Raw genomic sequence first — 55,015 nt, 5'->3', positions numbered from 1 at the left:
CTGATCGCGCTGGACCGGCAGGAGCGTGGCCAGGGCGAGCTCTCCGCCGCGCAGGAAGTGGCGCGCGACCACGGCATCCCGGTGATCGCCATCACCGGCCTGGACGAGGTCCTGGCCTATGCCGGCGAGCGCCCGGAACTGGCGTCCGAACACGCGCACCTGCTCGATTACCGCAGTCGCTACGGCGTGTCCGCATAGCCCAAGTGGCGACCGGCGTCACAGGCGCGCCGGCGCCCTTCATCCACGCTTTAGGCGGTTGCCGCACGATGGCTATACTGCCCGCCAGGAGGGGGTATCCATGCGCAAGCTCGTTTACGCCGTTGCCATCGCCCTGGCGACGACGGTCGTGACCGCCCACGCCCAGAAGGCCGGCGGCATCCGTTACCACTGGCGCGACGGCAAGGGCCTGTCGCACTACAGCGACAGCCTCACCGCCGAAGCCATGAAGTACGGCTACGACCTGGTCAACGACCAGGGTTACGTGGTGCGCCACGTCGAACGCCAGCTGAGCCCGGAGGAACGCGCGGCGGCCGACAAGCTGGCCGCCGAGCAGGCCGCCCAGCGCCGCGCGGAGGAAGCGCGCCGGCGCGCCGATATGCAGATGCTCAACGCCTACGGCGACGAGGCCTCTCTCAAGCAGGCCCAGCAGGAAGAGCTGAACAGCATCGACCAGCAGATCAACACCACCCGCCTGAACCTGCACAGCCAGGAAAAGACCCTGGCCGACCTGCTCGGCCGCGCCGCCGACCTGGAGCGGGCCAAGGAGAAGGTGCCCAAGTACCTGGCCGACAGCATCGCCGACCAGCGCAATGTGGTGTCCAGCCAGCGCGGCACGCTGGAGCGGCTGCAGGAACGGCGCGACACGGCCGAGAAAGAAGCCGCGCGGCAGCTGGAACACTACCGCGCGCTGAAGCAGGCGCAGGACGCGCAGCGGCAATAGGTTTCACGCAGGAGCGCGGACGCGCTCCCGCGAGGGCGGTCGGCGGCGGACGTTACCGCCCGCGGCCCGCATCAGAACGGCAGCTTCAGCCCCGGCTCGATCAGGAACAACTGCTCGCGGAACGCCTGCTGGATGCGCTTGAGTGCCGTCGGGTTGTCCGCGTCGAAGCGCAGCACCAGCACCGGCGTGGTGTTGGAGGCGCGCACCAGGCCCCAGCCGTCCGGCCAGTCGGCGCGTACGCCGTCGATGGTGGTCAGCGTGGCGTCGCCGAAGGTCGCCTTGTCCTTGAACTTCTCGATGAAGCGATAGTGCTCGCCCTCGTTGAGCGGGATCTTCAACTCGGGCGTGGAAACACCCTTCGGGCAGGTGGCGAAGATCTGCTCCGGCGTGCGCCCGTCGATGTCGCCGGCGAGGATTTCCAGCAGCCGCGCGCCGGCGTAGATGCCGTCGTCGAAGCCGTACCAGCGTTCCTTGAAGAAGAAATGGCCGCTCATCTCGCCGGCCAGTTCGGCCTGCGTCTCGCGCATCTTGGCCTTGATCAGCGAGTGGCCAGTGCGCCACATCAACGGACTGCCGCCCGCCTCCAGCACCTGGCCCTTCAGGTGGCCCGTGCACTTGACGTCGTAGATGATCGTGGCGCCCGGCTGGCGCGAGAGCACGTCGCGCGCGAACAGCATCAGCAGGCGATCGGGGAAGATGATCTCGCCCTCCTTCGTCACCACGCCCAGGCGGTCGCCATCGCCGTCGAAAGCCACGCCCAGGTCCGCGCCGGTCTGGCGCACCGCGTGGATGAGGTCTTCCAGGTTGTGCGGGTCGGACGGATCCGGATGGTGGTTCGGGAAGGTCCCGTCCACCTCGCAATACAGCGGCACCACGTCGCAGCCGATGCCCTCGATCACCTGCGGCGCCAGCGCGCCCGGGATGCCGTTGCCGCAGTCGACCACCACCTTGAGGCGCCGCTCCGCCTGCACGTCGGAAATGATCCGCTCGATGTAATCGGGCACCACGTCGACGTGGCGCAGGCCGCCCTGGCCGCCTGCCTCCAGCGCGCCGCTGGCGATCCGCTGGTAGAGGTCCTGGATTGCGCCCTCGGACAGGGTCTCGCCGCCGACCACGATCTTGAAACCGTTGTAGTCCGGCGGATTGTGGCTGCCAGTCACCGCCACGCCGCTGCCGGTGTTGAAGCGATAGGCGGCGAAGTAGACCACCGGGGTGGGCACCGCACCGACGTCGATCACGTCGATGCCCGCCTCGCGCAGGCCATCGGACAACGCGCCGGCGAGCTCGGGTCCGGACAGGCGGCCATCACGGCCGACCACGATCTCGGACAGACCCTTCTCGCGCATGAGCGTGCCGATCGACTGGCCGAGCAGGCGCGCCACCCGCGCCGTCAGCGTCTTGCCGACCACCCCGCGCACGTCGTACGCACGGAAGATGCTCGGGTCGACGGCGTCGGCCGGACTTTCCGCGGGCGGCATCGCGGCAGAACGTACCGAGGGCGGCGCGGGCTCGTGCTTGGCGGGAACTACATCGGACACCATCATCTCCTCGGGTTGGTTTTCCTGGCGCGGGGCCGACCGGCCGCGCAGCCACAACAGGTACAGGCCGCCGCCGATGCCCAGCAGCGCCAGCAAGGCGGCCAGCGGCCAGGCACGCGGCAACAGGATGAAGGCAGCCGGCAACGCCGCGCGCACGCTGAACGCGCTGCCCGGCACCGGTTTGGCCTCGTCCTCCGCCTCGGCCGACGAAGCGCCGCGCGACAGCAGGCTGAGCTCGCCGCGATCGTCACCCTGGCGCAGGTCGATGCGACCGCCACCGGGCGCAATGGACTCGAAACGGCGTTGCAGTGGCGTGAACGGCAACTCCAGCCAGATCCAGGCCTGCGGCCGCTGCACCGGACCCAGCGGCTGCACGAGGCTGAGCCGGCGCTGGCCGTTCTCCGCCACCGTCTGCATGGGCAGGCTGTCGTCGGCCTGGGCGGCCATCAGTTGCGCCGCCTTGGCGTAGCCGAACTCGCGGTAGTTGGCGTGCAGCACCTCGTCCAGGCTACCGCTGTACACCTCCACGTCCAGCGCCTGCGGCAACCGTGCGCGCAGCGCCTGGGCCAGTTGCGCGCGGTCGCCCTGCAGGATGGCCGGGTCGAGCGTGGCGACCGCCTGCGCGACCTGTTTGCGCTCGCCCGCGATCTCCGACGCCAGCACGCGCACGGCCTCGTCGCGCGCGGCATGCACGCGCGCCACTTCGTCGCTTTCGCTGGCGATCAGCCAGGTCTGCCAGGCGCAGAAAAGGCCCATCAGCAGCAGCACGGTGCCGCCGGCCAACGGCAGCAGGCGCTGCCATGCCGCGCCGTCGCCATGCCCCCTTGCGATGTGTCTTGCCATCTCGCCCCCGCCGATCACAACGTCAGTTGATGCCAGGCTTCACTTGATGCCGGTCGAGCCGAACCCGCCCGCGCCACGCGCGGAAGGGGCGAACTCCTCCACCACCCGCAGCCGCGCCTGCGCCACCGGGACCAGCAGCAGCTGGGCGATGCGGTCGCCCACGCCGATGGTGTACGCGGCGGCCCCGCGGTTCCAGCAGGAAATCATCAGCGGCCCCTGGTAATCGGCGTCAATCACTCCGACCAGATTGCCCATCACCAGCCCGTGTTTGTGGCCCAGTCCCGAGCGCGGCACGATCAGCGCGCACCAGTTCGGGTCGCCGATGTGGATGGCGATGCCGCTGGGCACCAGCGCACTCTCGCCCGGCGCCAGGGTGAGCGGCGCCTCGATCGCCGCGCGCAGGTCCATGCCGGCGCTGCCGAGCGTGGCCGGCTCGGGCAGCGGAATCGCTTCACCCAGACGCGGGTCGAGGATCTTCAGTTCGACATCGATCATGCGCGCACCGCCCGGTAGCGCGCGGCAACAGATTCGACCAGCCGCGCGGCCAGCTCGCGCTTGGAGGCCCGCGGCAGCTCCTCGCCACCACCTGCCCAGTAGAGGCTCAATGCGTTGTCGTCGGCCTCGAAGCCCAGGCCCGCGCCAACCCGGTTGGCGGCGATCATGTCCAGGCCCTTGCGGGCGAGTTTGTCCTGGGCGTACGCCGCCACGTCGTGCGTTTCGGCGGCGAAGCCGACCAGGAACGGATGCGGGTGCACGGCGGCCAGATCCTTGAGGATGTCCGGGTTCTCGGCCAGGTCGAGCACCAGCGGGGCGCCGTCGTGCTTCTTGAGCTTGCGCTCGGACACCTGGGCGGGGCGATAGTCGCCCACCGCGGCGGCGCCGATGTAGATGTCGGCCGAACTGGCGGCGACCAGCACCGCCTCGCGCATCTGCGCGGCGCTGCGCACGTCCACGCGGTACGCCACGCCGGCAGGGGTCGGCAGGCTGACCGGGCCGGCGACCAGCGTCACCTGCGCGCCGGCGGTGGCCGCCGCCTCGGCGACGGCAAAACCCATACGGCCGGAACTGCGGTTGCCGATGAAACGCACCGGGTCGATGTCTTCATAGGTGGGCCCGGCGCTCACCACCACGCGCAGGCCGGCCAGCGTGCCGCTGCCGAAGGACGCGGCCAGCGCGTCGCGCAGTTCGGTCGCTTCGAGCATGCGTCCCGAACCGATGTCGCCACAGGCCTGCTCGCCTGCGGCCGGGCCGAGCACGTTCACCCCGCGCGAGCGGAGCACGGTCAGGTTGGACTGCACTGCCGGATGCGCCCACATTTGCTGGTTCATCGCCGGAGCCAGGTACAGCGGCGCGGCGCTGGCCAGGCACAGCGTGCTGAGCAGGTCGTCGGCGTGGCCATGCGCGAGGCGGGCCAGGAGATCGGCGCTGGCCGGGGCGATCAGCACCCGCTCGGCCCAACGCGCCAGCTCGATGTGCCCCATCGCCGCTTCCGCGTTCTCGTCCCACAGCGAGACCCGCACCGGCTGGCCGGAGAGTGCCTGGAACGTGGTCGTGCCGACGAAATGCGTCGCCGCCTCGGTCATCACCACACGCACCTCGGCACCCTGCTCGCGCAACCGGCGCACCAGTTCGCAGGACTTGTAGGCGGCGATACCCGCCGAGACGCCGAGCAGGATGCGACGTTGGGCAAGACTCATGTAGGACGGGCCTGACAATCGGGCGGAGCGCTAGCTTACCGGATTCATCAAGGGCTACTGCTGCCCCCGGTCGCACTCCGACGGGCACGATCGACCGGATGAGTATCCGTCACTGGCCCAGCGGCGAACGTCCGCGCGAAAAGCTGCTGCAGCACGGCAGCGCGACCCTTTCCGACGCTGAACTGCTGGCCGTGCTGCTGGGCAGCGGCGTGCCCGGCAAGGACGCCATCACCCTCGGTCGCGAGCTGCTCACCGAAGCCGGCGGCCTGGGCGCCCTGCTCGGGCGTGCCGACGGCCCGGTGCCCACGCCGGGACTGGGGCCGGCCAAGCGCGCGCGCATCATCGCCGCGCTGGAGCTGGCCCGCCGCAGCCTCGCCGAACAGCTGCAAGCCCTGCCCAGCCTCGGCAGCCCGCGCGACAGCGGCGAATACCTGTCCGCCCGGCTGCGCCACCTGCCCTACGAGGTCTTCGGCTGTCTCTATCTGGACAACCGTCATCGCGTGCTGGCGTTCGAGGAACTGTTCCGTGGCACCGTCGATGGCGCCAGCGTCCATCCGCGCGAGGTGGTGCGCGCCTGCCTCAAGCACAACGCCTGCGCCGTGATCTTTGCGCACAACCATCCGAGCGGGGTGGCCGAGCCCAGCGCCGCCGACCGGGCGATCACCCGCGAGCTGCGCGAGGCGCTGCAGCTGGTCGGCGTGCGCGTGCTCGACCATCTGGTGATCGGCCACGGCACGCCCGTGTCGATGGCCGAGCGCGGCCTGCTCTGAAGCTGTTCAACCGCCCACGAAAAAGGCGGCACGCCGGGGAAGGGCGCGCCGCCCAGGGGAGCGTACCTGCCGGGGGAGAAGGCGGGTACGAAGCCAGCTTGGCATCGACCCGTGACAGGGATATGACAGCCAGGGCCTTGACAGTCGCGAAATCATGCGAAACCAGTTATGCACAGCGCGCCCGGATCGGGGTTGCCAACCACAAGCTGCAAGCGCGCCTAAAAGAGCTGTCGCAAACCCTTGTTCCAAAAGGCTTGTGTTCTTTGCAAGCCATTTACACGGCACGGTCAAGCCCGGACACGTCCGCACGCCATCGCTTTCCCCACAGACTTATCCACAGACTTGTCCCGCCCTGGATCCCGCTGGCCGGCAGGGATGCCACCGCTTGCCGGCACCCTTCGCCCGTCGCCAGGCCCCTGAAAGGCCGGTCGCGGGCCGCTCTGCTAGGATTGGCGGTTCCCATCGCCTGACGATTCCACGCCGTGAAACAAGCACTGCGCGACCTGCTGCTGCAGGCCATCCGGACCCTGCAGGACCAAGCCGTCCTGCCCGCCGACCTCGAGCTCCCGCCCTTCGTGGTGGAGCGCGCGCGCAGCCGCGAGCACGGTGATTTCGCCACCAACGCGGCGATGCTGCTGGCGAAACCGGCGCGCGCGAAGCCGCGCGAGCTGGCCGAGAAGCTGGTCGCCGCCCTGCCCGCCAGTGCGCTGGTGGAGAAGACCGAGATCGCCGGTCCCGGCTTCATCAACTTCTTCCTGAGCGCGGGCGCCTACCACGCCGAAGTGCGGCGCATCTTCGCCGAGGGCGAGGGCTACGGCCGCAATGCCTCCGGCGCGGGCACCACCGCCGGCGTGGAGTTCGTCTCGGCCAACCCGACCGGCCCGCTGCACGTGGGCCACGGCCGCGCCGCGGCGATCGGCGATTGCCTGGCCCGCCTGCTCGAAGCCACCGGCTGGAACGTCAAGCGCGAGTTCTACTACAACGACGCCGGCGTGCAGATCCAGAACCTGGCGGTCTCCGTGCAGGCGCGTGCGCGTGGGCTCGCTCCGGGCGACGCGGGCTGGCCGGAGGACGGCTACCGCGGCGACTACATCGCCGACGTGGCGCGCGCCTACCTCGCCGGGGAATCGGTGGTCGCCGACGGCGACACCGTCACCGGCGCGAAGGATCCCGAGGACCTCGACGCCATCCGCCAGTTCGCCGTGGCCGCCCTGCGGCGCGAGCAGGACCTGGACCTCAAGGCCTTCGGGGTCGGCTTCGACAACTATTTCCTGGAGTCCTCGCTCTACACCGACGGCAAGGTGGACGAGACCGTGCGCGAGCTCATCGCGCACGGCCACACCTACGAAGAAGGCGGCGCGCTGTGGCTGCGCACCACCGACTACGGTGACGACAAGGACCGCGTGATGCGCAAGTCCGACGGCACCTACACCTATTTCGTGCCGGACGTGGCCTACCACCGCTCCAAGTGGCAGCGCGGCTACACCCGCGCGATCACCGAGCTGGGCTCGGACCACCACGGTTCGCTCGCCCGCGTGAAGGCCGGCCTGCAGGCGCTCGACTGCGGCATTCCCCGGGGCTGGCCCGAATACGTGCTGCACCAGATGGTCACCGTGATGCGCGGCGGCGAGGAGGTGAAGATCTCCAAGCGCGCCGGCAGCTACGTGACCCTGCGCGACCTGATCGACGAGGCCGGCCGCGACGCCACGCGCTACTTCCTGATCTCGCGCAAGGCCGACTCGCAGTTGGTGTTCGACATCGACCTGGCCCGCTCGCAGTCCAACGACAACCCGGTCTACTACATCCAGTACGCCCATGCGCGGGTGTGTTCGGTGCTGCGCCAGGCCGCCGAGAAGGGCTTTGCCGTCGACCTCGAGCAGGGCCTGGCAGAGCTGGCACGGCTGGACAACGAGCACGAGCAGATTCTGCTCACCGAGCTGTCGAAATACCCCGAGATCGTCGACGCCGCCGCCGCCAACCTCGAGCCGCACCTGCTCGCCGGATGGCTGCGCGAACTGGCCAACGCCTTCCACACCTACTACAACTCGCACCAGTTCCTGGTCGAGGACGCCAGCTTGCGCAACGCGCGCCTGGCGCTGGTGGTGGCCACGCGGCAAGTATTGAAGAACGGGCTGGGCCTGCTGGGCCTTTCCGCCCCGGAGAGCATGTAATGGCAGCACGCAAGGGCAAGGGCCGGCAGGCCGTACGCAACCGCAAGGGCGGCTTCCCCGCCTGGGGCTGGGCAGTCATCGGCATCGCGGTCGGCGTGATCGCGATGGTGGCGCTCACGCGCCACTCCATGTTGCCGATGGCACCTTCCGGCCCGCAGCCCAATCCGCAGGCCACCGCGCAGGGCGACGGCGACAAGGGCCTGGCGCCGGCCGAGAGCGCGGCGAAGAAGCCGCAGTACGACTTCTACTCGGTGCTTTCGGAGAAGGAAGTCCGCATCCCCGACGACCAGATCAGCGCACAGGCGCGCGCCGAGCAGCAGCAGAAACAGCAGGCCGCCCAGCAGGCGCAGGCCGCGGCCGCGGCACAACAGCAACAGGCTGCCAATCCGAATGCGCCGGCGGCGGTGAGCGAGAACATCCAGGCCGCGCCCGCCACGGCGGTGCCGCAACCGGCGGCCGGCAGCGGTTACCTGCTGCAGGTCGGCGCTTTCCCCAATGCAGCCGACGCCGAGGCGCTCAAGGCCAAGCTGGCGCTGCAGGGTTTCGTCGCCAACGTGCAGACCGTGCAGGTGGGCAACCAGACTTTCCACCGTGTGCGGCTGGGGCCGTATCGCTCGGCCACCGAGCTGGAGTCGGTGCAGAACCGCCTGGCCGGTGCCGGCTACAAGGCGATCGCGCTGAAGGAAGGCCGCTAAAGATGAGCGGCAAGGTTGCCTGGATCACTGGCGCCACGTCCGGTTTCGGCGCCGCGACCGTCGATCGCTTCGTTGCCGGCGGCTGGCGCGTGGTCGCCAGCGGCCGCCGTATCGAACGCCTGCAGCAGCTCGTCGATCGCCACGGCGCCGACCACGTGCATCCGCTGGCCTTCGACATCCGCGACGAGGCCGCGATGCGCGCGGCGCACGCGGGCCTGCCCGCGGATTTCGCCGGTGTCGACCTGCTGGTCAACAATGCCGGCCTGGCGCTGGGCACGGTGCCGGCGCAGCAGGCGGAGCTGGCGCAGTGGAAACAGATGATCGACACCAACGTCACCGCGCTGGTAACGCTGACCCGGCTGCTGCTGCCCACGCTGATCGAGCGACGCGGCGCGATCGTCAACATCAGCTCCACCGCCAGCACCTACCCCTACCCGGGCGGCAACGTGTACGGCGGCACCAAGGCCTTCGTCTCGCAGTTCTCGCTGGGCCTGCGCGCGGACCTGCACGGCACCGGCGTGCGCGTGACCTCGGTGGAACCGGGCATGGCCGAGACCGAGTTCACCCTGGTACGCACCGGCGGTGACCAGGCCGCCTCGGACAAGCTTTACGCGGGCGCCCAGCCGATCACCGCGGGCGATATCGCCGACACGCTGTGGTGGATCGCCAACCTGCCGGCGCACCTCAACGTCAACCGCATCGAGCTGATGCCGACCAGCCAGTCGTTCGGCGGCTTCCAGGTGCACCGCGAGTGACCGTAGGGTGGGCTTATGCCCACCCGCACCCTTGCGGAAGAGCCGGTGGGCTGAAGCCCACCCTACGAATCATCGCCAGCAGCGATCGTCGCACGCCCTGTAGGAGCCTGTGCGCGACCGGCAACGCCGTGCATCGCGGTGATGCCCGCATTTCGTCGCGCACAGGTGCGCTCCTACAGGAATCCAAGGGCGAAGCTGTTACTGCATATGCCAGCCATGACTGACCACGAGGCTCTGGCCGGTCAGCGCGGCACTGGGGAAGGTGGCCAGGAACAGTGCAGCCTGCGCCACGTCATCCAGCGTGGTGAACACGCCATCGACGGTGTGCTTGAGCATCACGTTGCGGATGACGTCCTCTTCGCTGATGTCCAGCTCCCTGGCCTGCTCCGGAATCTGCTTCTCCACCAGCGGCGTGCGCACGAAGCCCGGGCAGATCACGTGTGAGCGCACGTTGTGCGGTGCGCCCTCCTTCGCCAGCGTGCGGGCCAGGCCGAGCAGGCCGTGCTTGGCGGTGACGTAGGGCGCCTTGAGCACCGAGGCCTCGTGCGAATGCACCGAGCCCATGTAGATCACGATGCCGCCGCGGTCGTCCCTGTACATGTGCCTGAGCGCCGCACGGGTGGTGAGGAAAGCGCCGTCGAGGTGGATCGCCAGCATCTTCTTCCAGTCGGCAAAGAGGAAGCTCTCGATCGGGTTGACGATCTGCACGCCGGCGTTGGAGATGAGGATGTCCAGATGGCCAAACGACTGCACTGCCGCATCGGTCCCGGCGTCCACTGCGTGCTCGTCGGTGACGTCCATGGCCACACCCATCGCGCGGCCGCCGGAGGCATTGATCTGCGCCGCGGTGGCCTCGGCCGCCTGCAGGTTGATGTCCGCGATCGCCACGCTCGCGCCTTCACGCGCGTAGCGCTCGGCGATGGCCTTGCCGATACCGCTGGCGGCGCCGGTGATGAGGGCGACCTTGCCGTCGAGACTGGCCATGAGGTGTGCTCCGAAGGGGAGTCCTGGATTGTAGGCCGCGCGGCGACTGGCGCCATCGGACTTTCGTGCAAGGGCCGGCTCTGTGTAGGAGCGCACCTGTGCGCGACCGGGAGTCTCGCGGTCGCGCGCAGGGGGCGCTCCTACATGGGGCTCAGTCGGCGAGGTAGGTGTAGGCGGTCAGACCGGCGTCGAGATCGCGGTAGAGCGCCTCGGCGCGCTCGCCCTCGATGCCGGCCGCCGAGATGCGCTCACGGTAACTGCGCCGCAGCGCCGCCAGGTCGTAGCCGACGTAGTCGAGCATCACGTCGGTCGTGTCGCCACGGCGCACGTGGTCAAACACGTAGCCTTCGCCGCTGGCGCGCACGTTCACCGCGTCGGTGTCGCCGAACAGATTGTGGATGTCGCCCAGCGTCTCCTGGTAGGCGCCGACCATGAACAGGCCCAGGCAGTACTCCTCGCCCGCGCGGGGACGATGCAGCGGCAGGCTGACGTCCACGCCCTCGGCATCGACGTAGTGGTCGATGCGCCCGTCCGAATCGCAGGTCAGGTCCACGATCACGCCGCGGCGCGTCGGCGCCTCGTCCAGGCGCGTGACCGGCACGATCGGGAAGATCTGGTCGATCGCCCAGATATCGGGCACCGACTCGAACACCGAGAAGTTCAGGAAGTACTTGTCGACCAGCTTCTCGTCCAGCTCGTCCAGCAACGTGCGGTGCGCGCGGTCGGCGGGCGAAAGCCGTCCGCGCACGGCGTTGGCGATCACGTAGAACAGCTCGTCCAGCCGCGCGCGATCGGCCAGGCCGAGCTGGCCCAGCGCGTACAGCGACTGGCCCTCGGCCAGGTGGTGCTGCGCTTCGTGGTAGAGCTCCAGCGGCGGGCGCTCGTCCAGCGCGGCATGCACCTCGCGCAGGTGGCGCAGCACGGTCGGTTCGCCGTCGCTGGGTGGCGGCAGAGCGCCGGTGGGCACCTCCTCCACCTCGGTCACGTCCGACACCAGCACCGCGTGGTGCGCGGTCATCGCGCGGCCGGCCTCGGTGAGGATGTGTGGCGCGGGGAGGCCTTCGGCGGCCACGGCGTCGGCCAGCGACTGCACAATGGTCAGCGCGTACTGCTCCATCGAGTAGTTGATCGAATTGTGGCTGCGCGAGCGCGAGCCTTCGTAGTCCACGCCCAGGCCGCCGCCGACGTCGACGATGTCCAGCGGCACGCCCATGCGCGAGAGCTCGACGAAATAGCGCGTCGCCTCGCGCATGCCGTTGGCGATGTCGCGCACGTTGGAGATCTGCGAACCCATGTGGAAGTGCTGCAGGCGCAGCGTGTGCTTCAGGCCCGCCTTGTCGAGCGCGTCCACCAGCTCGAGCACCTGCACCGGCGACAGCCCGAACTTGCCCTTGTCGCCGCCGGTGTTCTGCCACTTGCCGGCGCCGATCGAGGCCAGCCGCACGCGTACGCCGAGCAGCGGTTCGACGTCCAGCGCCTTCGCCTCGGCGATCACGTGATCGAGCTCGGAAAGCTTCTCGATCACGATGAACACGCGCAGGCCCAGCTTGCGCCCGATCAGCGCCAGGCGGATGTACTCGCGGTCCTTGTAGCCGTTGCAGATCACGATCGAGTTGGGCCGTGCCAGTGCCAGCACCGCCATCAGCTCGGGCTTGGAGCCGGCCTCCAGGCCGAAACCCTGGCTACCGGCAGCGACCAGCTCCTGCACCACGCCGCGCTGCTGGTTGACCTTGATCGGGAAGATCGCGGTGTAGCCGCCGGCGTAGCCGGTCTCCCCGATCGCGCGGGCGAACGCGCCCTGCATGCGCCTGAGGCGGTCGGCGAGGATGTCGGGAAAGCGCACCAGCAGCGGCAGGCGCAGGCCCTGCGCCCTGGCCTGTTCGACGATCTGCGGCAGCGAGAGCGCGGGGCCGTTCGCGCCGCGCGGGCGCATCACGATGCCGCCGGCGGCATCGATGTCGACGTAGCCGTCGCTCCAGTAGGGCACGGCATACAGTTGGCGGGCGTCGTCGACGGACCAGGACGTGGACATGGCAAGGGTCTCCTTCGAGGCAAACGGGATCCATGCACGTCGCAGCGGCGAGCCTTGACGCATTGCTCGTTCGAGCGGAAGGCCTGCCGGCCGGAAGCCTCGCACGCCGCGGGGCCGGTCAGGCTTCGTGGGCGGCTGGTGGCTGGCCCGGGGGCGCATTGTAGCGGCGGTCGGCGGCAACAGGGGGTCAACGCGCACATTGCGTGCGCACGGATGCCGCTACAATGCCGCTCTTTTCACGCCCCCCCATGCAGGACAGCACCATGTCGCAACTCAGCTGGTTCACCGAGGCCCACCAGTCCTCCGGCTCTTCCATCGGCTTCCGGGTGGAAAAGCTGCTGCATGCGGAGAAGACCCCGTTCCAGACCATCGAGATCTACCAGACCACCGACTGGGGCAACCTGATGGTGATCGACGGCTGCGTGATGCTGACCAGCCGCGACAACTTCCTCTACCACGAGATGATGACCCACCCGGCGCTGTTCACCCATGCGCGGGCCAAGCGCGTGGTGATCATCGGCGGCGGCGACTGCGGCACGCTGCGTGAGGTGCTCAAGCACGAGGAAGTCGAGCACGCCGCGCAGGTGGAGATCGACGAACGCGTGACGCGCCTGGCCGAGCAGTACTTCCCGGAGCTGTGCGAGTCCAACGGCGACCCGCGTGCGGAGTTGCTGTTCATCGACGGCATCAAGTACATGGCCGAGGCCGAGCCGGACTCGCTGGACCTGATCATCGTCGACTCGACGGACCCGGTCGGCCCGGCGGAGGGCCTGTTCAACGCCGCGTTCTACGCCAGCTGCCACAAGGCGCTGCGCCACGGCGGCATCCTGGTGCAGCAGAGCGAATCGCCGCTGGCGCACCTGGACCTGATCAAGTCGATGCGCTCGGCGATGCGCACCTCCGGCTTCGGCGCGGTCAAGACGCTGACCTTCCCGCAGCCGTGCTACCCGACCGGCTGGTGGAGCTGCACGATGGCGCGCAAGGGCGCGGACCTGTCCGGCTTCCGCGAGCGCGGCGCGATCAGCAAGGGCTTCCCGACCCGCTACTACAACGCCGACACCCACCGCGCGGCGCTGGCGCAGCCGGAGTTCATGCGCGAGTCGCTGGGCGAGTAAGACCGCGATTCCTGCGGAGGGCCCGCTTGCGGGCCCTACAAGAAGCCACCGTGCGGCTCAAAACATCTTCTGCCGCACCTTCGGCAACAGCACCAGCACCAGCGTGGCGATCGGCCCGAGCACCAGCGACAGCAGGAACCACAGCAGGCCGCTGCGGTTCTTGCCCTGGGCCAGCCCGGCATTGATCAGCGCCAGCGTGCCCCAGCCGACGAACCACGGCGCGGCCTGGGCATCGGCCAAACTGGAAAACTGATTCACGGCATCTCTCCGGTCGTTGCGACGGTGCACGCAAGCGCGCGTCGGGGAAGCGACCATGCTAACCATCCCCACCCGCCCGTGCGCATCGCGTCGACCGGCGGATCAGGCTGGCTTAATCCTTGCCGGCTATGCTGCCGCTTCATTTCGCTCCAAGGAGAACGCGATGCCGGGACTGCGTCAACTCGCCCTTGCCCTGATCTGCACGATCGGCGCCGGCGTCGCAGCCTCGCCCGCGCTGGCGAAACAGCCCACGCCGTCGGCGCCCGAAGCGCGCACCAAGGCGCTGGTCGCCTTCCAGCGCGATCTGGTCAGCGTGCTGGCGCCGCGTGCGGACGCCCTGCCCCTGCTCGGCGCCGCGCTGTTGGCGCGCCCGCTGTCCGACCAGCCGAAGTGGAACGACTTCCACAGCCTGATCGAGCGCGCGGTGGCCGCCCCGGGGAACGGTCCGGCCGAGCGCTGGGTGCAGCTGGCCGACTGCGACGCCAAGGCCGATGCCTGTCCCAACGCCGACGCCCTTGCCGCGCTGGTCGCGCAGGCGCCAGACAATGCCGCCGTGTGGCTGCTCAAGCTGGGCCAGGACTTGCGCAACGACAAGCGCGACGACGCCCGCGCCGACCTCGCCCATGCCGCCCAGGCCAGGCTTTATGACGACTACACCGGCACCAGCCTGCAGGCGCTGGCCAACGGCGTGAGCGTGCTGCCGCCCCCCGACGCCACGCTCGTACCGGACGCCGGCGCGGGCGCCGCCGGGGTGCAGGCGATGATCGTGTTCGGCATCGCCGGCGCGCAGCCGCAGCCGGGCCTGCAGGGCGCCGCGGAACTGTGCCAGACGGCCGGCGAGGATCAGGCACTGACCGCCGATTGCCGCCAGCTCGGCAAGACCCTGGAATGGGCTTCCAGCCCGCTGGCGCGCTCGCTCGGCCTGCACCTGCGCGAAGTGCTCGCCAACGATGCCGACGAGCGCGGCCAGGCCGAGCGCGAACGCCGCGACCTGGTCTGGCAGGTGCAACAGTTCACCCGGCTCGCGGCGAAGGCGCAGGCCGACAAGGCCCAGGCACAGCACCTGCTGTCGCTGGCGCGCCACGGCGGCACCGAGATGAGCCTGATGCTGGCGGCGCTGCGCGATGCCGGGATATCCACCACGGCCCCGGCCGACTGGAAGCCCCGCAAGGCGGACGACGGCACGCACTAAAGCGGTTGTCCGCCCGCTGCGCCCCTCCTGCGCCCACCCTACTCGCGGTTCCCCGGCCCACCCGCTACGCTTGCCCCAACCTTTGTCGAGCAGGGGCGCGCGGATGCTGACGGTGCTGGTGGCATGCAGCAAAGGCGGTTGCGGCAAGAGCACGCTGGTCACCCAGCTGGCCTCGCACTGGGCACAGGAAGGCAGGCACACCGCGATCGTCGATACCGACCGCCAGGGTTCCAGTTACCGCTGGGCCTCGCTGCGGCCCGAAGGCATGCCGGGCGTGCTGGGGCTGGAAGGCCGCCGCGGCCTGCACAAGCTGCCGCCGGATACCGAGCGCGTACTGATCGACACGCCCGCCGGCAGCGGCCAGCGCGAGCTCGAACCGCTCCTGGAGGCAGCCAACGCGGTGGTGGTGCCGGTGCTGCCCTCCTCGTTCGACCTGCACGCCACGCTTGGCTTCCTCGGCCAGCTCGCCGCCGTGCCGCGGATCAAGCGCGGCAAACTGCCGGTGGCACTGGTCGGCAACCGCCTCAAACCCTGGACCCACGCCAGCCAGGACGCGCTGGCGCAACTGGCCGAATCCTCTCCTTTCCCGGTGGTCGCCGAACTGCGTGACAGCCAGGCCTACGTGCTGCTCACGTCGCTGGGCAAGGGTATCTTCGACTATCACTCCGAACAGGTGCGCAGCCAGCAGCAGGACTGGCTGCCGCTGCTGCGCTGGCTCAAGCGCCAGCATTGAGGAACGCCATGCAGGAACTGATTCTGTTGCGACACGCCGAAGCCAATCCCGCGGCCGCCGGGGGCGATGACCACGACCGCACGCTCAGCCCGCGCGGCGAGCAGGAGGCGCTGGCGGCCGGCCGCTGGCTCGCCTCCCACGGTGCGCGGCCGGACCGTGTGCTGTGCTCGCCCGCCCTGCGCACCTGCCGCACCGCGGAGCTGGCGATGCGCGCGCTGGCCCAGGACGCGCCGGTCGGCCTGGCCGGCGACATCTACGACGCCACGCCGGGCGAGCTCCTGGCCCTGCTCGACCAACACGCCGACGCGCGCTGCGTGCTGCTGGTGGGCCACAACCCCGGCATCGAGCGGCTGGTCGCCTTGCTGGTGGAAGGCCGCTCGGACGAATTCCGCGGCATGCCGCCGGGCGGGCTGGCGGTGTTGCACCTGCAGGGTGCGCTGGAGCCGGGCAACGCGCGGCTGGACGCGTTCTGGTCGCCCTGATGCGCCTGCCCGCCACCGTCGCGCTGCTGGCCCTGGCGTTCGCCGTCCACGCCTCGCCTTCGCACGTGTGGCATATCCAGAGCCCGCCCTCGCACGTCGACTTCGGCGTGCGCCTGCTCTGGCTGCATACGATCCATGGCCGCTTCGGGACCATCACCGGGACCGTCGAGCCGCGGGCGGACGACCACGTGGTGGTCGATGCCCGCATCGCGCTGGACAGCCTGTCGATGGATTCGCAGCGGCTGCGTCGCTGGGTACTCGATGAGGAGTTCTTCGACGCGGCGCAATACCCGGCGCTGCATTTCGTCTCCGTACCGGTGGCGCGCCGCGCGCTCGACGGCGGCGGTGCACTGGACGGCCAGCTGACCCTGCGCGGCGTGACCCGCCCGGTGCGCTTCGAACTGCTGCCGGCGCACTGCACCGCTGATGCCTGCACGATCCAGGCGCGCGGGGAACTGAAGCGCAGCGAGTTCGGCATGACCGCGCATCGCGCCGTGCTGTCCGACCGCGTGCAACTGGCGCTGTCGATCGCGATCACGCGCGCGCCCGACTGACTTCACGCCGCGCCGGTGCCGTGCCGGCCGGGCCAGCGTGTCTACGTGCACGACGACCCCCGTATCATGCGCGCCATGCCGCTGCGCCAACTCGCCCTGTTCGTCCTGCTCGCCGCCACCGCGCTGCTCGATGGCTGCACGCTCTCGCGCGCGCAGATCCGCCGTGCCGACGCGGTGGTCGCGGCCACCGTACCGGCCGCGTCCGCCTGCGACCGTGCGGACCACTGCGCGAGCCCCTCGCCCCTGCTCGACGCCGCGCGGCAGGCACTGGGTGCGTCCACGCCGGGCGCTCCACGCCACCGGGTGGCGCTGCTCGACGCCAGCGAGCCGGCGCTGGTGGCGCGGCTGGACCTGATCCGTGGCGCCCGCCGCTCGATCGACGTACAGACCTACATCTGGGACCGGGACGACGTCGGCAAGCTGGTGCTGGACGAACTGGTGCGCGCCGCGCGCCGCGGTGTGCAGGTGCGCATCCTGGCCGACCAGCTTTCGTCCTTCGGTGATGTCGCGTTGCTCGACCGCCTCGCCCGCGCCAGCCCCAACCTCCAGGTGCGGCTGTACAACCCGACCTTCCACGAGGCGAACACCTCGCCGCTGGAATGGGCCGCGGGGATCGCCTGCTGCTTCTTCAAGTTCAACCAGCGCATGCACAACAAGGTGCTGGTGGTGGACAACACCGTCGGCATCACCGGCGGGCGCAACTACCAGGACCGCTACTTCGACTGGGACGACGACTTCGACTACGTGGACCGGGACGTGCTGGTCGGCGGCCCGGCGGCGCAGGCGATGGCCAAGAGCTTCGCCCTGTTCTGGCGGCACAAGCGCTCGGTGCCGTTGACCCATCTGCGCGACGTCAATCGTCACATCCTGGACCACCCGGCTGCATCGGAGTGGCTCGCGCCGACGTACGAACACCCGCAACGCGTCTATCGCGTGGAGCAGGAGGCCGGCGACGCGGCATGGCTGCGCGCCCACGTGCTGGCCGACAGCCTGGAAACCGGCGCGGTGGATTTCTTCAGCGACCTGCCGGCCAAGACCGACCAGCCGCTCAAGCGGCAGGCGCGCCAGTTCACCGCCCATGTCATGCAGATGGTCGGCGCCGCGCGCCACGAGGTGGTGCTGCAGACGCCGTACCTGGTGCTCAGTCGGCGCGCGCGGCGCATCTTCGAGCGCCTGCACCTGGCAACCCCGCCGCCGCGCATCGTCGTCTCGACCAATTCGCTCGCTTCCACCGACGCCTTCGCGGTCTACGCGGTCTCCTACAAGCACCGCAAGCGCTATCTCAAGGACTACGGCTTCGAGATCTACGAGTTGAAGCCGCACGCCGCCGATCCGGCGGCCGCCAACGCGCGCGCCAGCCTCGAATGGATCGGCGAGGGCGAGCACGCCAACGGCGATCCGGCGCACGACGCCTCGCAACGCTACGTGGGTACCGAGAGCCACGGTCTGCTCGGCAGCCACGGCAGCAGCCAGCGCCCGGCGCCGCTGGTCAGCGAGGGGCGGCGCTTTGCCCTGCACGCCAAGTCGATCGTGGTGGACGACCGCTTCGCGATGGTCGGTTCGCACAACTTCGACCCGCGCTCGGACCACTACAACACCGAGGCCGGCGTGATCGTCTACGACCCGCGCTTCGCCGAGCAGTTGCGCCGTTCGATCCTGCGTGACACGCAGCCGCAGAACGCCTGGGTCATCGCCCCGCGGCGTCCGGTGGTGCCGGTGCTGACCAAGCTCAACCAGGTCATCGGCGACTTGTCCGAAAGCCTGCCCCTGTTCGACTTCTGGCCGTACCGCTACGCCACCAGCTACCAGTTGAAGGCCGGTTGCGCCCCGATGCAGCCAGACGACCCGGCGTTCTACAGCTGCTACGAACCGGTGGGCGACTTTCCCGATGTGGCGCTGTCGCCGAAGCTGATCTACACGCGGCTGATCACCGCGTTCGGATCCAGCGCAAGCGGCATCCTCTAGCGGCGCCTCGACGTCCTCTCCCAACCGGAGAGGGGGGCCGGGGTGAAGGGCCCGGGATACGCGGGGGCCGAGCTGGACCTGGCCTGTATCGCGGTCCTGCCGCAGGGTTTTCCCCCTCGCCCTCCTCTACTCGAGGGAGACAGGAGGCAGAGGCGCGCGCCTGGCTCGGCATGCGTGACATGAGCCGTCCTTCGTCCACTTTTTCCGGAAGGGAGAAGGAGCCGTTCATGGCGGCGTGGAAGGCACCGTGCTGTCGAAGCGCATCGGCAGTTCGCCCTGTACGCCCGCAGCGCCGGCCGGTACCGCGAAACGCCAGCCCCGCACCGTGGCCAGGGCGTGCGCGTCGAGCACCGGATCGCCGCTGGACCGGGCGACGTCGGCGGCGGTCACCCGGCCGCTGCCGTCGGTGTCGATGGCGAGTACCACGCGGCCGTCCAGATGGCCGCGCAACTCGGCCCACGATGAGGGTCCGGGCGGCGTATCGATGGGCACCAGCTCCGCGGGCGCCGGTGGCCGTGGGTGCGCCACGGGCTCCGGTTGCGCGCCGACCACGCGCGGCGCGGCATGCGGGCGATGGCGCGGCGGTACACGATGCCGCCGCGGCGCGATCTGCGCCACCGCGCGCGGCGGTGGGCCGGTCCAGTCGTCGGTGAGGCCGCTCAACCCATCGGTGCCGACGATGCCGACCAGCAGGCCGATGACGCTCAAGGTCGTGGTGACGCGCAGGCGCGGCATGGCGACGCGTTTCGGCTCAGCGCTCCAGGATCGCCACCACGCCCATGCCGCCGGCGGTGCACACCGAGATCAGGCCGCGGCCGCTGCCCTTCTGCACAAGCTCCTTGGCCAGCGTGGCGACCAGGCGCGCGCCGGTGGCGGCGAACGGATGGCCGACGGCCAGGCTGGAACCGTGCACGTTGAGCCTGGCCGGGTCGATGCTGCCCAGCGGGGCGTCCAGGCCGAGCCGGCTGCGGCAGTACTCGGCGCTCTCCCACGCCCGCAGCGTGCACAGCACCTGCGCGGCGAAGGCCTCATGGATCTCGTAAAAGTCGAAGTCCTGCAGCGTGAGCCCGTTGCGCGCGAGCAACCGCGCGACCGCCACGGTCGGCGCCATCAGCAGGCCCTCGCCGTGCACGAAATCGACCGCGGCGACCTCCGCGTCGCGCACCCACGCCTGCACCGGCAGGCCATGCTTCGCTGCCCAGTCCTCGCCAGCCAGAAGCACTGCGGCGGCGCCGTCGGACAGCGCGGTCGAGTTGCCGGCGGTCAGCGTGCCGTGGCCGGAGCTGCGGTCGAATGCGGGCTTGAGCGTCGCCAGCTTTTCCAGGCTGGTGTCGGGCCGCAGGATGTTGTCGCGCTTGACCCCGCGGAAGGGCACCACCAGGTCGTCCATGAAACCGGCGTCGTAGGCGGCGGCGAGCTTCTTGTGGCTCTCCAGCGCGAGCTGGTCCTGCGCCTCGCGGCCGATATGCCACTCGCGCGCCATCTTCTCGCAGTGGTCGCCCATCGACATGCCGGTGCGCGGTTCGGCCACGCCCGGGAACGAGGGCTTGAGCTCCGCCAGCGAGAACCCGCGCGTGGCGGCGGCGAGCTTGTCCTGCCAGCCCTTGGCGCGGTTGATCGAGAGCAGCCGCTTGCGCAGGCGCTCGCCGTAGACGATCGGCACGTCGCTGGTGGTGTCGGAGCCGGCCGCGATGCCGGCTTCGATCTGGCCCACGGCGATCTTGTTGGCGACGATGATGGCGTTGTCCAGCGAGGTGCCGCAGGCGCGCGCGGTGGTGATGCCGGGCGTGGTCGGCGCCAGGCCTGAGCTCAGCAGCGCCTCGCGCGCGAGATTCCAGTCCGACGAATGCTTGATCACCGCGCCCAGCGCGACCTCGCCCAGCTCCACGCCATGCAGGCCGTAGCGTTCCACCAGCGCGCCGAGCACCTTGACCGACATGCCGAAGTTGCCGACGTCGGCGTAGGCGGTGTTGTTGCGGCAGAACGGGATGCGCACACCGCCGATCACACCGACGCGCTTCGTGGTTTTTTCCATGTCCGGGGCGGTCCAGAGGCCTTCGAATCTCCAAAGGCTAACCCGCAGGCCCATGCGGCGGAAGCCCAAAAGCGTGAACGGGAGGCGCTCCGTATAATCGTCGGTTCCCCGCCGTTTGGAATGCCGATGGATGCGCAACCGCTAATCGCCCTGCCCGCGGTGCTCGCGCTGGAATGCCTGCCCGACCAGTCGCCTACGGCCGTCACGCTCAGCCGCGACGAAGCCGACGCGCTGGCTGCGCTGGTCGCCGAGGACCTGCATGCGTTGCTGCCGCGCATCGGCGAGGCGCGGCTGGCGCTGGCCGGCGCGCTGTTCGACCCGGTCGAGCTGCTGCGCCCGGGCTTCCCGGTGTGGGCCACGCTGGACGAACTGGCCCGCAGGGTGCCGCGCGGCCACCTGGAGAACGTGGTCGCCTTCGGCAGCCATGCCGGGCAGATGCCGGCGCAGACGCTGGTGCCCGAACCGGGCCACGCCGGCGGCGCGATGCGCCTGCTGCCGCTGTCGGTGCTGGCCCCCGAGGCGCTCGCCGACGACCTGGCCCAGGACATGGAAGTGCAACTGGTCGGCCGCGGCGAGGCCGGCGCGCGCACCGCCGACTGGCTGATGCGCACGCTCGGCGTGCGGCTCGAGCACGCCCGTTACCTGAGTCGCAACGACCTGCTTGCGCTGACCTGCGTGCAGTACGAGCACGTCAATCTCGCGCCGCTGTGGACCCTGCTCGAAGTTGCGTTGCTCACACCCTACCAGGGCGAATCCACGCTGAGTGCACGCGGCCTGCCATTGCGCTACTCCGACGGCGCCGTACACGCCGGTTCGCCCGCGGCCTGGCTGGCACAGCAGTCGGGCGCGCCCGCCGAGCGCGCGCACGCCTTCGCCGGGCTGGTGTTCGAGTTGCGCCAGTACGCCGCGCTGCTGCAGGCGCACCACCTGCCGCTGGCGCTCGATGCGGGCGAGGCGGATGCAGGCTGGCTGCTGGAGACCTTCGCCGAGGCCGACCCGGCGCTGGCGCCGCCGGCGCTGTTCGCACACGAAGCGCCGGGCCTGGGCACCGTGGCGATCAGCGCCGCCCAGACCGGCGCCGATGGCCACCCCCGCCTGCTCGCACAGGGTTACCCGCTCGCGCCGCAGGCGCTGGGACCGCTGGTGGCGGTGCTGGCCGCGCGGCTCGGCATCGAGCCCGCGCTGCAGGCACTGGGCCGGGTGATGCTGGACGATAGCGGGCTCACCGTGCCCTCCCCCTTGCGGCACTGAGGGCGCTCTGGCAGCAGGCCGGCCGGTTGTGGCATCCATCCGGCGGCAGGCGCATGATGGGGTCCGGAGCAGGGTACGCGCTCGGGGGGAGTGCCATGACCCAACCCCTTTCACCGGACGGACTGGCCGAACCGCCCGACGACGACGACCAGTCCGAAAGGAACTGGCCCGAGCACGTACTGCGCGGCGTCCCCGCGCTGATCGCCTACTTCGACCCCGACCTCGTCGTGCGCTTCGCCAACCAGCCGCCGCGGCGCTGGCTGGGCGTGGCGACCAGGGGCCTGGCCGGTCGCGCGGTCGGCGAGCTGCTCGACGAGGCCAGCGCACCACGCGCGATCGAAGCGCTGCAGGCCACGCTGGGTGGCCAGCCAAGCACGGTCGAGGGGGTGTTGTTCGCTGGCCGCGCGCACCGCTACATGCACGCCAGCTTCCAGCCCGACGCCGATGAGGAGGGCCGCGTGCACGGTGTGTTCGCGGTATTCATCGACATCACCGAGCGGCATGCGCTGGAACTGAAGCTGCGCGAGAGCGAGCAGCGCTTCTTCGGCGCCTTCCAGCACGCCGCCATCGGCATGGCGCTGGTGCGCCCCGACGGCCGCTTCCTGCGCGTGAACGAAGCGGTCTGCCGCATGCTCGGCTACAGCGAGGAGGAATTCCTCACCCTGAGCATCGCCGACGTCACCCACCCGGACGACTACGGCACCGACATGGCGCAGCTCGGGCAGATGCTCGCCGGCCGCACCGACGCCTACCAGATGGAGAAGCGCAACCTGCACAAGGACGGCCACGTCGTGCACTTCCAGCTCAGCACCTCGCTGGTGCGCGACGAGCATGGCAAGCCGCTGTATTTCGTCTCGCAGGTGGAGGACATCAGCCAGCGCAAGCAGTACGAGGAAGCGCTGTTCCGCGAACGCGAACTGGCCGAGGTCACGCTCAACTCCATCGGCGACGCGGTGATCGCGGCCGACCTCGACTTGCGCGTGACGTCGCTCAATCCGATCGCCGAAGGCCTCACCGGCTGGACCGCCGCCGAGGCGCGCGGCCGCCCAATGGACGAGGTGTTCCGCCTGCGCGACGCGCGCACCGGCGCCGCACTTGAAAACCCGTTGCGCGGCGCGATCGAGCGCAACGCCATCGTCGACCTGGAAGGCAAGGCGGTGCTGCTGCACCGCAATGGCTTCGAAACGCCGATCGAGGACTCCTCCGCGCCGATCCACGACCACGCCGGCCATGCGATCGGCGGCGTGCTGGTGTTCCGCGACGTCAGCGAGACGCGCGCGCTGGCGCTGAAGATGATCCACCTGACCCAGCTCGACACCCTGACCGGCCTGCCCAACCGCAGCCAGATGCAGGGCCAGATCGAGCAGGCCGTGGCGACCGCGCGCCGGCGCCAGCAGCGTTGCGCGCTGCTGTACATCGACATCGACCACTTCAAGCAGATCAACGACCAGCACGGCCCCGCCAACGGCGACCGCGTGCTGCGCGCGTTTGCCGCGCAGCTGCGCCAGGCGCTGCACGACGAGGACATCCTGTGCCGTCACCACGGCGACGAGTTCGTGGCGCTGCTGCCGCAGGTGGAGGCGCCCGGCCAGGCCGCCAGCGTGGCGCAGCGGCTGATCGCCTACGGCGAGCGGACCACCGTGGCGGGCCTGCCCGAACTCTCGCTGCGCATGTCCGTGGGCATCAGCCTGTGCCCGGACGACGCGGCCGACGCCGACCAGCTGCTGCGCAACGCCGACAGCGCCATGTACGAGGTCAAGGTCGGCGGCCGGCACAGCTATCGCTTCTTCACCGCCTCGATGAACGAACGCGCCTCGCTGCGCCGTCGCATCGAGGCCGAATTGCGGCTGGCGATCGCGCGCGAGCAGCTGTCGCTGCATTACCAGCCCAAGGTGGATGCCGCCGACGGGCGTATCGTCGGCGCCGAGGCGCTGTTGCGCTGGTTCGACGCCGACGGCGGCGAGCGCTATCCGCCCGAACAGTTCGTCGCGGTGGCCGAGGACGTGGGACTGATCGTGCCGATCGGCGCCTGGGTGCTGCACGAAGCGTGTCGCCAGGCCGACGTGTGGCACAGCCAGCACATGGGCGTGCCGATCGCGGTCAACGTCTCGCCGCTGCAGTTCCAGCACGCCAACTTCCTGGCCGAGCTGCAGACCGTGCTGGACCACTGCGCGCTCGATCCGGCACTGCTGGAGCTGGAACTGACCGAGCGCACCGTGATGGCCGGCGGCGACGCCACCATCGCGCTGCTCCAGCGCATCAAGCGCTGCGGCGTGCGGCTGTCGCTGGACGACTTCGGCACCGGCTACTGCAGCCTGTCGTACCTGAAACACTTCCCGGTCGATGCGTTGAAGATCGACCGCGCCTTCGTGCGCGACGTGGAGAGCGACGCGGACACCGCCGCGATCACCCAGGCAATCATCGCGATGGCGCGCAGCCTGGCCAAGACGGTGGTGGCCGAAGGCGTCGAGACCGAAGCCCAGGCCGAGTACCTGCGCAAGGCTGGTTGCGAGCAGCTGCAGGGCTTTCTGTTCGGCGCGCCGATGGACGCGACCGCGTTCGGCAAACTGCTCGCCGAGCAGCACCTGCGGCGCTGGGTGTCCGACCAGCCCGGATCGTAGGGCGGGCTTGGGCTTCAGCCCACCGCCCGTATTTCCGGATGCGGGAAGGTGGGTTGAAGCCCGCCCTACGGCCTACGTCCGCGGCAGGCCTTCTTCGTACATGAAGTAATGGCACGGCTCCATGCCGAGTTCGGCGTAGGTGCGCTGCGCGCGCTGGTTCTCCGTCTCCACGTACAGCCGCAACCCGACCGCGCCGGCGGCCCGCGCCTTGTCGCGCACCGCCGCGTACAACGCGCGGAACACGCCGCCGCGGCGCGCCTCGGGCACCACGTAGACGCTCTGGATCCACCAGAAGTCGCCGCAGCGCCAGTCGCTCCACTCGTAGGTGACCAGCAGGCTGCCGACTGCCGTGCCATCCCGTTCGGCCACCAGGTAGAAGCCACGGCGCGGTTCGTCGAACACGCCCTCGACGCCGCGCGCGAGCACTGTGCGATCGAGCGCCTTGGCTTCGGTTTCCTGCGCCATGGCGGCGTTCCACTCGACCAGGTGGGGAATGTCGGCGCGGGTGGCGGGGCGGATGGTTTGGGATGCGGGCATGGGTCCTCCTGGGCAGGCGGGGATTATCGGCCAACAACGAGGCTGAGGCCGGCTTTCCCGCGATCACGCCCCTCACCCTGCCCTCTTCCCGGAGGGGAGCGGGTTCCAGATCGCGCGTCACGACCATCCCGCCACAAACCTGCTCCCTCTCCCTGAAGGGGAGAGGGTTCCAGATCGCGCGTCACTACCACCCCGCCACAAACCTGCTCCCTCTCCCCTCCGGGGAGAGGGTTGGGGTGAGGGGCTGCTCTTGCGCGGAACCCCCTACCGGGAGCGCTTGCGCGATGCCCCCAGCTTCCGCGTCAGCGTATTGCGCCCCACCCCCAGCGCCGCCGCCGCATGCTGCCGATGCCCGCCGTGCGCCGCCAAGGCCGCCTCCAGCAACGTACGGTCGAGCGCCTCGCGGGCGCGCGCGTGGATGTCCGCTTCGCCGCGCGCAAGCGCTTCGCTGGCCCACGCGTGCAAGGCCCCGGTCCAGTCGCCGGCCGCGGTCGGCGCGGCCGCCGCGCCCAGTTCGGCGGCCTGGATCTCCGCGCCGGGTGCGATCACCGCCAACCGCCGGCACAGGTTCTCCAGCTCGCGCACATTGCCCGGGAAGTCGCGCTGTTCCAGCGCCTTGAGCGCCGCGCGCGAGAACCGCTTGGGCGGCAGCTTGAGCTCCTGCGCGGCCGTGGCCAGGAAGTGCCTGGCCAGCAGCGGGATGTCGGGCCGGCGCGCACGCAGCGGGGGCAGTTCGATGCGCACCACGTCCAGCCGGTGCTTGAGGTCCGCGCGGAACTGCCCGGCCGCCACCCGCGCGTCGAGGTCCTGATGGGTGGCTGCCACGATGCGCACGTTGCCGCGGATCAGCTCGCGCCCGCCGACGCGGTAGAACTCGCCGCCGGCGAGCACACGCAGCAGGCGCGTCTGCAGCGCCAGCGGCATGTCGCCGATCTCGTCCAGGAACAGCGTGCCGCCTTCGGCCTGCTCGAAACGCCCGGCCACGCGCCGCGCCGCGCCGGTGAAGGCGCCGGCCTCGTGCCCGAACAGTTCGCTCTCCAGCAGCTCGCTCGGGATGGCCGCGGTATTGAGCGCGACGAACGGCTTGCCGCGGCGCGCGCTTTCCTCGTGCAGCGCGCGCGCGACCAGTTCCTTGCCGGTGCCGGTCTCGCCGGTCACCAGCACGTTGAGGTCGCTCGCTGCCACGCGACCGATCAGCCGGAACACCTCCCGCATCGGCGCGCTCTCGCCGAACAGCGCATGCGTGGGCGTGACGGTCGGGGGCGGCGGTGCGGCCGGCTGTTCGGCGAGTGCGCGGCGTGCCACCTCGACCGCGTGATCGAGGTCGAACGGCTTGGCCAGGTAGTCGACCGCGCCGGCGCGATAGGCGGCCGCCGTGGTGGCCACGTCGGTAAAGGCGCTCATCACGATCACCGGCCCGATGCCCTGCGCGTGCAGTTCGGCGAGCAGCTCCAGGCCGTCCTCGCCGGGCATGCGCACGTCGGTCAGCAGCAAGGCCGGGCGCGCCTCGCGCAGTGCTGCGCGCACCGCCGACACGTCGCCGAATTCGCGCACGGCCAGGCCCACCTCGCGCAGCGCTTCGGCGAGCACGTAGCGGATGCTGCGGTCGTCGTCGACGATCCAGACCTCAGGACTCATGAGACTCGCTCGCAACCGTGGAGGGGTGCGCGGGCCATGCATGCTCCAGCGGCAGCCACAGGGTGAAGGTGGTGGCGCCCGGACCGCCCGCGTGGCGCAACTCGCCGCCATGTTCGTGCGCGATCTCGCGCGCCATCGCCAGGCCCAGGCCGGTGCCGTCGGCGCGACCGGACACCAGCGGCTCGAACAGCGTGTCGCGCAGGGCAGCGGGGACGCCCGCGCCATCGTCCACCATGTCCAGCCGCAGGGCGGTGCGCAGCACGCGTTCGCCCAGCCGCACCCCATGTTCGGCGCGGGTGCGCAGGATCAGATGGCGCGCGCCGGCTTCGCGCGCGTTGCGCGCCAGGTTGAGCAGCAATTGCTGCAGGCGATCGGCATCGCCGCGCAGCTCCGGCAGGCTGGGGTCGTAGTCCTGGCGGATCGCCAGCGGCGAAGGCTCGGCCTCCAGCAGCGCGACGACCCGCTCCAGCACCGCGTGCAGGTTGATCGCGTCCTGCGGCGGCGCGCCGGCCGGACGCAGCAGGCGATCGGCCAGCGCGGCCAGCCGGTCGGCCTCGGCGATGACCATGCCCGCCAGCGCCTTGAGCTCCGCCTCGCCGACGCGCCGCTGCAACAGTTGCGCCGCGCCGCGCAGGCCGGCGAGCGGGTTCTTCACCTCGTGCGCGAGGCCACGCAGGCTGGCCGATACCGGGGAGTGCCCGGCGGCTGGGGGCGCGAGCACGTGCACTTCCAGCAGCAGGTGTTCGGCATCGAGCGGCTGCAACGACACGTCGAGCCGCCGCTCCGGCGCGCCCAGGCGCAGGTCGCGCCATTGCACGGTGCGTTGTTCGTCGCGCGCCCGCGCTGCCTGGGACGCCACCGCCGGCTCGCCCAGCAGCGACGCCAGCGGCTGGCCGATGGCGCGTCGCGGGCCCAGCTCCAGCGCTTCGGCCAGCGCCGGGTTGAGCCAGGCCAGGTGCAAACGGGCATCGACCAGGCCGAGCCCGGTCGTCGCCTGTTCCGCCCATGCGCGCCAGTCGCCTTCGTTCATTGCACCATGATGGGCGTTGCGCCCTCTTGGTGCAACGCAGCCGCCGGACTACTGGGTCACGACCTCCCGGTGCATCGGCGCCAGCCTGGCCAGCAGCTTGTTCTGTGCGCGGAACGGGATGCCGTGCTTGTCCATCGCCTTCTGCAGGTCCTCCACCAGCGCGTTGAACTGGCTGCGGTGGATGTCCAGGCCGCGGTGCACCTGCGCCATGTTCTTGCCGGTGTAGGTGCAGGGGCCATCGAGGATCACGCAGAACTGGTCGACCAGTTCGGCCTTGACGTGCTCGCGGTCGACCGGCTCGAAGAACGGCCGCGTGCGCGGGTCGGCCATCAGGTTGGCCATGAAATCGTCCATCAGCGCGACCAGCCCGGCCTTGCCGCCGAACTGGTCGAACACCGGTTTGAGCGACGGGTCGCGCGGCGCCGGGTCGGCGGCCGGATGGGTCAGCGGCATGGCGCTCTGCGCCTGGGCCGCGCCGGCGGCGAGGCCGGCGGCCAGGAACAACGGAAGAAGCGACTGCTTGAGCATGAGGTTGTTCCTTGTCAGAAGCCGAGCTGGACGGAGGCGTAGAGGCCGCGCTGGCGGTCCTTGATCACGATGTTGCCGAGGTCGGCATAGGCAAGGGTCACCGACACGTGCTTGGTCGGTGCCCAGGCGACGAAGGCGTCGTACCAGTCGTCCTCCTTCGCGATGCCGAGGTTGTCCGGCTTCATGCGGTACTCGGCGCCGATGGCCCACTGGCGGGTGAGCAGGTAGGCGACCGAGGTTTCCAGTTCCGCCTGGTAACCGTCGTGCCGGTCGCCGCCGAAACCGAGGATGCCGATCTGGTTAGCCTTGGTGAAACGCACGGTGGCGTTGACCAGCAGGCTCTGGGCGAGGAACAGCTTGGTCGCGTCGATGTAGTAGTCGGTGCCCTGCGAGCGGGTGGCACCGACGAACTTCACGATCGCGTCCTGGTTGTTCTTCTTGTACTGCGCGCCGATGGAAACCTGCGGCAGCCAGCTGTCCTGTTCCAGCACCGCATCGCCGAACAGGCGCACCTTCACGCCGACCACGTCCTGGCGGAAGGTGAAGCCGCGGCCCAGGCCGAGCGCCGCACCGACGTCCTCGGTGTTGAAGCGCTGCTGCGCGTAGGAAAGCTCGACGCGGTTGTAGAAGCCGACCATCACGCCGGCGTCGTCAAGGTGGTAGTCGGGCAGGTTCACCCGCGTGTAGAAGGCGTTCGCGCCGATCTGGTCACGCGTGCCGTAGCCGCCGATCACCGCCCACGGCGTAAGCCCGCCACCGGCGGCGCCCTCGACCTGGCTCACGCCGCCGGTGAGCAGCAGCTTGCCGCTGGTGCCGGCGCCGGCATCGTCGGCCATCGCCAGGCCCGGCGCCGTCGCGGCAATGAGAAGCGCGCCGAGCAGCGTTGCCCGGTATCCCCGTTGCTTGTGCATGGTGTCTCCCTGTCTGGGGCGCGCCCCAAGCGCGCCCCCGGATGGCGTTACGGATGGGTGGCCTGTGCGGATGCAGCCGCCTCGACCGCCCGGTGCCAGGTGCCGTTGGGACCATCGCCACGCGCGTCCCCCGGCGGCGCATCGCCGGCATCGCGGTAGAGTGGGCGGCCCTGCCAGACCCACGGGCGGCGGCCGTCGGCGCGCACGATCCGGCCGAACCCCGCGGTGACGACGCCGCGGCGGCGCCTCCAGCGGCGGCCAGACCGCGGCGCACGGCCCCCCGCAGGCGCTTTGCCCGGGCACGGCATCGGCGTCGTAGACGTACAACGCGCGCCCCTGACCGTCGACCAGCCGGCCCTGCCCGTCATGGGTCGGGATCGTCTGTGCCGCCGCGGCCGTCGCCATCGCGAGCATGCCTGCCATCCACCGCCATCGCTTTTGCCTGTCCATCCAAGCCTCCCCCGGCCCGTCGCCGTCCGGCCAGGTACCTGGCGACCGGCGGCGCGGATGCAGGCCGCGCTGCACGGTTCGGCCACCAGCGCGCGCGTAGGGTCGGCCATGGGCAACCGGGGAGGACACGGCCATGACCCAACTGATCGTCTGCTGCGACGGCACCTGGAACACCCTGGAGCACACCGACCAGGGCCTGCCCGCGCCCACCAACGTGGCCAAGCTCTACAACGCCGCCGTGAAGGACGAGCGGCAGCTGGCCTACTACCACCCCGGGGTGGGCACCAACGGCGGCTGGCTGGACCGGGTGGTCGGTGGCGGCACCGGCGCCGGGCTGGAGCGCAACATCATGAGCGCCTACCAGTGGCTGGCCGTGCGTTACCAGCCGGGCGACCGCATCTTCCTGTTCGGCTTCAGCCGCGGTGCCTACACCGTGCGCAGCCTGGGCGGGCTGCTCGCGCACAGCGGCCTGCTGGACCTGTCCGACCCGGCGCTGGCACCGGCCGACGTGTGGTCGCGCGTGCAACAGGTGTTCGAGGCCTACCGCGCCGGCAAGCCGTTCGCCAACGCCGGTGGCTGGGCCTTCCACGGCGTGCCGCCCGGGCAGCCCACGGCTGGCACCATCGGCATGCACTTCATGGGCGTGTGGGACACGGTCGGTGCGCTGGGCATTCCGCTGGAGCTGTCGGTGCTGCGCTTCATCGGCGATCCGCGCCGCTACCAGTTCCACGACACCCGCATCAGCCTGATGATCGCCAACGCCCGCCATGCCGTGGCGATGGACGAGCGCCGGGCGGATTTCCTGCCGACCCTGTGGACCCACATCCGCCGTCCTGACCGGGTGCACCAGGTGTGGTTTCCCGGTGTGCACGGCGACGTCGGCGGGGGCTACGCACAGGCCGGGTTGTCCGACATTGCACTGGCGTGGATGCTCGACGAGGCCGCCGCCTGCGGGCTGCGCTTGCGCGAGAACACGCGCGCGCAGCTTCGCCCCGATCCGCAAGCCGTGTTGCACGACTCGCGGCAGGGCCTGTTCAAACTCGGCCGCAACCAGCCGCGCGCGGTGGCGCAGGTGGCCAGGACCAGCGTGCTGGCCGGCCTGCTGCATCCCAGTGCGCTCGCGCGACAGGCCGACCCGCCGCTCGCGCAGGGCGACTACTGGCCCACCCGCGGGCTCGCCGGCGGCGAGCGGACGACGCTGGACGTGTTCGCCTCGACCCACTGGAACATCACCGGTCTGTACCTGGAGGCCGGCGTCACCTACCGCTTCACCGCCTCGGGCGAATGGCTCGACGCGGGCGCCAAGTTCTCCCCCGCCGGCGGCGAGGTCGACGGGCACCATGCCTCCGACATCGCGCGACTGGCCGCTTCCGCGCTGGGCTCGGTGGAACACGCGTTCAACACCGCCAGCCATGGCGACAGCGATTTCTGGTTCACTCGTCGCCTCGAGTCCGCGCCGTGGTGCGCATTGATCGGCTTCGTGGCCAACGGCGAAGGCGACGAGCGCGGCGAGACTTTCGTGATCGGCGCGGGCTGCCGCTTCACCCCGGGCGCCAGCGGCTACTTCTACGCCTACGCCAACGACGCCTGGCAGGCCTACGCCAACAATCACGGCAGCGTGGCGCTGGTGGTCGAGCGGCCCTGAACGTGTCGCAAAGCCACTCCAAAAGAAACGGGCGCCGAAGCGCCCGTCCCCTCGACCCCTGTTGCTGCGGTCAGATCGCGTAGTACATCTGGAACTCCAGCGGGTGCGTGCTGGCGCGGTAGGCAGTCACTTCCTTCATCTTCAGCTCGATGTAGGCGTCGATGAAGTCGTCGGTGAACACGCCGCCGGCCTTGAGGAACTCACGGTCCTTGTCCAGCGCGTTGAGCGCTTCGTCCAGGCTCGCGCACACCTGCGGGATGTTCTTCTCTTCTTCCGGCGGCAGGTCGTAGAGGTCCTTGTCCGCCGGCGCGCCCGGATCGATCTTGTTGATGATGCCGTCCAGGCCGGCCATCATCAGCGCGGTGAACACCAGGTAGCCGGAGTTCATCGGGTCGGGGAAGCGCACCTCGATGCGGCGGCCCTTCGGGCTGGACACGTACGGGATGCGGCAGCTCGCCGAGCGGTTGCGCGCCGAGTAGGCCAGCATCACCGGCGCCTCGAAGCCCGGCACCAGCCGCTTGTAGCTGTTGGTGGTCGAGTTGGCGAACGCGTTGATCGCCTTGGCGTGCTTGAAGATGCCGCCGATGTACCACAGCGCCATCTGCGACAGGCCGCCATAGAGTTCGCCGGCGAACAGATTCTGCCCGTCCTTGGCCAGCGACTGGTGCACGTGCATGCCCGAGCCGTTGTCGCCCACCAGCGGCTTGGGCATGAAGGTCACGGTCTTGCCGTTCTGGTGCGCCACGTTCTTGATGACGTACTTCATCGTCATCAGCTCGTCGGCCTTCTTCACCAGCGTGTTGAACTTGACGCCGATCTCGCACTGGCCCGCGTTGGCCACTTCATGGTGGTGCACTTCGACCACCTGGCCGAGCGACTCGAGCACCTTGCACATGTCCGCGCGCAGGTCGCCCAGCGAGTCCACCGGCGCGACCGGGAAGTAGCCGCCCTTCACGCCCGGGCGGTGGCCGTTGTTCTGGCCGTCGTACTTGTAGCGCGAGCTCCAGGCGGCCTCTTCGGAACCGATCTCGTAGAACACGCGGCCCATGTCGTTCTGCCAGCGCACCGAGTCGAAGATGAAGAACTCCGGCTCGGGACCGAAGAAGGCGGTGTCGGCGATGCCGGTGGACTTCAGGAACGCCTCGCCGCGCTTGGCGATCGAGCGCGGGTCGCGGCCGTAGGCCTGCATGGTCGACGGCTCGAGCACGTCGCAGTGCAGGATCAGCTGGGTGTGCGCCGAGAACGGGTCCAGATGCGCGGTGTCCGGGTCGGGCAGCAGCACCATGTCCGACTCGTTGATGCCCTTCCAGCCCGGGATCGACGAGCCGTCGAACATCTTGCCGTCCTCGAAGGTCGACTCGTCGATGGCGTGCGCCGGGAAGGTGACGTGGTGGTGCTTGCCGAGCATGTCGGCGAAACGCAGGTCGACGAACTCGACGTCGTGTTCGGCGATCAGGTCGAGCACTTTCTGGGCAGTCATGGGCAAGCCTCGGAGCGGGAAAGGATGCGGGCGCCGTTGCAATGCCCGTGCCAGCCTTGATCCCTGTAGGAGCGCACCGGTGCGCGACCGCCATGGCGCTCCGGAGCAGGATGGCGGTCGCGCACCGGTGCGCTCCTACAGGGCCCATTGCACCTTTGTCGCGTCGGCCATGCACCAATTTGGCGCAACCCAGCCTCACGCCGCCGTGCCCGCTTCCCCGTAAGCTATGCCGCTTTAGCGAAGTGCCGGAGGGCCCTTAGTGAGCGACCTGATCCGCGTCATCCTGCTCGGCATCATCGAGGGCATCACCGAATTCCTGCCGATCTCCTCGACCGGCCACCTGCTGATCGCCGAGCAACTCGGCCTGGGCCAGCGTTCGGACCTGTTCAACATCGGCATCCAGGCCGGCGCGATCCTGGCGGTGACGCTGATCTACTGGAAGCGGCTGTGGCAGCTGCTGACCCAGTGGCGTGACCCGGCCAATCGCGACTACCTGGCCAAGCTGACGGTGGCGTTCCTGATCACCGCGGTGCTCGGCTTCATCGCGGTCAAGCTCGGCTTCACGCTGCCCGACACGGTGACGCCGATCGCCTGGGCGCTGGTCATCGGCGGCTTCTGGATGATCGGCGCCGAAGCCGTGGCCGCACGCCAGCCGGACCGGCGCGAGGTGACCTGGACGGTGGCGGTGCTGGTCGGTATCGCGCAGATGCTGGCCGGCGTGTTCCCCGGCACCTCGCGCTCGGCCGCGACGATCTTCGCCGCGCTGCTGGCCGGCACCAGCAATCGGGCCGCCGCCACCGAGTTCGCCTTCCTGGTCGGCATCCCGACGATGTACGCGGCGACGGGCTACGAGCTGCTCAAGGTGGTCAAGAACGGCGGTGCCGCGCACGAGGACTGGAGCGCGCTGATCGTCGGTTTCGTGGTGTCGGCGGTCGTCGCCTTTGCGGCCGTGAAGTGGCTGCTGGGCTACATCCGCACGCACCGCTTCACGCCGTTCGCGGTCTACCGCATCGGGCTGGGCGTCGCCTTGCTGCTCTGGCTGCCGGCCGGCGGCTGAAGCGCCCGGCCCGCGCCCTCAGCCCGGCGGGCCGGTCACGAGCTGGGCCGGACTGTCGAGCGCAACGGCTTCCCCGATCGGGTTGAAACCATCGGAGGCGACGGGCGCCGTTTCCTCGCGTGCCTGTCGGGAAAGCGCCTCGCTGCGGCTGATGCTGTGCAACGCATAGACGAACGGCACCTGGATACGCGTTGTCACCGGTTTCCCGTCGACCCGCTCCGGCTCCGCCAGGGCATGCCGCATCACCGCCTCGGCGGACTTGATGAAAGCCCCCGGGTTCGGATGGTTGATGCGATGGCTGGCTGCGTGGATGTCGGTCAGGGTGCCGTCCGGGTGCACGATCGCCTCCATCACGACCGATCCCTGCCCGCGCCGGCGGAGCTCGTCGAGCGGATAGCGGGGAAGCACCGGGAAGCTGAGCCTCGGCCCGTTCGAGCGGTACACCGCACGCAGCCCGTAGTTCCCGTCCGCCTGCCGCACGAGCTGCAGCACGAGTCGCACGTAGGTACGCGCGGTCGCTGCGTGCCCGTCACGCACGGGCGGCTTGAAGCGCCAGCGCGCGATGGCCTCCCGGGCCGGCGCCGTCAGTATCGCGGGGACTTCCTGCGGCAACTGGATCGCCGATATCTTGCCGTCCGTAGCGATGTCCAGCGCCACCTCGGCCCGGTATTCGCGCGCGACCTGCGCATCGGCGGCCGTGGCGCGCGCCTGCACGATGCCGGCCGCGAGCAACGCACACAGCGCCCATGCCGCCACCCTGCCTGTTCGCCCGGTATGCCGGTCGGTACCCATCGCACCTGCGCCAGTCGCGGCGGCGGCCATCCGTGTCATCGGCTTCATGCTTTCTCTCCCCGTGGATGCTCCCTCACGCGCCCGCGTGCGGGATGCCTGTTCATTGCCTGCCGGCGCCGCGCCTCAGCCGCGCGGCTCGGCCTCCAGCGGTTGCACGGGACTGTCCAGCGCGACCGCCTGCCCGGACAGATCCGGTGTTCCGTGCGCGTCCGCGGGGGCGTCCGTGGTCCGCCTGGCCTTGGCCTCGGCAGCGTCCGAGGGGCTCCGCGTCTGGAAGATGACCGGGATCTGCACGCGGGTGGCGACGGGTTTGCCATCGACAAGTTCGGGCAGGGCGCGGCTGTGGCGTATCGCCTCGTCCACCGCCAGCGCGAACTGCTTTCGTGCGAGCGGGCTGCTGAACTCGGAGGCGACCAGTTTGATGTCGGTCAGGCTGCCGTCCGGTTGCACCACGGCGGCCATCGTCAGGCGCCCGTCGCCCTGCTCCCGTGGCCATCGGGGCGCCCGAAGCACAAGCGCCGGGCCGTTCTTGATGTAGCGCACGGCCACGCCGTAATTGCCGTCCGGCCGTTGGGCCAGGACCAGGTCGATCCATGCGTAGGTGCGGGCCGTGACCGCATGGCCTACCCGCACGGGCGGCTTGAAGCGCCAGCGCTTGATTGCTTCCTGCGCGGGCGCTCCCAGCACGGGTGGAACCGCTCCGGGCAGCTCGACCCGCGTCACCTGCCCGGCCGTATCGACGTCCAATCCGGCCTGCAGGTGATACGTCTGCACCACCTGTACATCGGCCGCGCGCGCCGCCCCGACGGGCAACACGAGCGCGGCCCACCATTCCAATCCCCTCGCCAGCCCAGCTCCCATCCCGTGTCCCCTCCGGCGTATGCATGCGACGGCAGCCTACACCGGCGAAGGCGGGTGGTGCGTTCGAGCGCAGCGTTGCCAGCTTCCGCCCCGATGCCCACGCCTTGCGCACGCCGGCGTGCCTACGATGACCGCGCACGCCGCCACCCCGGTCCGGCTGCACACGACGGCGTTTCCATGGCAGCAGACAAACCCCCAAGCCTGATCCGGTCGCGAATCATGCTGGCGGCGGGCTTCGTCCTGCTGGCCTCGCTGCTGGCCGGGGCTTACGTGCTGGCAGCGGCGCGCGAGGCGGGGATGGAACAGCAACAGCACATCCAGGCGGTGCGTGCCTCCCTGCGACAGACCATGCTGACGATCCAGGGCGCCGAGACGGGCCAGCGCGGTTACCTGCTCACCGGCGAGACCGCCTACCTGGCGCCCTACATGCGCGCGCAACCCCGGTTGACGGGTTTGCTGCAGGCGCTCGACCGGCAGATCGAGGACCCGCACCTGCGCCGCTACCTGCCCGAGCTGCGTGCGCTGATCGCGGGCAAGCAGGCCGAGCTGGCGCAGACGCTGTCCTACTACAACCAGGGCGAGCACGAGGCGGCCGTGAGGCTGGTCCGCTCCAACCTGGGCATGCAGCTGATGGAGCGCATCCGCTCGCTCGTGGCCACGATGCTGGTGGAGTGCGACCGCAGCATTGCCGCCGAGCAGGCCAAGGAGCGCATGCTCTCGCGCTGGGTGCTGACCGGCGCCTCGGCCTCCGCGCTGGCGATCCTGGGCCTGGCCGTGCTGACCCTGCGCGAGATGTCCCGACGCCACAGCATGGTGATGCGGGTGCGCGACGAACTGCTGGCCTCGAGCGAAGCGCTGCGTCGGAGCACCGAGCGCCAGGCGATGCTGGAAGAGGCGGTGCGCCAGTCCCGCAAGATGGAAGCGCTGGGCGCGCTGACCGGCGGCATGGCGCACGATTTCAACAACATGCTTGCGGTGGTGATGGGCAACCTGGAATTGCTCAAGGCGCGCCTGGCCCGCGGCAACCTCGATGTCGGCCGCTACGTCGGGTACGCGCTGGAGGCGACCCGGCGCGCGGGCGAACTGACGCAGCGGCTGCTGGCGTTCGCGCGCAAGCAGCCGCTGCACGCGGTGCTGGTGGCGACGGGCGACGTGGTGGCCAGCACCACCGAGGTGATCCGCCGCACGCTCGGCGGCATCTACAGCGTCGAGCTGCAGCAGGCGCCGGACCTGTGGAAGACGCGGGTGGACGTCAACCAGCTGGAAAGCACGCTGATCAACCTGGCGGTCAATGCCCGCGACGCCATGCCCGAAGGCGGCCGGCTGGCCGTGCAGACGGCCAACGTGTTCCTCGACGAGGAGTTCGCCAGCGGCCGGCCCGACGTGGCCCGCGGCGCCTACGTGATGATCGCGATGACCGACACCGGGCAAGGCATGACGGCCGAGGTCAGGCGCAAGGCCTTCGAGCCGTTCTTCACTACCAAGGCGGCCGGCAAGGGGACTGGACTGGGACTGAGCCAGGTCTACGGGTTCATCAAGCAATCCGGCGGGCACGTGGACATCGAGAGCGACGTCGGCAAGGGCACCACGATCCGCATCTACCTGCCGCGCGCCGTTGGCGAGACCACCGGCCCGGCGCCAACCGACCGGGGCGTCGATGGCGTGCCGCGGGGCGACGGCAGCACGCTGATCCTGCTGGTCGACGACGACATCGGCGTGCGCGTGTTCGCAGCCGAGGCGCTGACCGAGCTGGGGTATCGCGTGCTGACCGCGTCCAGCGGCCACGATGGGCTGGCCGTACTCGACGCCCATCCGTACATCGACCTGTTGCTGACCGACGTGGAGATGGCGCAGCTCACCGGCTGGGAGCTGGCCGATATCGCGCGGCAGGTGCGGCCGGGCCTGAAGGTGCTGCTGATGACCGGCTTCACCCGCGAGGCCACCGAGCGCGTCGGCGAACGCATTCCCGGCGCCGGCTTGCTGCGCAAGCCCTTCACGCTGGAGGAGCTCGCCCATCGCGTGCACGACGTGCTGGCGGGCGACCCGTCGCCGGCCGCCGGCCGGACCGGGTGAGTGCCTGCGGCGGCGCGCGATGGCGCCGCCGTGCTCAGGCGGCCGCCGCGGCGTTCGATCCGTTCGTCTCGGTCGCCACCCGCGCCGGCCGGAACTGCGGCTCGTTGGTCCGCTCGAACAGCTCGCGCACCCATTCGATGAAGGCCTGCACGCGCGCGGAGAGGTGCTTCTTCTGCGGATAGACGATCCACACCGGCTTGCCGGTGGAGCGGGTGTCGGTCATCACCAGCTGCAGCTTTCCCCAGTCGAGCATGCAGGCGACCATCATGTGCGGGGCCTGGGTGATCCCCAGGCCCGCGGCCACCGCCTGGATCACCGACTCGGCATCGTTGATCAAGAGGTGCCCGTCCACGTCGACCGCAATCGGCCCGTTGGCGCCGTCGAACATCCACTGCCGCGGGCGGCCGTTGGGATATACGTAGTTGATGCAGCGGTGCTGCTTGAGATCCTCGATGGTCTGCGGGGCGCCGTAGCGGGCGAGGTAGGCCGGCGAGGCGCAGACCACGTTGCGCAGGTAGCCGATCTTGCGCGCGATGAGGCTGGAATCTTCCAGTTCGCCCACGCGGATGGCGCAGTCGATGCCTTCGCCATTCATGTCGGCCGGCAGGTCGCTCATCGACAGTTCCAGCCGGATGTCGGGGTAGCGCTGCTCGAACTCGGCCAGCCGCGGGATCAGCGCCGCGCGCCCCACCGCCAGCGACACCGCCACGCGCAGCTTGCCGACCGGCTTGCGGTTGGCGTAGCCCAGCGCCTCGGTGGCTTCGGCCAGGTCGGCCAGGATGTCCTTGCAACGTGCGTGGAATACCGCGCCGTCGTCGGTCAGCCGCAATGATCGGGTCGAGCGGAACAGCAGGCGCGCGCCGAGGCGCTCCTCCAGCCGGGACACCGCGCGGCTGACGCCGGAGGGGGTCATGCCCAGTTGGGCGGCGGCGGCGGCGAAGCTCTTGGCTTCGACCACGCGGACGAACGCGGAAATTGCTGCGAAGTCTTCCATCGAGCCCACTCCAGGGTGATTCGTGACCCCGCGGCACGAGTGCTTTGCACCGTGCCGCGGTTTTCTATACCGGCAAGTGTACCTATTCTCCCGGGCCTTCGCCGGTCCTGTACCGACTGGTGCACTAATTTAGACCCGGGAGCGCGTGATGAAAAAGCGATGGATTCTCTTGAGCCTGGCCGTGGCGGTCGCGGCCGGCAGCTGGGCGGTGCTCGGCAGCCACGGCGAAAGCCACGCGCAGGAAGCCGGCGCCCCGCCGCCGCCCGCGGTGACCGTGGCGCAGACGCTGGTGCGGCCGGTCAGCGATACCGATGCCTTCACCGGTCGCCTGCAGGCGGTGGACACGGTCGAAGTGCATCCTCGCGTGAGCGGCTACGTCAACGCCATCCATTTCACCGAAGGCGCGCGCGTACACAAGGGCGAGCTGCTGTTCACCATCGATCCGCGGCCCTACCAGGCCGAGGTCGACCGCCTCGCCGCCACGCTCGACCAGGCGCGCGCCGAGCAGAAGCTGGCCGCCTCCAACGCCGAGCGCGCGAAGAAGCTGCTGGCGCAGCATGCGATCTCCACGCAGGAAGCCGATCGCCTGGCCACCGCCGCGGCCAGTGCCGGCGCGCAGGCGTCCGCCACCGCTGCCGCACTGGAAGCGGCCCGGCTGGATCGCGGCTTCACCGAAGTTCGCGCGCCGATCGACGGCCGCGTGAGCAACGCGCGGATCACCGCCGGCAACCTGGTGACGCCAGCCGATGTGCTCACCAGCGTGGTCAGCGTCGACCCGGTGTATGCCTACTTCACCATCGACGAGCACGCGTACCTGAAGCTGGACCAGTTGCGCCGCGAGCGCGGGGTAGCTCCGCAGGTGGCGATGGGCCTGGTGGATGAAGAGGGCTACCCGCATGCCGGCCGCATCGACTTCGTCGACAACCAGCTCGACGCCGACAGCGGCACGATGCGCCTGCGCGCGGTATTCGACAACGACGATGGCCGCTACACGCCGGGCCTGTACGTGCGCCTGGAACTGCGCACGCCCAGCCGCCAGCCGCGCGCGCTGATCGACGAGCGCGCGGTCGGCACCGACCTGGGCAACAAGTTCGTCTACGTGCTCGAGCCCGATCACAAGGTGGCCTACCGCAAGGTCACGCTGGGGCCGCTGGCCGACGGCTTGCGCGTGGTCACTGCCGGGCTCACCGCCAAGGACGTGGTGGTGGTCAACGGCCTGCAGCACGTGCGCCCGGGGATGGAAGTCAGCCCCACGCTGGTCGCGATGGAAACCCGCAGCCTGGACGCCGATGGCCGGCTGGCCGGGGCTAGCGGCGGCGCAGCGAAGGTCGCCTCGCGCAAGTAACGCCATGACTCCCTCCCCTGCTTGCAGGGGAGGCTTGGGGAGGGGTGCTCTTCGTCGCAAGAGCGAACCCCCTCCCGACCTCCCCCTGCAGGCAGGGGGAGGGGCACATCAGGGAAACCCAAGCAATGAAACTCGCCCAATATTTCGTGGAGCGTCCGATCCTTGCCGGCGTACTGTCGGTGCTGATCGTGATCGCCGGCGCGATCTCGCTGTTCAAGCTCCCGATCGGCGAATACCCGGAAGTGGTGCCGCCGACGGTCGTCGTGCGCGCCAGCTATCCCGGCGCCAACCCCAAGGTGATCGCCGCCACCGTCGCCACGCCGCTGGAGGAACAGATCAACGGCGTCGAGGGCATGCTCTACACCTCCTCGCAGGCCACCAGCGACGGCGCGATGACGCTGACCGTGACCTTCGCGCTGGGCACCAACCTGGACAACGCCCAGGTGCAGGTGCAGAACCGGGTGGCGCAGGCGCTGCCGCGGTTGCCCGAGGAGGTGCAGCGGCTCGGCGTCACCACGCAGAAAAGCTCGCCCGACCTGACCATGGTCGTGCACCTGATCTCGCCGGACCAGCGCTACGACATGCTGTACCTGTCCAACTACGCGCGGCTGCACATCAAGGACCAGCTCGCGCGGCTGGATGGCGTGGGCGACGTGCAGCTGTTCGGCGCCGGCGAGTACTCGATGCGGGTGTGGCTGAATCCGGAGAAGCTGGCGATGCGCGGGCTGACCACCGGCGACGTGGTCGACGCGATCCGCGAGCAGAACGTGGACGTGGCCGCCGGCTCGCTCAACGCGCCGCCGGCGCCCAACGGTGCCGCGTTCCAGCTCAACATCAACACCCGCGGCCGCCTGGTCAGCGAGGACGACTTCGCCAACATCGTGCTGCGCACGACGAAGGACGGCGCGGTCACGCACCTGCGCGACGTGGCGCGCGTCGAACTGGGTTCGAACAACTACGCGCTGCGCAGCCTGCTCGACAACAAGCCGGCGGTGGCGCTGCCGATCTTCGCCCGTCCGGGTTCCAACGCGATCCAGATCTCCGACGAGGTACGCGCCGCCATGGCGCAACTGAAGGCGGATTTCCCGCAAGGGGTGGACTACCGGATCGTGTACGACCCGACCGTGTTCGTGCGCGGCTCGATCGAGGCGGTGGTGCATACGCTGTTCGAGGCGATCCTGCTGGTCGTGCTGGTGGTGATCCTGTTCCTGCAGACCTGGCGCGCCTCGATCATCCCGCTGGTGGCGGTGCCGGTTTCGCTGGTGGGCACCTTCGCGGTGATGTACCTGGCCGGCTTCTCGCTCAACGCCTTGAGCCTGTTCGGGCTGGTGCTGGCGATCGGCATCGTGGTCGATGACGCGATCGTGGTGGTGGAGAACGTCGAACGCCATATCGAGCATGGCCTCAAGCCGAAGGAAGCCACGCGACGCGCGATGACCGAGGTGACCGGGCCGATCGTGGCCACCGCGCTGGTGCTGTGCGCGGTGTTCATCCCGGCGGCCTTCATCAGCGGCCTGACCGGCGAGTTCTATCGCCAGTTCGCTCTGACCATCGCGATCTCCACGGTGATCTCGGCGTTCAACTCGCTGACCCTGAGCCCGGCGCTGTCGGCACTGCTGCTGAAGGAGCGTGGCGCGCCGAAGGATCGCTTCAGCCTCCTGCTCGAACGTGGCTTCGGCTGGCTGTTCCGCCCGTTCAACCGGATGTTCGTCAGCGGCGCGAACCGCTACGTCGGCGGCGTGCGCCGCGTGCTCGGCAAGGGCGCGCCGGCGCTGGTGATCTACGGCGCGCTGGTCGCGCTGGGCGTGTTCGGCTTCATCCACGTGCCGGCCGGCTTCGTGCCCTCGCAGGACAAGCAGTACCTGGTGTCGTTCGCGCAGTTGCCCGATGCCGCCTCGCTCGACCGCTCCGAGGAGGTGATCCGTCGCATGAGCGCGATCGCCCTGAAACAGCCGGGCGTGGAAAGCGCGGTGGCGTTCCCGGGCCTGTCGATCAACGGCTTCACCAACTCGCCGAATTCCGGAATTGTCTTCGTCACCTTGAAGCCGTTCGAGGAGCGCACCGATCCGGCGCTGTCGGCCGGGGCCATTGCCGGTGCGTTGAACCAGAAGTACGCAGCGATCCAGGACGCCTACATCGCGGTGTTCCCGCCGCCGCCGGTGATGGGCCTGGGCACGATCGGCGGCTTCCGCATCCAGATCGAGGACCGTGCCGACCAGGGCTTCGAGGAGCTGTTCAAGCAGACCCAGAACCTGATCGCACAGAGCCAGAAGACGCCGGCGCTGGCCGGGCTGTTCTCCAGCTACCAGGTGAGCGTGCCGCAGATCGACGCCGAGGTGGACCGCGAGAAGGCCAAGGCCGAGGGCGTGAACCTGGCCGACGTCTACCAGACCATGCAGGCCTACATGGGCTCGCTGTACGTCAACGACTTCAACCGCTTCGGGCGCACCTACCAGGTCAACGTCTCGGCCGAGCCGGGCTTCCGCCGCGAGCCGGAGGACATCCTGCGGCTGAAGACGCGCAACGCCGCCGGCGAGGCGGTGCCGCTGGGTTCGTTCGTGCAGGTGCACCAGGGCGTCGGTCCGGACCGCGTGCAGCACTACAACGGCTACCCGACCGCCGAGATCAACGGCGGCCCGGCGCCGGGCTTCAGCTCGGGCCAGGCGCAGGCGGCGATGGAGAAGCTGGCGAAGGACAACCTGCCCAACGGCATGAGCTTCGAGTGGACCGAGCTCACCTACCAGCAGATCCTGGCCGGCAATACCGCGGTGCTGGTGTTTCCGCTGTGCGTGCTGCTGGTGTTCCTGGTGCTGGCCTCGCTGTACGAGAGCCTGACCCTGCCGCTGGCGGTGATCCTGATCGTGCCGATGGTGCTGTTGTCCGCGATCGCCGGCGTGTGGCTGTCCGGCGGCGACAACAACATCTTTACCCAGATCGGCCTGATCGTGCTGGTCGGCCTGGCCTGCAAGAACGCCATCCTGATCGTGGAATTCGCCCGCGAGGCGCAGATCCACGAAGGGCTGGACCGCCGGCAGGCGGTGCTCGAAGCGGCACGGCTGCGACTGCGCCCGATCCTGATGACCAGCTTCGCTTTCATCATGGGCGTGGTGCCGCTGGTGACCTCGCACGGCGCCGGTGCGGAGATGCGCCACGCGATGGGCGTGGCGGTGTTCTCCGGCATGTTGGGCGTGACCTTCTTCGGCCTGCTGTTCACCCCCCTGTTCTACGTGATCGTGCGCGGCTGGAGCGAACGCGCGGCAGCAAGGCGTGCCGCGCGTCATGCGGCGCTGCCAGTCGCTATCGAGGAGCACTGAGATGTCCCGAGTTACGAAATATCTGCTCCCTCTCCCCCGGCTCTTGTCAAAAATGGGGGAGAGGGCTGGGGTGAGGGGTCGCTCTAGCGGCGGCCTCTCATCGGAGCCAGCTCTTATGAACTTCTCCGCAAGCCCCGCCCCCTCACCCCAACCCTCTCCCCGAAGGGGAGAGGGAGCCAAGCGGGCGCTCGCTTTGACGGTCACCCTTCTGCTCGCCGGCTGCATCAACGTCGGCCCCGACTACCGCCAACCGGTCGAGAAGCCCGTCGCGCTGCAGGGCGTGGACACCTCCCGCCAGTCCCATGCCGACTTCCAGGCCGACTGGTGGAAGCAGTTCAACGACCCGACGCTCGACACCCTGATCACCCGCGCGGCGAAGAACGCCCCGGACCTGAAGATCGCGCTGGCCCGGCTGAAGGAATCCCGCGCCCTGCTCGGCACCGCGCGTTCGGAACAGTGGCCGGACATCGACGCCGGCGCCAGCTACACGCGCAGCCGCGGCCAGACGCCGGGCTTCAGCGAACAGCGCACCACTACCACCACCTACCAGGCCGGCTTCGACGCCAGCTGGGAGCTGGACCTGTTCGGCGGCGTGCGCCGCCAGGTGGAGGCCGCGCGCGCCGACAGCGAGGCCGCGGCCGCCTCGCTGCAGGATGCGCAGGTGACGCTGTTCGCCGAGGTCGCGCGCAACTACTTCGACCTGCGCGGCACGCAGTTGCGCATCGAGGTCGCGCAACGCGACATCGCCAACCAGCGCGAGGCGCTGGAGCTGATCGAAAGCCGCGCTGCGCTGGGCACCGGTTCCGAGCAGGACGTCGCCAGCGCCCGCGCACGCCTGGCCGGCGTCGAGGCCACGCTGCCAGTGCTCACCACGCGGGCCCAGGCCGACGGCTTTCGTCTTGCCGTGCTGCTGGGCGAACGGCCGGGCGCTCTGGACGTCGACCTCTCCTCCGCGCACTTCACGCCGATCGACACCATCCTGCCGATCGGCAACGCCGACGACGTGCTGCGCCGGCGCCCGGACATCCGCATCGCCGAGCGTGACCTGGCGGCGGCGAACGCACGCATCGGCGTGGCCAAGGCCGAGTGGTTCCCGCACATTCAGCTCGGCGGCTTCCTCGGCTTCCTGGCCGGGCGCAGCAACGACTTCGGCAGCCCGGACACGCGCGCCTGGTCGATCGCACCCAGCATCAGCTGGTCGGGCCTCAACGTGCAGCGCGTGCGCTCGGGCGTGAAGGCGAGCGAGGCACGCGCGGACGGTGCACTGGCCGACTACCAGCGCACCGTGCTGCGCGCGCTGGAAGACGTCGACAACGCGCTGGTCGGCTACAACCAGCAACGCGTGCGCGTGCAGCACCTGTTCGAGCAGGCCGACCAGAGCGCGCGTGCCGCGAAGCTGGCGAAGATCCGCTACGACGCCGGCGCCATCGACTACCTGGAACTGCTCGACGCCCAGCGCACGCAACTCGCCGCGGAGGACCAGCTGGCCGAGGCCGAGGCCGGCATCAACCTGCAGGCGATCGCGCTGTACAAGGCACTGGGCGGTGGGTGGCAGGCGTGTGGGGACGAGGCGTGCGGCGGGCTTGCACGAGCGGGTGGCGGCGGGCGTTAGGCTTGTCGCAAGACTTCCCCATCCGCCCTCCGGGCAGCTTCCCTCCGTGAACGGGGAGGGATCGGAAGCGCCGCAGCCCCAGGCCTTCCCCGGCGAGCGCGGGGGAAGGTACCGACAGACGGATGGGCCCGCGCGCCCGGATCCGCAAAGGTGGCCGCCGCTAGCGCTGGACCATCACCGCGAACCAGCCCCACCCCCGCACGCGCTCGGTGATCAGCTTGGCGCTGGTGAGCATCGGCACCGCCAGCAGCGCGCCGGGAATGCCCCACAACCAGCCCCACACCAGCAACCAGATCAGGATCGCGATCGGCGAGAGCCGCATGCGGTGGCCCTGGATCATCGGCGTGATCAGGTTGCCCTCGACCGCGGTGATGCCGGCGAAGGTGAGCGCCGGCAGCAGGGCCGGCCCGATGTCGTGGGCGTGGATCATGCCGACCAGTCCCAGCACGATGGTGGTGGTGATCGCGCCGACGTAGGGAATGAAGTTGGCGGTCATCGCCACCACGCCCCACAGCAGCGGGTCGGGCATGTCGTAGAGCCACAGCATCAGCGTGGTCAGCGCGCCGAGGGTGGCATTGATCGCCAGCGCGGTGAGCAGGTAGCGCGAGACCTCGACCTGGATGCTGCGCACGATCTCCACCGCGTGCCGCTTGTAGGCGAAGCCGGGCGAAATCTCGACCAGCCTCCGCAGCAGCGAATCGCCGTAGACCAGGAAGAAGAACACCAGCAGCACCACGGTGAGTACCGCAGCCAGCACCTTGGGCGCGGTGGAGACCACGTCCCAGGCCGATATCGCCATGGTCGAGGATGGCGCCGGAGCGGTGCGCAGTGGTCCGCCGACCAGCGTCTGGGTCGCCCGGTTGGCCGCTTCCAGCGGCTTGGTGACACTGCGCAGCTTGGGCACGAAGCTGCGAATCGCTGCCGGCGCGCCGTGGAACCAGCCCAGCGCCGGCTGCGCCAGCGCGCCGACGCCGGCGCCCAGCCCGGTCAGCAGCGCGATCACCAGCACGCTGGCGGTCAGCCACCGCGGCAGGCGATGGCGGGCGCCGGAAGCAACGATCGGGTTGAGCGCCAGTCCGATGAAGGCGGCCAGCACCAGCGGAATCAGCAGCACGCGGGCGACCGTGACGGTGTAGAGCAGCGCCAGCACCAGCAGCGCGTTGAGTACCACCCGCACCGCCAGCAGGTGACGGCGCAGGCTGCGCGCGAAGCGCAACTGGGGCGAACCGGCGATCGGCGGCGGCACGGTCGCCGCCGCGTCGACCGCAGCCGGCGCGACCACGGGATCGGAGCCGTTCATGCGTCCTCGGTGACGTTCTGCGCGGCGGTGTGCGCAGCAAGGAAGCTCGCGCCGATGGTCGTGGCCTCGCTCAGCAGTGCCCCGAACAGGTGGCTCATGCCGGGCAGGTGCAACGGCTTGGCGTGGGAGTGCCCGAGCAGGAAGCCCCCCGCCGCCGCGGCGCCGAGAATCACGAACGGATGGCGCTCGCCGCGCGCCAGCAGCGCCGAGGCAGGACGCGTGACCGCGTGGCGTGCCTCGCGCATCCGCCGCTGCGCCGCGAGTACCCGCGCGCGCTCGCCAAAGATGCTCATGCCGCGTCCTCCCCTTCCACCCGCCGGCGGGCCCGTGCCCGCGTCTCGCGCATCATCGCACCCCATTCGGTGCGCGTGGCGGGGAGACTCATCCAGTGCATGCAGCGGCGGAAGAACAGGATCGCCGCGAGCATGAAGACCAGCTGCAGCACGGACAGCGCGACCAGCGCCCAGACCCAGGACGCGAACCACTTGGCCAGCAGCACGCCGACCAGCGCCAGCAAGGTAAGGCCCAGCCCGACGCCGGCGACGGTGGCGGCCAGCCCGGCCAGCAACATCCACGAGAGCGCACTGCGCGCGAGGCCGACTTCGGCCGACAGCAGTTCCAGTTGGGCGCCGAACAGTTCCTTGATCGCGCGGCCCAGGCCGGTCAGCTCGGCGAGCACGCCCGAAGGCGGCGCCGCCTGGGCGGCACCGTCGTCGGTGGTGACTTGTTCGGCCTCTGGCATCCCTGGCACTCGTCGGTCGGAAGCGTCAGCGGCGCAGGATGCGGCCGAGCAGCCAGCCGGCCCCGGCCGCGATGGCAATCGACTGCATCGGCTTCTCGCGAACGTACTCGCGCGCCTGCTCCATCCAGAGCTCGGCCTTGTCCATGGTCTCGTCGCGCATCTGGCGGCCACGCTCGCTCAGGTCAGCCGCCTTGTCGCTGGCCCGGTGCGCGGCGCTGGCGGTCTTGTCGGTGGCGCGGTGCACGCCCGCCTCGACCTTGTCGGCCGTGTTGTTGACCGCCTGCTTGGTACGCGCCACCGCATCGGAAGTGGCCTGCTTGACGCGCTCGGCACCCTGGTCGATGCGGTTGTGGGCGCCGGGCATGCCGGTGTCGGACAGATCGGTCGCGTCCGAAGCGGCCATGGCCGGATTCGGCACGGCCGGGTTCAGGCCGGGGTCGCGCGGGGTGGACGAGCTCTGGGTCGGGTTCATGGCGTTCTCCCGGTGGAAGGTGACGACACCGCCGCTCAACTGGCGCGGCGGAAGAAGGCGATGATCGCCAGGATCAGAAAGATGACGAACAGGATTTTGGCGATGCCCGCGGCCGCGCCGGCGATGCCGCCGAAACCGAGGATCGCAGCAATGATCGCGATGACCAGAAAGACGATGGCGTAATGCAGCATGACGGCTTCCTCATGGGTTGAGAGACGATCCCCTTCCTGGGCCGGCCTGCAAGGCCCGATGCGCCTCATTCATCCACAGCAGTTGCCATCTGCACGTGAAGAGGCGCATGCCAGTGCGTCCTCCGTTCACTTCGCGTCCGGGTTGATCGCATAGGTGCCGGTCAGTGCGGCGCTCGCCAGCACATGGCCGTCCATCGCCCGGCCCAGCTGGTCGCGGCTGAAGCCGGGTGAGAGGCCGAGGCTGGGGACGTCCAGCGCGTGCAGTTCGAAGCGATAGCGGTGCACGCGCTCGTCGTTCCAGGGTGGGCACGGGCCGTCGTAGCCGAGATAGGTGCCGGCCATGTCGGGATCGGAGGCGAACCAGCCGCTGTAGTCGTTCTCGCCCTGGTGGCTGCCGGCCGGTCCGGTGGGCGCGCGCTTGCCATGCGGGGTGACGCCGTCGCTGCACGAGCCGTTGCCGAATTCGCCGCATTCGGCCGGGATGTCGGCGATCAGCCAGTGCACGAAATCGGTGCGCGCCAGGTCGGCACTCACCGTGCGCCCTTGCTTGTTGACGTCGTCGCCGCGGCTGGGGGCGTCGCCGTCGATGCACGTGAGCACGAACGAGCGCGTGCCCGGCGGAGCGTCGCGCCAGGCCAGGTGCGGGTTGCGGTTGTCGGACAGTGCGATCGGGTCGCCGGGCTTGCCGAAGGCGCACTCGGGCGGGATCGGCTGGCCGTCCTGGAAGTCGTTGCTGCGCAGTTGCATAGGGTCCTCCTCAAGGGGTGGGATCGACTCCTCTTCGCTCCGGGGGAACGGCGGAATCGTTCGCGCTCTCAGGTACGCGATAGACGGCCCGGGCGGATGCGGCGGGCAGGTTCCCCCCGCACAGGCAGCGGACGCATGGGGCTCTGCCTTGCGGGCGGAACGGCCAGCGTAGCGCTGCCGCCGTGAAGCGGAAAAGGGTACGTCCGCGCGCGGACGCCGGCGCCAGCGGGGCTGCTTCGGGCCGTAGGCGACCCGCACGACCGGGCCCCGTGGAGCCGTGCGCGATCGACTTGCCCGTCCCGGGCACCGCTTGCAAGGTTGCCGCCGATGCCCGTGGGCTCAGCCATCGTCCCGCGCGAACGGAGCGGGTCCGCAGACCGGCTTCGGTACGTGGTGCCGGTCGGTGGGCGGCAGCGGCGCTGGCCGCGCCTCGCGTTGCTGCGACCCCAACCGCTGCAAATCTTGCAGCGGAACGCAAAACTTGCCCCCTTGCGTGCGCAGGACCTTCGCAAACCGCGCCCCCGGCAGGGGCACGGTTCTTGCCGCCTCCGGGAACCCTCGCGGCCGGTGCTCCGTGCCGGTCGTCTCCCTTTCGCAGACGACAAGGACCCATCATGTTCGCTCACAACAAACGCCTGCAGTACACGGTACGGGTTTCCGAATGCAATCCGGCCCTCGCCAACCTCATGCTCGAACAGTTCGGCGGCCCGCAGGGCGAGCTCGCCGCGGCGATGCGCTACTTCACCCAGGCGCTGGCCGAGGACGACGCCGGCCGCAAGGACATGCTGCTGGACATCGCCACGGAGGAACTCAGCCACCTCGAAGTGATCGGCACCATCGTCGGCATGCTCAACAAGGGTGCCAAGGGCAAGCTCGCCGAAGGCGCCGAGGAACAGGCGCAGATGTTCCGCGAGCTGCAGGGCGCCGGCAACGATTCGCACGTGACCCAGGTGCTCTATGGCGGTGGCCCCGCACTGACCAATTCCGGCGGGCAGCTGTGGACGGCCGGCTACATCGACTCGATCGGCGAGCCGACCGCCGACCTGCGCTCGAACATCGCCGCCGAGGCACGCGCGAAGATCGTCTACGAGCGCCTGATCAACGTCACCGCCGACCCCGGCGTACGCGACGCGCTGGGCTTCCTGATGACCCGCGAGATCGCCCACCAGCAGTCGTTCGAGAAGGCGCTGTACGCGATCCAGCCGAACTTCCCGCCGGGCAAGCTGCCAGGCAAGCCGGAGTTCGCCAATATGTACGTCAACACCTCGCAGGGCGAAGGCGACATGCGCGGGCCATGGAACAGTGACGAGAACTTCCAGTTCGTCAGCGACCGCGAAAAGATGCTGGCGATGGACGGCGGCAGCGGCCTGCCGGAGGTGGGCATGACCGACCAGCAGCGTTCGGTGCTGACGCAGATGGCCCAGCGCACGCGCTCCAACCCGTCGATCAACCCGGAGACCGGCGCCGACCTGGGGCGCAACGGCGGCCAGGCGCCCGGCACCCGGCACTAAGCCGGAACCGCAGGGTGGGCTTCGGCCCACCCTGCCCTCGCCGAAGCGGCGGGCTCGAACCCACCTGCGGCTCCGGCACTCGTCACGGGGCGGGCGGAAGCCCGCCCTGCGGTTGCGCTCAGCCGAAGGCGGTATCGAGGAGCATCATGAGCACGAAGCCGACCATCAACCCGCCGGTGGCGAAGTGCTCGTGCCCCTGCCGGTGCGATTCGGGGATGATCTCGTGGCTGACCACGAACAGCATCGCCCCGGCCGCGAAGCCCAGCCCGACCGGCAACAGCATCGGGTAATCGATCACCACGCCGGCGCCGACCAGCGCGCCGACCGGCTCGATCAGCCCCGAGGCCATGCCCACCGACACGGCCCAGCGCCGACCGTAGCCGGCGGCCATCAGCGCGATCGCCACCACCAGCCCTTCGGGCAGGTCCTGGATGGCGATGCCGGTGGCCAGCGCCACGCCATGCGCCACGCCCGGCCCGAAGCCCACGCCGATCGCGAGGCCCTCGGGCAGGTTGTGCAGGCAGATGGCGAACACGAACAACCAGGCGCGCTTGAGCCGCTGGGACGGATGCCCCTCGGGCCCCTTGATGAAGTGCTCGTGCGGCAGCACGCGTTCGAGCAGCACCAGCGCGATGGCACCCATCAGGATCGCCACGCCGACCAGCGCGCCCGCGGCCCACGGCCCCTGCCCCTGCCGCTGCGCCTCGTGGATCCCGGGCAGGGCCAGCGAGAAGGCGCTGGCCGCCAGCATGACGCCGGCGCCGAAGCCGAACATGGTGTCCTGCGTGCGCTGATCGATGTTCCTGGCGAACAGCGCCGGCACCGTGCCCAGCGCCGTAGCGGCGGCACCGGCGGCCCCGCCCAGGCAAGCGGCGAGGATCGGCGTCATGCTCATGCGGGGATCCTGCGCGTGGGCGGGGGCATCGCGGGCATGCGGTCACCGGGCGGCGGGTCGGGTGGCCAGCATGGCGCCTGGCCGACACCGGCGGCGTGAACGGCCGCATTGATCCGGCACACGGCGCCGCCCATGCTGACGGACCCGCCCTTCGCGAGATCGATCATGCCCACGCTGCCGCCCTTCCACCTCGCCTTTCCGGTCACCTCGCTGGCGAACGCGCGCGCCTTCTACGGCGGCCTGCTCGGCTGCCCGGAAGGGCGTTCCAGCGAGGATTGGGTCGACTTCGACTTCCACGGCCACCAGATCGTCGCGCACCTGGCGCCGGAGGAAGCGCGCGGCGTGGCCGCGCACGACGTCGACGGTGACGCCGTGCCGGTGCGCCACTTCGGGCTGGTGCTGCCGATGGACGCCTGGCAGGCGCTGGCCGACCGGCTGCGTGCGGCCGGCACCCGCTTCGTGGTCGAACCGCACATCCGCTTCCGTGGCCAGCCGGGCGAACAGGCCACCATGTTCCTGCTCGATCCGTGCGGCAACGCGCTGGAGTTCAAGGCGTTCGCCGATCCGGCGCGGCTGTTCGCGACATCGTAGGGTGGGCCCGGCCCGCCATGGAGCTTACCCCTCCCCGGCCGATCGGCCGGAGCCCGCCCTGCACGGTTACGCGGCGATCGCGTTGAAGCGGGCGGCGATGTACTCGTCGGTGAAACTGACCATGTCGGCGCCGCGGATGAAGCCGCAGTGCCCGCCATGCTCGGCGATGTCCAGTTCGATGTTCGGCGGAAGCCGCAGTTGCTCGAACGCGCCGACGGGGATCACTGGGTCATCGCGCGCGGTGAGGATGGTGGCCGGGATGCCCAGGCCGGCCAGCGCATCGCGCGCCACCGAATAGCCGTCCAGGTAGGCCTCGAGCGATTCGAAGTCGGTGTGCCTGAGCACCAGCGCCTCGGTCAGACCGCGCAGGCTCTGCTTCAGCTCGGCCAGCTCGAAGTACTGCCGCTGCGGGAAGGCCTGCTGCTTGGCCTTCAGCGACTGCCGCCACTTGCGCATGAAATAAGCCTGGTAGAACCAGGGTGCGCTCTTCTCCAGCGAGAACAGGCCCTCGCTGGGGTCGATGATCGGGCACACCGCCAGCGCGTAGTCCATCCGGATGCCTGCCGACGGCGCACGCAGCGCAGCGCGCAGCGCGAAGTTGCCGCCCAGCGAGAACCCCGCCACCGCGGTCGCCGGCCGCGGCCAGCGGCGCACGATGTCGCCCAGTGCGTGCACCACCTCGTCGATCCGGCAGGAGTGGAACAGCGCCTCGTTGAGGTGGTGGCTCGCGCCGTGGTCGCGGAAGTTGAGCCGGAACACGTCCCAGCCGTCGCGCAGCAGGCGGCTGCCGGTCTGCAGGACGTAGGTGGAATCGACGCTGCCTTCCCAGCCGTGGAACAGCACCGCCAGCCCCCGCGAGGCGCCGCCGGTGCGCTGCGCGGTGAAGGCGCCGGTCAGGCGCACGCCCTCGCCGCCGTCCACCAGCACCGGCTCGGCACCCTCGAGCACTTCGCGCGCGCTCTGCGGCAGCAGCAGGCGCCGCACGCCGCTGGAGGAAAGCATGGTCTGCAGGTGGCCGCTGGTCAGCGGCCAGGGGGGACGGAAATCCTTTCCGCGCGGCAGCTCGCTCATGCGTGGGCGTCTTCCAGGGCCGCGCCGATGCGCTCGCGCGAGAGCTCGGCCATGCGCCGGCGCGCGTCGGGCATGGCCGGCACGGGGGTGAGGAAATGGACTTCGGCATCCAGCGGCGCCTCGCCCAGCATGCGCAACAGATTGCCCATGAAGTGCTCGCCCTCGCGGAAGCCGGCATCGACCACCCGCTTGCCGTCGCGCGCGAAGCGCAAGGCCACCGGCTGCACCGGCACCTGGGCATCCAGCGCCGCCTGGAAGATGCGCGCGTGGAATACCTTCAGCACGCCGTTGTGGCCCGTACCGCCCTCGGGGAACACGGCCACCGAACGGCCGCCGCGCAGGCACTCGACCATCGCCTGCATCACCGCCGCCAGCGAGTGGTTGCTGCCGCGCCGGTGGAAGATCGTGCCGCCGGTCGCCGCCATCCAGCCGACCAGCGGCCAGCGCGCAATCTCGGCCTTGGCCACGAAGCAGGCCGCCCGCTGGCTGTGCAGCAGCTCGATGTCGATCCACGAGGTGTGGTTGGCGACGAACAGCACCGGATCAGGCAGCGGCTTGCCGATGCGCACCGAGCGCAGGCCGAAGATGCGCATGAGCATGGTCGACCACCAGCGGATCATGCGGTGGGCGAACGGCTCGCGCCCGCCGACCATCACGCGGTGCCTGTTCCAGCTCAGGATCAGCCCGCACAGCACGATGCCCAGCACGATGTGCAGCAGCAGCAACGGCACCCGCCAGAGGTAGCGCAAAGGGCGCCAGGGATCGGGAGCGGAAGTCGGGGCGGTGTCCATGAGCCGGTTAGTTTAGCGTTTTCGTTCCTGCCGTCGCGCGGCCGGGCAAGAGGCGGCGAGTGGGGTGTGGCGTTTCAGCCGTCGAGCTGCCCTAGCGGCAGCGACGGCGAGCGCTTGACCGTGCGCAGCACGAAGCTCGAATTGGCGTCGGCGACACCCGCATCGTTGAGCAGCCGGTCGAGCAGGAAGCGCGAGAAGTGCGGCAGGTCGGCCACGTAGACGTGCAGCAGGTAATCCATGTCGCCGGTCAGCGCGTGGCAGGCGACCACCTCTTCCCAACCCTCGACCTTCTCCACGAAGCGTTCGATCGCGCCGGCTTCGTGCCGCGCCAGTTGCACCCGCACGAACGCCTGCAGGCCCAGTCCCACCGCCTGCGGGTCGACCTGGGCGGCATAGCCGGTGACGATGCCCTCGGCCTCCAGCCGCTGCAGCCGGCGCAGGCAGGCCGAGGGCGACAGGCTCACGCGCTCGGCCAGCTCGGCATTGGTGATGCGCCCTTCGCCCTGCAGCACGGCGAGCAGGCGCAGGTCGGTGCGATCGAGCTTGGACATGGCAGTTTGCTCCGCGTTTTGCGCCTACCGCGCAAGGATACTGCGGCAGATCACGGCTGATTCACAAGAAATGCAACCTTCGTGCGGATCACGCAGCGTATTCTTGAGGATGTAAAGCGCAATGCGCCAGAAGCTGCCGGAGTCGCCATGGAAACCGCCACGCCCCGCAAAGTCGAACACCAGCAGACCGACCGCGGCTACGTGCCGGTCTACGCCACCGACGTGGTCGAGCAGCCCTGGTCGAGCTACACGCGCACCGACCACGAGGTGTGGGACACGCTGTTCGCGCGCCAGTGCGAGATGCTGCCGGGGCGCGCCTGCCAGGAGTTCCTCGACGGCGTGGCGAAGTTCGGCCTGGGCAGCGGCGGCATCCCGAAGTTCGCCGACATCAACCAGGTGCTGGCCAGGGCCACCGGCTGGGAGCTGGTCGCGGTCGAAGGGCTGCTGCCGGACGAGGTGTTTTTCGATCATCTGGCCAACCGCCGCTTCCCGGTGAGCTGGTGGATCCGCAAGCCCGAACAGCTCGATTACCTGTCCGAACCGGACCTGTTCCACGACCTGTTCGGCCACGTGCCGCTGTTGCTCAACCCGGTGTTCGCCGACTACATGCAGGCCTACGGCCGCGGCGGCATGAAGGCGCACGCGATCGGACCGGAGGCGCTGATGAACCTCACGCGCCTGTACTGGTACACGGTGGAGTTCGGCCTGATCGACACTCGCGAGGGCATGCGCATCTACGGCGCGGGCATCGTCAGCTCCAAGGGCGAGTCGGTCTACAGCCTGGACGCGGACGCGCCCAACCGCATCGGCTTCGACCTCGAGCGCGTGATGAACACGCGCTACCGCATCGACACCTACCAGCAGACCTACTTCGTGATCGACAGCTTCGAACAGCTGTTCGAGGCGACCACACCGGACTTCACGCCGATCTACGCGCGGCTGCGCGAGAAGACCCCGCACGCGGCCGCCGACGTGCTGGAGGATGCCGACCGCGTGTTCCACTACGGCAGCCACGAAGGCTTCGCCACCAACGCCGATACCTGAGGGTTGCCGGGTGGGCTTCCGCCCATTCGACCCGTACCTGCCTGAGCCCCTGTAGGAGCGCACTTGTGCGCGACCGCCATGCCTCCCGGTCGCGCACCGGTGCGCTCCTACAGGAGCCCTTGCCTGGCCAGCCAGTCGCGCACCACGCTGGTCCACAGTGCATAGCCCGCGGCGTTGAGGTGCAGGCCGTCGTCGCCGAACCAGCGCGGGT

Annotated in this window: 52 protein-coding genes and 1 pseudogene (2 of these 53 running past the window's edge); 23 read left to right on the top strand and 30 right to left on the bottom strand. The window is 69.9% G+C overall.

Features of this window, described 5'->3' with window-relative positions:
• A protein-coding gene (pyrE, locus tag ACFWZU_RS09005; RefSeq protein ID WP_439701183.1) for an orotate phosphoribosyltransferase crosses the window boundary here: on the top strand, window positions 1–198 show its final stretch. 450 nt of this gene lie to the left of the window's left edge; only the last 198 of its 648 coding nucleotides appear in the window; its start codon lies off the left edge, out of view; its stop codon occupies window positions 196–198.
• A gap of 100 nt (window positions 199–298) precedes the next feature.
• Window positions 299–940 carry a DUF4124 domain-containing protein gene (locus tag ACFWZU_RS09000; protein WP_439701168.1) on the top strand — a complete coding sequence of 214 codons (642 nt, stop codon included), beginning with the start codon at window positions 299–301 and terminating at the stop codon, window positions 938–940.
• Window positions 941–1,011: 71 nt separating this feature from the next.
• Here the strand turns inward: ACFWZU_RS09000 and ACFWZU_RS08995 are convergent, their stop codons facing one another.
• From ACFWZU_RS08995 to coaBC, 3 genes are read right to left on the bottom strand one after another with little or no spacing between them, the layout of a single operon-like run.
• Window positions 1,012–3,321 (bottom strand): phosphomannomutase/phosphoglucomutase, encoded by a 2,310-nt coding sequence (locus ACFWZU_RS08995; RefSeq protein WP_439701167.1) that lies wholly within the window; start codon window positions 3,319–3,321, stop codon window positions 1,012–1,014.
• Window positions 3,322–3,360: 39 nt separating this feature from the next.
• The gene (dut, locus tag ACFWZU_RS08990; protein WP_439701166.1) at window positions 3,361–3,816 is read right to left on the bottom strand and encodes a dUTP diphosphatase; all 456 of its coding nucleotides are present in this window, start codon (window positions 3,814–3,816) and stop codon (window positions 3,361–3,363) included.
• A complete protein-coding gene (gene coaBC, locus ACFWZU_RS08985; protein WP_439701165.1) occupies window positions 3,813–5,018 on the bottom strand; it encodes a bifunctional phosphopantothenoylcysteine decarboxylase/phosphopantothenate--cysteine ligase CoaBC in 1,206 nt (401 codons plus the stop codon). Before coaBC ends, dut begins: the two co-directional genes overlap by 4 nt.
• A gap of 98 nt (window positions 5,019–5,116) precedes the next feature.
• Here coaBC and radC point away from each other — a divergent pair, with 98 nt between their 5' ends.
• From radC to ACFWZU_RS08965, 4 genes are all read left to right on the top strand, one after another.
• On the top strand, window positions 5,117–5,788 hold the full coding sequence (radC, locus tag ACFWZU_RS08980) for a RadC family protein (RefSeq protein WP_439701164.1): 672 nt from the start codon (window positions 5,117–5,119) through the stop codon (window positions 5,786–5,788).
• Window positions 5,789–6,270: 482 nt separating this feature from the next.
• The gene (gene argS / locus ACFWZU_RS08975) at window positions 6,271–7,959 is read left to right on the top strand and encodes an arginine--tRNA ligase (RefSeq protein WP_439701163.1); all 1,689 of its coding nucleotides are present in this window, start codon (window positions 6,271–6,273) and stop codon (window positions 7,957–7,959) included.
• On the top strand, window positions 7,959–8,654 hold the full coding sequence (locus tag ACFWZU_RS08970) for an SPOR domain-containing protein (RefSeq protein ID WP_439701162.1): 696 nt from the start codon (window positions 7,959–7,961) through the stop codon (window positions 8,652–8,654). The genes argS and ACFWZU_RS08970 overlap by 1 nt, the downstream gene beginning before the upstream one ends.
• 2 nt (window positions 8,655–8,656) lie before the next feature.
• Window positions 8,657–9,409 (top strand): SDR family NAD(P)-dependent oxidoreductase, encoded by a 753-nt coding sequence (locus tag ACFWZU_RS08965; RefSeq protein ID WP_439701161.1) that lies wholly within the window; start codon window positions 8,657–8,659, stop codon window positions 9,407–9,409.
• Window positions 9,410–9,607: 198 nt separating this feature from the next.
• On the opposite strand, the gene ACFWZU_RS08960 is transcribed toward ACFWZU_RS08965, so the two are convergent.
• On the bottom strand, window positions 9,608–10,393 hold the full coding sequence (locus tag ACFWZU_RS08960; RefSeq protein WP_439701160.1) for a 3-hydroxybutyrate dehydrogenase: 786 nt from the start codon (window positions 10,391–10,393) through the stop codon (window positions 9,608–9,610).
• A gap of 151 nt (window positions 10,394–10,544) precedes the next feature.
• Window positions 10,545–12,425 (bottom strand): biosynthetic arginine decarboxylase, encoded by a 1,881-nt coding sequence (gene speA, locus ACFWZU_RS08955; protein ID WP_439701159.1) that lies wholly within the window; start codon window positions 12,423–12,425, stop codon window positions 10,545–10,547.
• Between the two features lie 263 nt (window positions 12,426–12,688).
• On the opposite strand from speA, the gene speE reads away from it, so the two are divergent.
• Window positions 12,689–13,540: a polyamine aminopropyltransferase gene (gene speE, locus ACFWZU_RS08950; RefSeq protein ID WP_439701158.1), complete on the top strand. Its 852-nt coding sequence runs from the start codon at window positions 12,689–12,691 to the stop codon at window positions 13,538–13,540.
• A gap of 57 nt (window positions 13,541–13,597) precedes the next feature.
• Here the strand turns inward: speE and ACFWZU_RS08945 are convergent, their stop codons facing one another.
• Window positions 13,598–13,798 (bottom strand): antitermination protein NusB, encoded by a 201-nt coding sequence (locus ACFWZU_RS08945; protein ID WP_342451973.1) that lies wholly within the window; start codon window positions 13,796–13,798, stop codon window positions 13,598–13,600.
• Window positions 13,799–13,961: 163 nt separating this feature from the next.
• Between ACFWZU_RS08945 and ACFWZU_RS08940 the strand changes: the two genes are divergently transcribed.
• The 5 genes from ACFWZU_RS08940 (at window position 13,962) to ACFWZU_RS08920 (ending at window position 18,724) form a co-directional block, all read left to right on the top strand.
• Window positions 13,962–14,990, top strand: coding sequence for a hypothetical protein (locus ACFWZU_RS08940; RefSeq protein ID WP_439701157.1), 1,029 nt, complete (start codon window positions 13,962–13,964; stop codon window positions 14,988–14,990).
• Between the two features lie 103 nt (window positions 14,991–15,093).
• A complete protein-coding gene (locus tag ACFWZU_RS08935; RefSeq protein WP_439701156.1) occupies window positions 15,094–15,723 on the top strand; it encodes a nucleotide-binding protein in 630 nt (209 codons plus the stop codon).
• Between the two features lie 8 nt (window positions 15,724–15,731).
• Window positions 15,732–16,205 carry a SixA phosphatase family protein gene (locus tag ACFWZU_RS08930; RefSeq protein WP_439701155.1) on the top strand — a complete coding sequence of 158 codons (474 nt, stop codon included), beginning with the start codon at window positions 15,732–15,734 and terminating at the stop codon, window positions 16,203–16,205.
• Window positions 16,205–16,759 carry a YceI family protein gene (locus ACFWZU_RS08925; RefSeq protein ID WP_439701154.1) on the top strand — a complete coding sequence of 185 codons (555 nt, stop codon included), beginning with the start codon at window positions 16,205–16,207 and terminating at the stop codon, window positions 16,757–16,759. The genes ACFWZU_RS08930 and ACFWZU_RS08925 overlap by 1 nt, the downstream gene beginning before the upstream one ends.
• Before the next feature lie 75 nt (window positions 16,760–16,834).
• The gene (locus tag ACFWZU_RS08920; RefSeq protein ID WP_439701182.1) at window positions 16,835–18,724 is read left to right on the top strand and encodes a phospholipase D-like domain-containing protein; all 1,890 of its coding nucleotides are present in this window, start codon (window positions 16,835–16,837) and stop codon (window positions 18,722–18,724) included.
• A gap of 225 nt (window positions 18,725–18,949) precedes the next feature.
• Here ACFWZU_RS08920 and ACFWZU_RS08915 read toward each other — a convergent pair whose 3' ends face one another.
• Window positions 18,950–19,459: an energy transducer TonB family protein gene (locus tag ACFWZU_RS08915; RefSeq protein WP_439701153.1), complete on the bottom strand. Its 510-nt coding sequence runs from the start codon at window positions 19,457–19,459 to the stop codon at window positions 18,950–18,952.
• A gap of 16 nt (window positions 19,460–19,475) precedes the next feature.
• On the bottom strand, window positions 19,476–20,759 hold the full coding sequence (locus ACFWZU_RS08910; protein ID WP_439701152.1) for an acetyl-CoA C-acetyltransferase: 1,284 nt from the start codon (window positions 20,757–20,759) through the stop codon (window positions 19,476–19,478).
• A gap of 126 nt (window positions 20,760–20,885) precedes the next feature.
• Here ACFWZU_RS08910 and ACFWZU_RS08905 point away from each other — a divergent pair, with 126 nt between their 5' ends.
• Window positions 20,886–22,010, top strand: a complete 1,125-nt coding sequence (locus tag ACFWZU_RS08905; RefSeq protein ID WP_439701151.1) for a hypothetical protein — start codon at window positions 20,886–20,888, stop codon at window positions 22,008–22,010.
• Window positions 22,011–22,105: 95 nt separating this feature from the next.
• Entirely contained in the window at window positions 22,106–24,631 is a 2,526-nt protein-coding gene (locus ACFWZU_RS08900) for a sensor domain-containing protein (RefSeq protein WP_439701150.1), read from the top strand.
• A gap of 72 nt (window positions 24,632–24,703) precedes the next feature.
• On the opposite strand, the gene ACFWZU_RS08895 is transcribed toward ACFWZU_RS08900, so the two are convergent.
• The 7 genes and pseudogenes from ACFWZU_RS08895 to ACFWZU_RS08865 all read right to left on the bottom strand — a co-directional run.
• Window positions 24,704–25,168, bottom strand: coding sequence for a GNAT family N-acetyltransferase (locus ACFWZU_RS08895; protein ID WP_439701149.1), 465 nt, complete (start codon window positions 25,166–25,168; stop codon window positions 24,704–24,706).
• 264 nt (window positions 25,169–25,432) lie between these two features.
• Window positions 25,433–26,806: a nitrogen regulation protein NR(I) gene (gene ntrC, locus ACFWZU_RS08890; protein WP_439701148.1), complete on the bottom strand. Its 1,374-nt coding sequence runs from the start codon at window positions 26,804–26,806 to the stop codon at window positions 25,433–25,435.
• Window positions 26,796–27,836 (bottom strand): two-component system sensor histidine kinase NtrB, encoded by a 1,041-nt coding sequence (locus tag ACFWZU_RS08885; RefSeq protein WP_439701147.1) that lies wholly within the window; start codon window positions 27,834–27,836, stop codon window positions 26,796–26,798. Before ACFWZU_RS08885 ends, ntrC begins: the two co-directional genes overlap by 11 nt.
• Before the next feature lie 48 nt (window positions 27,837–27,884).
• Window positions 27,885–28,364, bottom strand: coding sequence for a group I truncated hemoglobin (locus ACFWZU_RS08880; protein ID WP_439701146.1), 480 nt, complete (start codon window positions 28,362–28,364; stop codon window positions 27,885–27,887).
• A 14-nt stretch (window positions 28,365–28,378) separates the two neighbouring features.
• On the bottom strand, window positions 28,379–29,275 hold the full coding sequence (locus ACFWZU_RS08875; protein ID WP_439701181.1) for a DUF3034 family protein: 897 nt from the start codon (window positions 29,273–29,275) through the stop codon (window positions 28,379–28,381).
• Between the two features lie 47 nt (window positions 29,276–29,322).
• Window positions 29,323–29,583, bottom strand: a complete 261-nt coding sequence (locus tag ACFWZU_RS08870; protein ID WP_439701180.1) for a hypothetical protein — start codon at window positions 29,581–29,583, stop codon at window positions 29,323–29,325.
• Window positions 29,579–29,680, bottom strand: a pseudogene (locus ACFWZU_RS08865) (hypothetical protein); the annotation flags it as partial. The pseudogene ACFWZU_RS08865 and the gene ACFWZU_RS08870, both read right to left, overlap by 5 nt.
• A gap of 178 nt (window positions 29,681–29,858) precedes the next feature.
• Here ACFWZU_RS08865 and ACFWZU_RS08860 point away from each other — a divergent pair.
• A complete protein-coding gene (locus ACFWZU_RS08860) occupies window positions 29,859–31,370 on the top strand; it encodes a DUF2235 domain-containing protein (protein WP_439701145.1) in 1,512 nt (503 codons plus the stop codon).
• Window positions 31,371–31,440: 70 nt separating this feature from the next.
• On the opposite strand, the gene glnA is transcribed toward ACFWZU_RS08860, so the two are convergent.
• A complete protein-coding gene (glnA, locus tag ACFWZU_RS08855; protein ID WP_439701144.1) occupies window positions 31,441–32,850 on the bottom strand; it encodes a type I glutamate--ammonia ligase in 1,410 nt (469 codons plus the stop codon).
• 259 nt (window positions 32,851–33,109) lie between these two features.
• On the opposite strand from glnA, the gene ACFWZU_RS08850 reads away from it, so the two are divergent.
• Window positions 33,110–33,907: an undecaprenyl-diphosphate phosphatase gene (locus ACFWZU_RS08850; RefSeq protein ID WP_439701143.1), complete on the top strand. Its 798-nt coding sequence runs from the start codon at window positions 33,110–33,112 to the stop codon at window positions 33,905–33,907.
• A gap of 18 nt (window positions 33,908–33,925) precedes the next feature.
• Here the strand turns inward: ACFWZU_RS08850 and ACFWZU_RS08845 are convergent, their stop codons facing one another.
• The gene (locus tag ACFWZU_RS08845; RefSeq protein ID WP_439701142.1) at window positions 33,926–34,747 is read right to left on the bottom strand and encodes an energy transducer TonB; all 822 of its coding nucleotides are present in this window, start codon (window positions 34,745–34,747) and stop codon (window positions 33,926–33,928) included.
• Between the two features lie 75 nt (window positions 34,748–34,822).
• A complete protein-coding gene (locus tag ACFWZU_RS08840) occupies window positions 34,823–35,536 on the bottom strand; it encodes a hypothetical protein (protein ID WP_439701141.1) in 714 nt (237 codons plus the stop codon).
• A 243-nt stretch (window positions 35,537–35,779) separates the two neighbouring features.
• Here ACFWZU_RS08840 and ACFWZU_RS08835 point away from each other — a divergent pair, with 243 nt between their 5' ends.
• The gene (locus ACFWZU_RS08835) at window positions 35,780–37,633 is read left to right on the top strand and encodes a CHASE3 domain-containing protein (RefSeq protein WP_439701140.1); all 1,854 of its coding nucleotides are present in this window, start codon (window positions 35,780–35,782) and stop codon (window positions 37,631–37,633) included.
• Window positions 37,634–37,667: 34 nt separating this feature from the next.
• Here ACFWZU_RS08835 and ACFWZU_RS08830 read toward each other — a convergent pair whose 3' ends face one another.
• Window positions 37,668–38,627, bottom strand: a complete 960-nt coding sequence (locus tag ACFWZU_RS08830; RefSeq protein ID WP_439701139.1) for a LysR family transcriptional regulator — start codon at window positions 38,625–38,627, stop codon at window positions 37,668–37,670.
• A 148-nt stretch (window positions 38,628–38,775) separates the two neighbouring features.
• On the opposite strand from ACFWZU_RS08830, the gene ACFWZU_RS08825 reads away from it, so the two are divergent.
• From ACFWZU_RS08825 to ACFWZU_RS08815, 3 genes are all read left to right on the top strand, one after another.
• Window positions 38,776–39,972 carry an efflux RND transporter periplasmic adaptor subunit gene (locus ACFWZU_RS08825; RefSeq protein WP_439701138.1) on the top strand — a complete coding sequence of 399 codons (1,197 nt, stop codon included), beginning with the start codon at window positions 38,776–38,778 and terminating at the stop codon, window positions 39,970–39,972.
• A 125-nt stretch (window positions 39,973–40,097) separates the two neighbouring features.
• Window positions 40,098–43,286: an efflux RND transporter permease subunit gene (locus ACFWZU_RS08820; protein ID WP_439701137.1), complete on the top strand. Its 3,189-nt coding sequence runs from the start codon at window positions 40,098–40,100 to the stop codon at window positions 43,284–43,286.
• Between the two features lie 193 nt (window positions 43,287–43,479).
• Entirely contained in the window at window positions 43,480–44,898 is a 1,419-nt protein-coding gene (locus ACFWZU_RS08815) for an efflux transporter outer membrane subunit (protein ID WP_439701136.1), read from the top strand.
• A 160-nt stretch (window positions 44,899–45,058) separates the two neighbouring features.
• Here ACFWZU_RS08815 and ACFWZU_RS08810 read toward each other — a convergent pair whose 3' ends face one another.
• From ACFWZU_RS08810 to ACFWZU_RS08785, 6 genes are all read right to left on the bottom strand, one after another.
• A complete protein-coding gene (locus ACFWZU_RS08810) occupies window positions 45,059–46,198 on the bottom strand; it encodes an AI-2E family transporter (RefSeq protein ID WP_439701135.1) in 1,140 nt (379 codons plus the stop codon).
• Window positions 46,195–46,491 (bottom strand): hypothetical protein, encoded by a 297-nt coding sequence (locus ACFWZU_RS08805; protein WP_439701134.1) that lies wholly within the window; start codon window positions 46,489–46,491, stop codon window positions 46,195–46,197. Before ACFWZU_RS08805 ends, ACFWZU_RS08810 begins: the two co-directional genes overlap by 4 nt.
• Window positions 46,488–46,940, bottom strand: coding sequence for an ABC transporter ATP-binding protein (locus ACFWZU_RS08800; RefSeq protein WP_439701133.1), 453 nt, complete (start codon window positions 46,938–46,940; stop codon window positions 46,488–46,490). Before ACFWZU_RS08800 ends, ACFWZU_RS08805 begins: the two co-directional genes overlap by 4 nt.
• Before the next feature lie 25 nt (window positions 46,941–46,965).
• Window positions 46,966–47,343 (bottom strand): DUF883 family protein, encoded by a 378-nt coding sequence (locus ACFWZU_RS08795; RefSeq protein WP_439701179.1) that lies wholly within the window; start codon window positions 47,341–47,343, stop codon window positions 46,966–46,968.
• Window positions 47,344–47,447: 104 nt separating this feature from the next.
• A complete protein-coding gene (locus ACFWZU_RS08790; RefSeq protein WP_091335435.1) occupies window positions 47,448–47,603 on the bottom strand; it encodes a DUF1328 domain-containing protein in 156 nt (51 codons plus the stop codon).
• 126 nt (window positions 47,604–47,729) lie between these two features.
• Window positions 47,730–48,350 carry a YbhB/YbcL family Raf kinase inhibitor-like protein gene (locus tag ACFWZU_RS08785; RefSeq protein WP_439701132.1) on the bottom strand — a complete coding sequence of 207 codons (621 nt, stop codon included), beginning with the start codon at window positions 48,348–48,350 and terminating at the stop codon, window positions 47,730–47,732.
• A 614-nt stretch (window positions 48,351–48,964) separates the two neighbouring features.
• Here ACFWZU_RS08785 and ACFWZU_RS08780 point away from each other — a divergent pair.
• Entirely contained in the window at window positions 48,965–49,861 is an 897-nt protein-coding gene (locus ACFWZU_RS08780) for a manganese catalase family protein (protein ID WP_439701131.1), read from the top strand.
• 118 nt (window positions 49,862–49,979) lie between these two features.
• Here ACFWZU_RS08780 and ACFWZU_RS08775 read toward each other — a convergent pair whose 3' ends face one another.
• Window positions 49,980–50,756, bottom strand: coding sequence for a ZIP family metal transporter (locus ACFWZU_RS08775; RefSeq protein WP_439701130.1), 777 nt, complete (start codon window positions 50,754–50,756; stop codon window positions 49,980–49,982).
• A gap of 165 nt (window positions 50,757–50,921) precedes the next feature.
• Here ACFWZU_RS08775 and ACFWZU_RS08770 point away from each other — a divergent pair, with 165 nt between their 5' ends.
• Entirely contained in the window at window positions 50,922–51,347 is a 426-nt protein-coding gene (locus tag ACFWZU_RS08770; RefSeq protein WP_439701129.1) for a VOC family protein, read from the top strand.
• 66 nt (window positions 51,348–51,413) lie between these two features.
• Here ACFWZU_RS08770 and ACFWZU_RS08765 read toward each other — a convergent pair whose 3' ends face one another.
• From ACFWZU_RS08765 to ACFWZU_RS08755, 3 genes are all read right to left on the bottom strand, one after another.
• The gene (locus ACFWZU_RS08765; RefSeq protein ID WP_439701128.1) at window positions 51,414–52,418 is read right to left on the bottom strand and encodes a YheT family hydrolase; all 1,005 of its coding nucleotides are present in this window, start codon (window positions 52,416–52,418) and stop codon (window positions 51,414–51,416) included.
• Complete coding sequence (locus tag ACFWZU_RS08760; protein WP_439701126.1) at window positions 52,415–53,209, bottom strand: lysophospholipid acyltransferase family protein; 795 nt, start codon at window positions 53,207–53,209, stop codon at window positions 52,415–52,417. The genes ACFWZU_RS08765 and ACFWZU_RS08760 overlap by 4 nt, the downstream gene beginning before the upstream one ends.
• A 74-nt stretch (window positions 53,210–53,283) precedes the next feature.
• A complete protein-coding gene (locus ACFWZU_RS08755; RefSeq protein WP_439701125.1) occupies window positions 53,284–53,760 on the bottom strand; it encodes an Lrp/AsnC family transcriptional regulator in 477 nt (158 codons plus the stop codon).
• Window positions 53,761–53,907: 147 nt separating this feature from the next.
• On the opposite strand from ACFWZU_RS08755, the gene phhA reads away from it, so the two are divergent.
• The gene (gene phhA / locus ACFWZU_RS08750; protein WP_439701124.1) at window positions 53,908–54,804 is read left to right on the top strand and encodes a phenylalanine 4-monooxygenase; all 897 of its coding nucleotides are present in this window, start codon (window positions 53,908–53,910) and stop codon (window positions 54,802–54,804) included.
• Between the two features lie 107 nt (window positions 54,805–54,911).
• Here the strand turns inward: phhA and ACFWZU_RS08745 are convergent, their stop codons facing one another.
• Window positions 54,912–55,015 carry the 3' portion of a GDSL-type esterase/lipase family protein gene (locus ACFWZU_RS08745; protein ID WP_439701122.1) on the bottom strand. The gene runs 538 nt beyond the window's last position, so the window shows 104 of its 642 coding nt (coding positions 539–642); its start codon lies beyond the right edge, outside the window; the stop codon is at window positions 54,912–54,914.

The sequence above is a fragment of the Frateuria sp. GZRR33 genome, from assembly GCF_051900425.1.
Classification (GTDB): domain Bacteria; phylum Pseudomonadota; class Gammaproteobacteria; order Xanthomonadales; family Rhodanobacteraceae; genus Frateuria_A.
This window is presented reverse-complemented; position numbering and strand designations above follow the sequence as displayed.

Excerpts from the sequence above, each read along its gene's own strand:
- ACFWZU_RS09000 (WP_439701168.1), top strand. The coding sequence starts at position 299 with ATGCGCAAGCTCGTTTACGCCGTTGCCATCGCCCTGGCGACGACGGTC.
- ACFWZU_RS08995 (WP_439701167.1), bottom strand. The coding sequence starts at position 3,321 with ATGGCAAGACACATCGCAAGGGGGCATGGCGACGGCGCGGCATGGCAG.
- dut (WP_439701166.1), bottom strand. The coding sequence starts at position 3,816 with ATGATCGATGTCGAACTGAAGATCCTCGACCCGCGTCTGGGTGAAGCG.
- coaBC (WP_439701165.1), bottom strand. The coding sequence starts at position 5,018 with ATGAGTCTTGCCCAACGTCGCATCCTGCTCGGCGTCTCGGCGGGTATC.
- radC (WP_439701164.1), top strand. The coding sequence starts at position 5,117 with ATGAGTATCCGTCACTGGCCCAGCGGCGAACGTCCGCGCGAAAAGCTG.
- ACFWZU_RS08970 (WP_439701162.1), top strand. The coding sequence starts at position 7,959 with ATGGCAGCACGCAAGGGCAAGGGCCGGCAGGCCGTACGCAACCGCAAG.
- ACFWZU_RS08965 (WP_439701161.1), top strand. The coding sequence starts at position 8,657 with ATGAGCGGCAAGGTTGCCTGGATCACTGGCGCCACGTCCGGTTTCGGC.
- ACFWZU_RS08960 (WP_439701160.1), bottom strand. The coding sequence starts at position 10,393 with ATGGCCAGTCTCGACGGCAAGGTCGCCCTCATCACCGGCGCCGCCAGC.
- speA (WP_439701159.1), bottom strand. The coding sequence starts at position 12,425 with ATGTCCACGTCCTGGTCCGTCGACGACGCCCGCCAACTGTATGCCGTG.
- speE (WP_439701158.1), top strand. The coding sequence starts at position 12,689 with ATGTCGCAACTCAGCTGGTTCACCGAGGCCCACCAGTCCTCCGGCTCT.
- ACFWZU_RS08940 (WP_439701157.1), top strand. The coding sequence starts at position 13,962 with ATGCCGGGACTGCGTCAACTCGCCCTTGCCCTGATCTGCACGATCGGC.
- ACFWZU_RS08935 (WP_439701156.1), top strand. The coding sequence starts at position 15,094 with ATGCTGACGGTGCTGGTGGCATGCAGCAAAGGCGGTTGCGGCAAGAGC.
- ACFWZU_RS08930 (WP_439701155.1), top strand. The coding sequence starts at position 15,732 with ATGCAGGAACTGATTCTGTTGCGACACGCCGAAGCCAATCCCGCGGCC.
- ACFWZU_RS08925 (WP_439701154.1), top strand. The coding sequence starts at position 16,205 with ATGCGCCTGCCCGCCACCGTCGCGCTGCTGGCCCTGGCGTTCGCCGTC.
- ACFWZU_RS08920 (WP_439701182.1), top strand. The coding sequence starts at position 16,835 with ATGCCGCTGCGCCAACTCGCCCTGTTCGTCCTGCTCGCCGCCACCGCG.
- ACFWZU_RS08915 (WP_439701153.1), bottom strand. The coding sequence starts at position 19,459 with ATGCCGCGCCTGCGCGTCACCACGACCTTGAGCGTCATCGGCCTGCTG.
- ACFWZU_RS08910 (WP_439701152.1), bottom strand. The coding sequence starts at position 20,759 with ATGGAAAAAACCACGAAGCGCGTCGGTGTGATCGGCGGTGTGCGCATC.
- ACFWZU_RS08905 (WP_439701151.1), top strand. The coding sequence starts at position 20,886 with ATGGATGCGCAACCGCTAATCGCCCTGCCCGCGGTGCTCGCGCTGGAA.
- ACFWZU_RS08900 (WP_439701150.1), top strand. The coding sequence starts at position 22,106 with ATGACCCAACCCCTTTCACCGGACGGACTGGCCGAACCGCCCGACGAC.
- ACFWZU_RS08895 (WP_439701149.1), bottom strand. The coding sequence starts at position 25,168 with ATGCCCGCATCCCAAACCATCCGCCCCGCCACCCGCGCCGACATTCCC.
- ntrC (WP_439701148.1), bottom strand. The coding sequence starts at position 26,806 with ATGAGTCCTGAGGTCTGGATCGTCGACGACGACCGCAGCATCCGCTAC.
- ACFWZU_RS08885 (WP_439701147.1), bottom strand. The coding sequence starts at position 27,836 with ATGAACGAAGGCGACTGGCGCGCATGGGCGGAACAGGCGACGACCGGG.
- ACFWZU_RS08880 (WP_439701146.1), bottom strand. The coding sequence starts at position 28,364 with ATGCTCAAGCAGTCGCTTCTTCCGTTGTTCCTGGCCGCCGGCCTCGCC.
- ACFWZU_RS08875 (WP_439701181.1), bottom strand. The coding sequence starts at position 29,275 with ATGCACAAGCAACGGGGATACCGGGCAACGCTGCTCGGCGCGCTTCTC.
- ACFWZU_RS08870 (WP_439701180.1), bottom strand. The coding sequence starts at position 29,583 with ATGCCGTGCCCGGGCAAAGCGCCTGCGGGGGGCCGTGCGCCGCGGTCT.
- ACFWZU_RS08860 (WP_439701145.1), top strand. The coding sequence starts at position 29,859 with ATGACCCAACTGATCGTCTGCTGCGACGGCACCTGGAACACCCTGGAG.
- glnA (WP_439701144.1), bottom strand. The coding sequence starts at position 32,850 with ATGACTGCCCAGAAAGTGCTCGACCTGATCGCCGAACACGACGTCGAG.
- ACFWZU_RS08845 (WP_439701142.1), bottom strand. The coding sequence starts at position 34,747 with ATGAAGCCGATGACACGGATGGCCGCCGCCGCGACTGGCGCAGGTGCG.
- ACFWZU_RS08835 (WP_439701140.1), top strand. The coding sequence starts at position 35,780 with ATGCTGGCGGCGGGCTTCGTCCTGCTGGCCTCGCTGCTGGCCGGGGCT.
- ACFWZU_RS08830 (WP_439701139.1), bottom strand. The coding sequence starts at position 38,627 with ATGGAAGACTTCGCAGCAATTTCCGCGTTCGTCCGCGTGGTCGAAGCC.
- ACFWZU_RS08825 (WP_439701138.1), top strand. The coding sequence starts at position 38,776 with ATGAAAAAGCGATGGATTCTCTTGAGCCTGGCCGTGGCGGTCGCGGCC.
- ACFWZU_RS08820 (WP_439701137.1), top strand. The coding sequence starts at position 40,098 with ATGAAACTCGCCCAATATTTCGTGGAGCGTCCGATCCTTGCCGGCGTA.
- ACFWZU_RS08810 (WP_439701135.1), bottom strand. The coding sequence starts at position 46,198 with ATGAACGGCTCCGATCCCGTGGTCGCGCCGGCTGCGGTCGACGCGGCG.
- ACFWZU_RS08805 (WP_439701134.1), bottom strand. The coding sequence starts at position 46,491 with ATGAGCATCTTTGGCGAGCGCGCGCGGGTACTCGCGGCGCAGCGGCGG.
- ACFWZU_RS08800 (WP_439701133.1), bottom strand. The coding sequence starts at position 46,940 with ATGCCAGAGGCCGAACAAGTCACCACCGACGACGGTGCCGCCCAGGCG.
- ACFWZU_RS08795 (WP_439701179.1), bottom strand. The coding sequence starts at position 47,343 with ATGGCCGCTTCGGACGCGACCGATCTGTCCGACACCGGCATGCCCGGC.
- ACFWZU_RS08790 (WP_091335435.1), bottom strand. The coding sequence starts at position 47,603 with ATGCTGCATTACGCCATCGTCTTTCTGGTCATCGCGATCATTGCTGCG.
- ACFWZU_RS08785 (WP_439701132.1), bottom strand. The coding sequence starts at position 48,350 with ATGCAACTGCGCAGCAACGACTTCCAGGACGGCCAGCCGATCCCGCCC.
- ACFWZU_RS08780 (WP_439701131.1), top strand. The coding sequence starts at position 48,965 with ATGTTCGCTCACAACAAACGCCTGCAGTACACGGTACGGGTTTCCGAA.
- ACFWZU_RS08775 (WP_439701130.1), bottom strand. The coding sequence starts at position 50,756 with ATGAGCATGACGCCGATCCTCGCCGCTTGCCTGGGCGGGGCCGCCGGT.
- ACFWZU_RS08770 (WP_439701129.1), top strand. The coding sequence starts at position 50,922 with ATGCCCACGCTGCCGCCCTTCCACCTCGCCTTTCCGGTCACCTCGCTG.
- ACFWZU_RS08765 (WP_439701128.1), bottom strand. The coding sequence starts at position 52,418 with ATGAGCGAGCTGCCGCGCGGAAAGGATTTCCGTCCCCCCTGGCCGCTG.
- ACFWZU_RS08760 (WP_439701126.1), bottom strand. The coding sequence starts at position 53,209 with ATGGACACCGCCCCGACTTCCGCTCCCGATCCCTGGCGCCCTTTGCGC.
- ACFWZU_RS08755 (WP_439701125.1), bottom strand. The coding sequence starts at position 53,760 with ATGTCCAAGCTCGATCGCACCGACCTGCGCCTGCTCGCCGTGCTGCAG.
- phhA (WP_439701124.1), top strand. The coding sequence starts at position 53,908 with ATGGAAACCGCCACGCCCCGCAAAGTCGAACACCAGCAGACCGACCGC.